Genomic DNA, 44,640 nt, shown 5'->3' with positions numbered 1-44,640 from the left:
GTAGCCGAAGCCCGGCTCCAGCGGCTCGATCACGAACCGGGAGCGGAACTCGTCGACGACCTCTTCGGTCAACGAGGGACGCTGAGCGATCAGCACGGGGTATTGCCTCCAGTGTTTGGCGCCCGCCATGTGACGCCGTAGACACCACGAAGGATACGGGCGGTTCGGCCGCCTACGAGGCCGAACCGCCCGACCCCGCCCGTCTGCCGACCGGTCGGCGGGCTGAGCTCTCGCCGGAGTGGAGGGCGATGATCAGTTCCTCCTACCGCCGGGTGTCGGCCACCAGCGCGGTTCGTGGGTGCATACTGGGTGCGATGACAAAGCCTGCTGCACCGAAGCGTCATTTGCCCACCAGCCCCTTCAAGGCCCCGGTCGCGCCGATTCCCAAGCACTTCGCCGTGGGCGACCAGGTCACGCACGACGTGTACGGCCTCGGCCGGGTGATCGGCATCGAGGACGGAATCGCGGCGCTCGTGGATTTCGGCTCGGCGCAAATGCGGATCTTGAGCCCGTACGCCAAGATGACCAAACTGTAGGACCGCAGTGCCCGGCCACGGGCATCGCCGTCGGCACCGCGCACAGCCACGTCCACGACGTGGTGGAGTTGTCGGCACGCCCCATGCACCGGCACGCCCCATGCACCGGCACGCCCCACGCACCGGCGGTGCCGGCTGCCGGGCGCGCGGTCCTGCGGTAGCCGTCGACCGCGCTCCGCGATCGGCCTTCCCGGCCGTCGCCGGGTACGGCCGACCAGCCGTCCGCACCACCCGGACCGTCACCGTTCGAGGATGCCCGCCCGCAGCAGCAGCGCCTCCACCATGAGGTCGAACACCTCACGTGGACGGGGGGAGGCGGGCTCCGAGATGTACTGGAGGACCGCGCCGTCCACCGCGGCGATGTAGCCGCGCGCCAACACCCGGGGGTCGACCTCGGAGCGCTGGCCCGCTGCGTCCAGCGCCCGGGCGAACACGTCGCCGAGCGTCACCTCGTAGCGCGAGTACATCGACTCGGCGAGCGCCGGGTGCGTTGCGTCTCGTACGGCCCAGGTGACCAGTTCGATCTGGGCTCGCAGGTCGGCCGGAGTGGTCTCGATCAGCGTCCAGAACGCGGCCGAGATCCGGTCCATGACCGCCCGTAGACCGCCCTCCAGCGGAACCTCGTCGGGGACCGGGTCGTGGACGAAGCGTTCGAGCCAGTGATCGGCCGCCGCGCGCATCAGCTCGTCCTTGTCGCGGAAGCAGTAGTGGAGCGTGGCGAGCGGCGCACCCGCCTGTTGCGCGATGGCACGCAGCGTGACCTGGTCGACGCCGTTGCGCCGCATCAGCTCGACGGCCGCCTCGATGAGTTGCAGCCGCCGCTCGGTGGTGGGAACCCGCACGATGCCTCGTTCCTTCTCATGTTCCTCTTGTCCGCCCGCTGCGCGGACCGTATCGGCCCGGGACGGAGATGTCCGTCGCCGCGCCGTCCGTTTCCGGACCGCCCCTGTCGCCCGGTTCTCCCCTGGGGCCGCTTTCGCGCTCCGGCCCTCGGCACCACACCAGTCGGTGGCACCAGTACCAGTTGCTGACACTCCGTGACATGGACGTTTGACTAAGACTATTGACCAAGACAGTTGACCATGTTTGACTCCCGGACACAAGACGCCCCAATCGACGTTCTCCGGACGGCTTCCTTCCCTGGTCAACGGGCCAACACCGCCCGATCGGCCTCCTGTTGGACGTCGGCTCCGACCGTGTCTCGGCTTCCCAGGGCCACCGCCTGAGGCTGTGAGGACGGGCCCCTACGACACGTTGCGCCATCACCTCCCCAACTCCCCAACTCCTTGACACCGCGACTTCGCGACTCCGCGTGCGGCTGCCTATCCACATCACCCCGCCGCGCGCTACCGCGCGTCCATCCCCCGGGCCAAGGCCCGCTGATCCACGAGGTGCACAGCACATGGCAATCAACCCTCCCCGCCGGTACGCGCTGCTGGCCGTCGCCGTGGCCTGCTCACTGGGGCTCGCCGCCTGCTCCCAGGAGGGCTCGGGGGCGGCCGGCAGGGACCAGCCCTCGCCCAAGCCCGCCCCGACCCAGGTGGCCGGCCTGTTCGCCGACCCCGCGAAGAACACCCCGGACACGCTGCGGGCGGCTGTGACCGAGAAGGACTGGGCCGTTCCCGTCCAGGTGATCGACTGTGCGTCGCCCGGCTGCGACGGCCGACGCACGCCGGGCGTCTACACCCCGTTGCCCAAGGAGCAGATCAAGGGCGACTGGACGGTGTGCGCCCTGCTCCCCCACGTCAAGGACCCCTACTGGCTGGGGCAGAACGAGGCCCTGGTCGCCGAGGCCAAGCGCACCGGCGTCCACCTCCAGGTGTATGAGGCGGGCGGCTACACCGAGGTCGGCAAACAGCTCGACCAGCTCTCCAACTGCGTGGCCAAGGGCGCCGACGCGGTGCTGATCGGCGCGGTGAGCAACGAGGCGCTGAACCCGAAGATCGAGGAGATCGCCGACCAGGGCGTCGTCGTGATCGACACGGTCAACGGCGTCACCTCCAAGAAGGTCAAGGGCCGGGCCCTGTTCGACTACTGCACCCTCGGCGGCAGTCTCGCCAAGTACCTCAAGGCGCAGGGCAAACCCGTCAACGGCGTCTGGTTCCCCGGTCCTTCGGGAGTCGGTTCACTGGAGCAGTTGATGTCCTGCTTCAAGGACCAGGCCAAGGGCAGCGACGTCAGGGTGCTCGGCACCAAGTACGGCGACACCGGCAAGGACACCCAGCTCAACCTGGTGGAGAACGCCCTCGGCGCCTACCCCGGGATGGACTACGTCCTCGGCAGCGCCACCACGGCCGACGCGGCCCACGGGGTACTGAAGGAACGGGGTCTGAGCCGCAAGGTCCGCACCGCCTCGTACTACTTCACGCCCGACGTGTACGCGCTGCTGAAGTCCGGGGACGCCACCTGCGCCAGCGCGGGCAACGACCTGATCCTGTCCCGCATCGCGATGGACATGGCGTTGCGGGTGCTGGAGGACAAGCCGTTCGTCGGCGGTCCTTACATCGGTACCAACGCCCAGGTGATCTGCGGCCCGGCTGCCGGGGCGAAGGCCGACAACCTCAGCGAGCTGGTCCAGGAACTGAACCTTCCGTCGGCGGGTTTCCGGCCCGTTTTCAACGTCAACTGACTGAAGGGACGTTCCTCCATGACCACGCAACCACCGTCGGCTGCGGGGGCCGGCCCGGCTCCCGAGCAGCCTCGGCCCACGCTCTCCGTACGGGACCTGACGAAACGTTTCCAGGCCGTCACCGCGCTGCGCGACGTGAGTGTGGACTTCCTGCCGGGACAGGTCCATGTCCTGTTCGGGGAGAACGGCGCCGGGAAATCGACTCTCATCAAGATTCTCGCCGGCGTGCACCGGGCGGACGAGGGCACGGTGCTCGTCGACGGCGTCGCGACCAGCGCGTCGAGCCCCCAGCAGGCACGGGAGCTGGGCATCAGCGCGGTGTTCCAGGACCCGGCTCTGGTACCGCAGTTGACGGTCGCCGAAAACCTGACCCTGGGCCGGGAACCAGGCCGCGCCGGGATGATTTCCCGGCGCGAGCGCCGGCGCGTCGCGGAGCAGGCACTGGGCCGCGTCGGCTCCGCCATCCGGCCCGAGGCGCTCACCGGCGATCTGAGCAGGGCCGAGCAGCAGATCGTGGAGATCGCCCGCGCCCTCCAGGACTCGGCGAAGGTGCTGATCCTCGACGAGCCCACCGCCTCCCTCACCGACGAGGAGACCGACCGGCTGTTCACGCTGGTGCGCGAATTGCGCCGGGCAGGCCTTGCCGTCATCTACATCACCCACCGGATGAAGGAGATCCGCGCCATCGGCGATGTGGTCACCGTCCTGCGCGACGGCGCCCATGTGCGGACCTGTCCGCTCGACGAGATCGACGACGACGGCCTGGTCACCCTGATGACGGGCCGCAGACTGGACGCCCTCTTCCCGGAGATCCCCCACCGGCCGGGCGCCCCCACGCTGGAGTTGCGCGGCGTCAGCGGCGAGGACGTGCGCGGCGTCGACCTGACCGTGCGGGCCGGGGAGATCGTCGGACTCGCCGGCCTGGTCGGATCGGGCAAGGGGACGATCGGACGGCTCTGCTTCGGCCTGGCCCGCCTCGACGCGGGCGAAGTGCTGATCCGGGGCAGATCCCTCGGCCCCCGGGCGACCCCGGCCCGGCATATCGCCGAAGGCGTCATGTACTACCCGGCGGACCGCAAGCGCGACGGTCTGATCGGCGTCCGGCCCGCCGCCGAGAACGCGTCCCTGTCGGCGCTGGACAGTTGGACGAGCCGCGGATTCCTCCAGCGCCGCGCGGAGCGCCGGGACACCACCGCCGTCCTCGACCGTCTCACGCTGCGCCCGATGCGGCCGGAGGCGCTGCCGCTCACCTTCTCCGGCGGCAACCAGCAGAAGATCGTACTGGCCCGCGGCTTCACCCGGCCCTACGGACTGCACGTCTTCGACGAGCCGACCGCCGGGGTGGATGTCGGCGCCCGCGCGGACATCTACGCGGCGATACGCGACCTCGTCGAATCCGGCGCGGGTGTCCTGCTGATCTCCTCCGACCTGCCCGAGGTGCTCAACCTCGCCCACCGCCTCTATGTGATCACCGAGGGCCGGGTCGCCGCGGAACTCTCCGGCGACCAGCTCGCCGAGGAGATCGTGCTGCCCCACTTCTTCCCTCAAGAGACCGGAACGACATCGTGACCGAGACCCAGAGACCGCCCGTCCAGGAGCTGCCGACGGCACCCGTCGTGCCGCCGCCCGCCGGAGCGGGCGCCCTGCTCCGACGCCTCTTCGTCCGCTGGGGCATCCTGCCCGTGCTGCTGCTGGCGCTGATCATCACCTTCGCCGTGATCGAACCCCGGTTCATCGCCTCGGCGAACATCACCAACGTCGCCCGGCAGCTCAGTTTCCTGGGCATCGTCGCCATCGGCCAGATGCTGTACCTGATCACCCGTCACTACGATCTGTCGAACGGCGCCTGCGTCGCGCTGTCCTCCATCGTCAGCGCCACCGTGATGACCTCGGTCGCTCCCGGCGACCCGGGGACGGCGATCCTGCTGGGCTGCCTCGCGGGCATGGCGGTCGGGCTCGTCGTCGGACTCGTCAACGCCCTGCTCATCGCCGTGTTCCGGATATCCGCGTTCATGGTGACCCTGGGCATGGCCTCGGTGGCCTCCGGCGCGGCCCTGATGCTGTCGGGTGGAACGCCCGTGGTGGGCCTGCCCCGCGAGTTCTCGCGGCAGTTCGGAACCTCGATGGTGCTCGGCGTGCCGTTCCCGACGGTTGTCCTGCTGATCGCCCTCGGCGCGGCCTACGTCTTCCTCAACTGGACGCGGATCGGGCGCCAGGCGTACGCGGTCGGCGGCAACGAGAGCGCCGCGTTCCAGTCCGGCGTCAACGTGCGCCGCACCCTCTTCACCGTCATGATCATCGGCAGTCTGCTCGCCGCGCTGGTCGGGCTCATGCTGACCGCCCGGATGTCCACGGGCGAGGCGAACGTCGGTGTGCAGTACCCGTTGATGTCGATCATCGCGGCCGTGCTCGGCGGAGTGACCCTCGACGGCGGCGAGGGCCGGGTGTCCGGCGTGCTCATGGGCGCCCTCTTCCTCGTCCTGCTCAGCAACGGCATGGACCTGATCCGGGTCCAGAGCTACGTCCAGCAGATCCTGCTCGGCGCCCTGCTGGTGACCGCGTTGCTCGTGGACCGGCTCAGAAAACGTATGCGACTCGCCTGACCGCGCGAGTCCACCCGACCGCGCCCCGGAGCGGAACACCCGACCGTACCGCGCCGTCACCGGCGGAACGGGCGCATCACCCGACCGTACCGCCGTCACCGGCGAAACGTTTCGACACCTTATGGAGAATCCCTTGAGCGAGAAGCAGCACCTGCGCAATTTCGTGGGCGGCTCGTACATCGACACCGCCGACGGCGTCACCAGCGATCTGGTCGACCCGACCACCGGCGCCGTCTTCGCCACCGCCCCCGTCTCGGGCCGCGCCGACCTCGACCAGGCGTACGAGGCCGCGTCGGCGGCGTTCACCGACTGGCGCCGCACCACACCCGCCGAGCGGCAGAAGGCGCTGCTCGGGATCGCCGACGCGGTGGAGGCCCGGTCCGCCGACCTGGTCGCCGCCGAGTCCCGCAACACCGGCAAGCCGATCCCGTTGACGGCCGCCGAGGAGATTCCGCCGATGGCCGACCACCTGCGGTTCTTCGCCGGGGCCGCCCGCCAGCTCGAAGGCAAGGCGGCCGGCGAGTACATGGCCGACCACACCTCGTGGATCCGCCGGGAACCGGTCGGCGTCATCGGCCAGGTCGCCCCCTGGAACTACCCGATGATGATGGCCGTCTGGAAGTTCGCGCCCGCGATCGCCGCCGGGAACACGGTCGTCCTCAAGCCCAGCGACACGACTCCTGCCTCCACGCTGCTGCTCGCCGAGATCGCCGCCGAGTTCCTGCCGCCGGGTGTGCTCAACGTGGTGTGCGGTGACCGTGACACGGGCCGCGCGCTGGTGTCCCACCCGCGCCCCGAGATGGTCGCCATCACCGGCTCGGTCGGCGCCGGGCAGCAGGTGGCGGCGGCAGCGGCGGGGGACGTCAAGCGCGTCCACCTCGAACTCGGAGGCAAGGCACCGGTCGTCGTGTTCGACGACGCCGACATCGCGGCAGCGGCCGAGGCCATCGCCATCGCGGCCTTCTTCAACGCCGGTCAGGACTGCACGGCCGCCACCCGGGTCCTGGCCGCACCGTCCGTCCACGCCGACCTCGTGGCCGCCCTGACCGAACAGGCCAGGAACATCGTCACGACGCACGCGGCCGGCGTGCACAGCGAGGACGCCCTGATGCCGGCGCTCAACAGCGCCCGCCACTTCGAGCGGGTCGCCGGCTTCCTCGACCGGCTCCCCGACCACGCCACCCTGCACACCGGCGGCCACCGGCTGGGCGAGGAGGGCTTCCACTACGCTCCGACCGTGGTCTCCGGACTGCGGCAGGACGACGAACTGGTCCAGCACGAAGTGTTCGGACCGGTCATCACCGTGCAGGAGTTCCCCGACGAGGAGTCCGCTCTCACGCTGGCCAACGGCGTGCCGTACGGACTGGCGTCCTCGGTGTGGACCTCGGACCTCGGCCGCGCGCTGCGGTTCAGCCGCGACCTGGACTTCGGCTGCGTCTGGATCAACACCCACATCCCGCTCGTCGCCGAGATGCCGCACGGTGGCTTCAAGCACTCCGGATACGGCAAGGACCTGTCGCAGTACGGGTTCGAGGACTACACCCGCGTCAAGCACGTGATGGCCTCCCTCGCGGGCTGAGCCGACGACGAACCGGCTCACCCGCGCAAGGCACAGGACGAAGGAGGCACACCCGTGACCCAGCAAGACAGCACGCGCCCGGACAGCGGCCCGGGGACCACGCCGCGCGAACCCCGTGCGGCCCGCGAGGACCGGCTGGCCACCGCGACGGAGAACGACGGCATCGCGGTCTGGCGGCCGAGCGAACTGCGTCCCCTCAACGCGTCGACGGGAGGGATGCGCAGCCGCTGGATCATCCCGCCGGTCGACGGCGGCAGCGAGTACTCGGTCTCCGAGTGGAGCCTGACCCGGGCGGGCTGGTCCGACCGCCACCCGCACGACGAGCTCAACTACGTCATCGAAGGCGAGCTGCACATCGAGAGCGGGGGGACGACGGTGGTCCTGCGCCCCGGTGACGCGGCACTGGTCGCCAAGGGCGAGACCGGCCGGTACTGGGCACCGGAGTACGCCCGCATGTTCGCCGTCTACGGTTCCAACCCCGAAGGGGAGGCCTCGGACTACCTCGCCTACTGGGACGTCACGGAGACCGTCGGCAACTGACCGGCCGGCCCGTTGTGTCCGTGACCAGTTCGTACACCGAGGGTCCGGACGGGACACCTGGGCTGCCCGGCACCCGCTGGTGCCGGGCAGCCCGGAGCCGGGTCAGTCCGCGACCAGTACCACGTCCCGCCGGTGTGTGGCGTGGACCTCGGGCAGGGGCAGGCCGCTGTGGGAGCGGAGTTCGACGAGGGCGGCCTCGACGCGGGCCGGGCCGGGGGTGAGCCGGTTCGGCGTCACCGTGCCGGAGTTGTGCCAAGGGTGGTAGGCGCCGTCGCACACGGCACGCGTGCCGCCGATGCCGTAGCGGGTGGCCGACGGGTCCTGGCTGATGGCGGCGCCGACGAAGACCAGGCCGTTCGCGTCGAAGCAGCGGTAGGTGCCGTAGACGGTGACGGTGCCGTCCGCCGACAGGCGGGCGGTCTGGTCGATGGTCAGGTTGGCGTCCGGAGCGGCCGTCGCGGGTGTGCTCAGCGCGAGCACGGCGGCCGCCGCCGCGCCCAGGGCTCCGAATACGGGACGCAGGGGCATGGAAGAACCTCCCGGGTGGCTGGAGAACACGAGCTTCCACTCGTACCCGGCGTCCTCGGCGGTGGCCGCGATCCTCACTCTTCGGCGGCGCGTGCCCGTCGACCACTTGGCCGACACCGCCCGATCAGTCCTCGCCCAGTACCGCGAAGCCGTCGAGTTCCACCAGGGCGCGCTCGTCCCACAGCCTTACGATCCCGACCACCGCCATCGCGGGGTAATCGCGGCCCGCCAACCGACGCCATACGCGGCCGAGTTCGGCGGCGCGAGCTCGGTAGGCGGCGACGTCCGTGGTGTACACCGTGACCCGGGCCAGGTCCGACGCGGTGCCGCCGGCCGCCGCCAGCGCGGTCAGCAGGTTGGTCAGCGCCCGCTCGAACTGCTCGGGCAGGGTCTCTCCGACCACCTTGCCGTCGGCGTCCAGTGACGTCTGGCCCGCCAGGAACACCAGCCGTGAGCCGGTGGCGACCACCGCGTGCGAGAAGCCGGTGGGCGGGGACAGGGCAGGAGGGTTCACACGTTCGGCGGTCACATGGCCTCCAGGGTCGTACGCGGCTCCACGGTCACACGGACTCCCGGGTCGTACATGGCTCGGCGGTCGCCACGTCGGTCACCTGCCCTCCCCAAGCTCACCCACCCCCGCGTACAGCTCCTTCGCGATGATCCCCCGCTGTACCTCGCTCGCCCCCTCGTACACCCGGGGAGCCCGCACCTCCCGGTAGAGGTGTTCCAGCAGGTGGCCGCGGTGCAGGGCGCGGGCGCCGTGAAGCTGGACGGCGGTGTCGACGACGTACTGCGCGGTCTCGGTGGCGAGCAGCTTCGCCATGGCGGCGCGGCCGGGGACGCCGGGGGCGCCCTCGTCGTACGCCGTCGCCGCCGCGTACACCATCAGGCGGGCCGCCTCCGTGCGCAGGGCCATCTCGGCGACCTGGTGGGCGACCGTCTGCAGGTCCCTCAGCTTGCCGCCGAAGGCGTCCCGGCGGGCGGTGTGGGCGAGGGTGGCGTCCAGCGCCGCCTGCGCCATGCCCACGGCGAAGGCGCCGACGCTGGGGCGGAACAGGTTGAGCGTGCCCATGGCCACCCGGAAGCCGCGGTCCCTCTCGCCGATCACGTCCTCGGACGTGACGGGAACGCCGTCGAGGTGGAGCACGCCGATGGGGTGCGGCGAGAGCATCTCCAGCGCGGTGCCGGTGAGGCCGGGGCGGTCGGCGGGCACCAGGAACGCGGTCACGCCGCGGGAGCCCGCGTCCGGTGCCGTACGGGCGAAGACGGTGTAGAAGTCGGCCTCGGGGGCGTTGGAGATCCAGCACTTCTCCCCGGTGAGCCGCCAGCGGGCGGGGCCGTCCGGGCGGGCCGCCAGCGCGAGTGCCGCCGCGTCCGAGCCCGCGCCCGGCTCGCTCAGGGCGAAGGCGGCGACCGCGCTGCCGTCCGTCACCCTCGGCAGCCAGTGGGCGCGCTGGGCGTGGGTGCCGTGGGCGTGGACGGGGTGGGCGCCGAGGCCCTGGAGGGCGAGGGCGGTCTCGGCCTCGGTGCAGGCGTGGGCCAGGGACTCGCGCATCAGGCACAGATCGAGGGCGCCGGAGGTGAACAGGCGCTCCAGCAGGCCGAGTCGGCCCAGTTCGGCGAGGAGCGCGCGGTTGACGTGGCCCGGCTCGCCCTTCTCGGCGAGCGGGCGCAGCCGTTCGGCGGCCAGGGTGCGCAACTCGGCGCACCAGGCGACCTGTTCCGGTTCGAGCGAGAATGCGGGCATTCGCCGTCCTCCCTGCCTCCCGGCCGGCCGGGGCATCCTCCATCGTATCGCGTACCGTTGACTGTCGTCACCAACACGATACGCTCCTTGTGCGTGCCCACCACGACAAGGGGGCGAACCGCCATGGACACCGTGGACTCCGGCAGGGGCGGCACCGCGCGGCCGACGGCCTCCGCGCACGTGGACACCTTCGCGCGCGACCACCTGCCGCCCCCGGACCAGTGGCCCGAACTCCGCTTCGACCTCCCGGAGCTGCGCTACCCGGACCGGCTCAACTGCGCCGCCGAGCTGCTGGACCGCACCGACGCCGGGCGCCCGGTGTTCCGTACCGCCGCCGGGGAGACGTGGACCTACGGCGACCTGCGCGCCCGCGTCGACCGCATCGCGCACGCGCTGACCGGCGACCTCGGAGTGGTCCCCGGCAACCGGGTGCTGCTGCGCGGCCCCACCACCCCCTGGCTGGCGGCCTGCTGGCTGGCCGTGCTCAAGGCGGGCGCGGTCGCCGTCACGGTGCTGGCCCAGCAGCGCCCGCACGAGCTGAGCACGATCTGCGAGATCGCCCGGGTCCGGCACGCGCTGTGCGACATCCGGGCCGTGGACGACCTGGCCAAGGCGGGGATACCGGGGCTCGTCGTCACGACGTACGGCGGCGACGGCCCTGACGACCTGCTGCGCCGTGCGGTGCCCGGCACGCCGTACCCGGCCGTGGACACCGCCGCCGACGACGTCGCGCTCGTCGCGTTCACCTCGGGCACCACCGGGCGGCCCAAGGGCTGCGTGCACTTCCACCGGGACGTGCTGGCCGTCGCGGACACCTTCTCCCGCCATGTGCTCGGACCGCGCGCGGACGACGTGTTCGCGGGCAGTCCCCCGCTCGGTTTCACCTTCGGACTCGGCGGGCTCGTGGTCTTCCCGATGCGGGCCGGCGCCTGTGCGCTCCTGCTCGAACAGGCCCATCCGCGGCAGCTGTTGCCCGCAATCGCCGAGCACCGGGTGTCCGTGCTGTTCACCGCCCCCACCGCCTACCGCGCGATGCTCGACGAACTCGGCTCGTACGACGTCTCCTCGCTGCGGCGCTGTGTGTCCGCCGGGGAGAACCTGCCCGCGGCCACCTGGCACGCCTGGCACGAGCGGACCGGGGTGCGCATCGTCAACGGCATCGGCGCCACCGAGCTGCTGCACATCTTCATCTCTGCGGCGGACGAGGACATCCGGCCCGGCACGACCGGGTTCCCCGTACCGGGGTGGCACGCACGCGTGCAGGACGAGCACGGTGAGCCGGTGCCGGACGGAGTGCCGGGGCTGCTCGCCGTCCAGGGTCCGGTCGGCTGCCGCTACCTCGCCGACCCCCGGCAGCGCGTGTACGTGCGGGACGGCTGGAACGTCACCGGCGACACCTACGTCCGCGAGCCCGACGGCTACTTCCGCTACGTCGCCCGCGCCGACGACATGATCATCTCGGCCGGGTACAACATCGCCGGTCCGGAGGTCGAGGACGCGCTGCTGCGCCACCCGGACGTGGTGGAGACGGCGGTCGTCGGCCGGCCCGACGAGGACCGCGGGCAGGTCGTGGTCGCCTACGCCGTGCTGCGGCAGGGCGCCCGCCGGGACGCGGAGGCGCTGCGCGCGTACCTCAAGTCGGAACTGGCCCCGTACAAGTGCCCGCGCGAGATCGTGTTCCTGGACGCGCTGCCGCGCACGGCCACCGGCAAGCTCCAGCGGTTCCGGCTGCGCGCCGACGGCGGCCGTCGGTGACACCGGCCGGCGGCGACAGCGCGGACGTGACACCGGCCGGCGGCGACAGCCCGCACATGGCGCCGCCCGCCGGTGACGGCCCGCGGCGGCCCGGGTGACCAGCCGTGACGGTGACCAGCAGTGATGCCGAAGACCTAAAATGATCAACGTGTCCGAGCAGCAGGCGCTACACGCCCCGAGGTCCCTCATCGTCACGCTCTACGGCGCCTACGGGCGCTTCGCGCCGGGCCCCGTGCCCGTCGCCGAGCTGATCCGGCTGCTGGCCGCCGTGGGGGTGGACGCGCCGTCCGTGCGCTCCTCGGTGTCGCGGCTCAAGCGGCGCGGGCTGCTGCTGCCCGCCCGTACGGCGCAGGGCGCGGCCGGGTACGAACTGTCGGACGAGGCACGGCAGTTGCTCGACGACGGCGACCGCCGCATCTATGCGACGGCGCACTCCGGGGACGAGGACTGGGTGCTGGCCGTGTTCTCCGTGCCGGAGTCGGAGCGCAACAAGCGGCACGTGCTGCGCTCCCGGCTGGCCGGGCTCGGCTTCGGCACGGCGGCGCCCGGAGTGTGGATCGCGCCGGCCCGTCTGTACGAGGAGACCCGGCACACCCTGCGGCGCCTGGACCTCGACCCGTACGTGGACTTCTTCCGCGGTGAGCACCTGGGGTTCACACCGACCGCTCAGGCGGTCGCACGGTGGTGGGACCTGGCGGCGATCGCCGAGCAGCACGAGGCGTTCCTCGACCGGCACGCGCGCGTGCTGCGTGCCTGGGAGGAGCGTGCGGACACCCCGCCCGAGGAGGCCTACCGCGACTACCTCCTCGCCCTGGACTCCTGGCGCCATCTGCCCTACGCCGACCCTGGCCTGCCCGCGCGGCTGCTGCCCGCCGACTGGCCCGGCGCCCGCTCGGCCGCCGTCTTCCAGGGACTGCACGAGCGGCTGCGGGACACGGGCGCCGAGTTCGCCGGACTCTGACGCAGGTCACCTTCCGAGCGTTGGCCTCCGCACGACCGGTCCGCGCCGCTGCCCCCGCTCAAACCCACTCAACCCCCCAGCCCCAGCCGCGGCTTGGGCGCGTCCGTACGCCCCGTGCGCGGGCGGCGGCTGCCCGCCCGGTAGGGCGCCGGCCAGGGCGCGGCCGGGCCCGTGTAGTCCTGTTCGGCGGCCGCGTGCAGGGTCCAGTGCGGGTCGTACAGATGCGGGCGGGCCAGCGCGCACAGGTCCGCACGGCCCGCCAGGATCAGGGAGTTGACGTCGTCCCAGGAGGAGATCGCGCCGACCGAGATCACCGGGACGCCCGCCTCGTGGCGGATGCGGTCGGCGAACGGCGTCTGGTACGAGCGCCCGAACTCGGGGTGCTCGTCCGAGACCACCTGCCCGGTCGACACGTCGATCGCGTCGGCGCCGTGCGCGGCGAAGGCGCGGGCGATCTCCACGGCCTCGGCGGCGGTCGTACCGCCCTCGGCCCAGTCGGTGGCGGAGATCCGTACGGTCATCGGCCGCTCCTCGGGCCACACTCCGCGTACGGCGTCGAAGACCTCCAGCGGGAAGCGCAGCCGCTTGTCCAGTGAGCCGCCGTAGGCGTCGGTGCGCCGGTTGGTCAGCGGGGAGAGGAAGCCGGACAGCAGATAGCCGTGGGCGCAGTGCAGTTCGAGCAGGTCGAAGCCGGCCCCGGCGGCTCGCCGGGCGGCGGCGGCGAACTGCTCGCGGATGTCGGTGAGCTGGGCCCGGGTGGCCTGGCGCGGGACCTGGCTGTCCGGCCGGTACGGGAGCGGGGAGGCGGCCACCAGCGGCCAGTTGCCCTGCGGCAGCGGCTCGTCCATGCCCGCCCACATGAGCCGGGTCGAGCCCTTGCGTCCGCTGTGGCCGAGCTGCACGCCGATCGCGGTGTCCGGGGCCTGCCGGCGCACGAAGCCGGTGATCCGCCGCCAGGCCTCGGCCTGCCGTCCGGTCCACAGGCCGGCGCAGCCCGGGGTGATCCGGCCCTCGGGGCTGACGCAGACCATCTCGGTCATCACCAGTCCGGCGCCGCCGAGCGCCCGGGCGCCCAGGTGGACGAGGTGGAAGTCGCCGGGGACGCCGTCGGTGGCCGAGTACATGTCCATGGGCGAGACGACGACCCGGTTGCGCAGGGTGAGTCCGCGCAGCCGGAACGGGGTGAACATGGGCGGTGTCCCGGGCGGGCAGCCGAACTCGCGCTCCACGGCGTCGGTGAAGCGGGGGTCGCGCAGGCGGAGGTTGCCGTGGGTGACGCGGCGGCTGCGGGTGAGCAGGTTGAAGGCGAACTGGCGGGGCGGCATGCCGAGGTAGCGGTCCAGGTTCTCGAACCACTCCAAGCTGGCCCGGGCCGCGCGCTGGGTGGAGGCGACGACCGGCCTGCGCTCCTCCTCGTAGGCGGTGAGCGCCTCGGGCAGGGACGGCTGTTCGTCCAGGCAGGCGGCGAGGGCGAGGGCGTCCTCGACGGCGAGTTTGGTGCCGGAGCCGATGGAGAAGTGGGCGGTGTGGGCGGCGTCGCCGAGCAGTACGAGGTTGCCGTGCGACCAGCGTTCGGTGACGACCGTGCGGAAGGTGGTCCACGTGGACTTGTTGGAGCGCAGCGGCCGCCCGCCGAGGGCGTCCGCGAAGATCTTGGCGCAGCGCTCGACGGACTCCTGTTCGTCCATGGTGTCGAAGCCGGCCGCGCGCCACACCTCCTCGCGCATCTCGACGATGACCGTCGAGGCGCCATCGTCCCGCGGCCCGGAGGGCCTCGTTGAGGGGTGGTGGTCGGGCGACGGGCGGGAATACGGGTAGCCGTGCAGTTGTGCCACGCCGTGCTCGGTCTCGGCGGTCTCGAAGCGGAAGGCGTCGAGGGCGAAGTCGGCGGCCAGCCAGATGTAGCGGCAGCGGTGGCCGGTCACCCGGGGCCGGAAGACGTGGGCGTGGGCCTCGCGGGTGGCGCTGTGCACCCCGTCCGCGGCGACGACCAGGTCGTACGTCCGGGTCAGGCGCCCGGGGTCCGGTGCCTCGGTGCGAAAGCGCAGGTCGACGCCGAGCGCGCGGCAGCGTTCGTGCAGGATCCGCAGCAGGCGCCGTCTGCCGAGCGCGGCGAAACCGTGGCCGCCGGAGGTGTGCCGGGTGCCCCGGTGGACGATGTCGATGTCGTCCCAGCGCACGAACTCCCGGCGCAGGGCCTCGTACACCACAGGGTCGGCGTGTTCGATGCCGCCGAGTGTCTCGTCGGAGAGCACGACGCCGAACCCGAAGGTGTCGTCGGGCGCGTTGCGCTCCCAGACGGTGATCTCACGGGCCGGGTCGAGCCGTTTCAGCAGGGCCGCCGCGTACAGGCCGCCGGGTCCGCCGCCGATGACCGCGACCCTCATGGCACCGGTCACCCCCGGTCACCTCCCCCGCCACTTCGGCGGGCGCTTCTCGGTGAAGGCCGCGTGGAACTCGGCGTAGTCCTCGCCGTTCATCAGCAGGGCCTGGGTGGAGGCGTCCAGTTCGACCGCGGCGGACAGGGGCATGTCGAGTTCGGCGGTGAGCAGGGCTTTGGTCTGGGCGTGGGCGAGGGCGGGTCCGTCGGCCAGCCGGCGGGCCAGGGACCGCGCTGCCTCGTCGGCGCTGCCCTCGTCGGTGAGGTGGCTGATCAGGCCGATCCGCTCGGCCTCGGCCGCCCGCACCGGCTCGCCGAGCATCAGCAGCCGGGTGGCGTGGCCGAGCCCGACCACCCGGGGCAGCAGGTAGGCGGCGCCCATGTCGCCGCCGGACAGGCCGACGCGGGTGAAGAGGAAGGCGAACCGTGCGGTGGGGTCCGCGACCCGGAAGTCCGCCGCCAGGGCGAGGACCGCTCCGGCCCCGGCCGCCACCCCGTGCACGGCGGCGATCACCGGGAACGGGCACTCCCGTACGGCGCGCACGACCTGTCCGGTCATCCGGTTGAAGTCGAGCAGCTCGGACGTGTTCATGTTCAGGGTGGCGCCGATGATCTCGTCCACGTCGCCGCCGGAGCAGAAGCCGCGGCCCTCGCCGGCCAGCACCAGGGCGCGCACGGCACGTTCGCGGGACAGTTCGGCGAGCAGGTCGCGCAGGTCGGCGTAGGCGCCGAAGGTGAGCGCGTTGAGCTTGTCGGGGCGGGCGAGGGTGACCGTGGCGACGCCGTCGGCGCGCTCGACGCGCAGATGGCGCCAGTGGGGGGTGCGGTCGGTGGAGCCGGTGAAGGGACTCATGACGTGGGGCCTCCTCGGGGGACTGCCACGGACCTCTGCCGCGCTGTGCCGGGGCCGCGCCGCGCCGAGGAAGCGCCGGGCCTCTGCCGCGCCGGACTCTCCCCACGAAGTTATCACTGATTCATGACTGTCGTCACGAGTCCGCGATAGATGGGGGTGCGGGGCGCCGCCGGCCCCGGAGCCGAGGCCGCCACAAGATCGCCGGGACGGCCCCCGTACCATTCCCCTCGTTGAAAGCGGGACAACCTGGTGGCCGCCGCCGGGACGCCCCCCGCCCCGAACGGACCCACCTTGCCCGAGCACCCTTCAACTCCGCCCCACCCGTCGCCCGACCACCGCCCCTCACGGAGGCACTTCGTGCCGTCCCCTCCGTCCTGGCGCGTCGCGCTGCCGCACTCGGCGGCCGCCGTGCCGGTGGCGCGCGCCCTGGTGCGGACGGCGCTGACGGAGCTGGAGCACACGGCCGACCGCGACACCGCGGAGCTGCTCACCGCGGAGCTGGTCGCGAACGCCGTGGAGCACGCCGTGGGCCGGGGCCCGATAGAGCTGGTGGTGGAGCTGCTGCCGACCGGCTGCCATGTCGAGGTGCACGATCCGGACCCTGACCCGCCCGGCGGCCTGACCCGGCCGGGCCTCGCCGCCCCGGACCCCTGGCAGGAGCACGGGCGCGGCCTGCTGCTGATCCGCGCCCTCAGCTCCGCCTGCGGGCACCGCGTGACCGCCTCGGGCAAGGCGGTGTGGTTCAGGTTGTCCGCGGGTCCGCCCCGGCTGCGTCCGGCGTGACCTCCGCGGCCCCGGCCCGCGCCGCCAGCCGGGAGTGCCGGCGGCCGTAGAGGGCGTACACCAGCAGCCCGGCCACGAGGAAGCCGGCGAACTGGAGCCAGGTGGTCCAGCCGGTCTCGTACATCAGGTACAGGGAGCAGCCGACGCCGAGCACCGGCAGCACGGGGTACAGCGGCACCCGGAAGGTGCGGGCGAGGCCCGGCTCGCGGCGGCGCAGCGTGATCACGGCGATGTTGACGACGCCCATGATGGCGAGGGTGCCGATGGTGCACAGGTTGACCACGACGTCCAGCGAGGCGAACGCCGCGGGGATCGCGAAGACCACACCGACGATCAGGGTGCCGGCGACGGGCACCGAGGTGCGCGGCGAGACCTTCTGCAGGACGGGCGGCACGAGCCCGTCACGCGACATCGACATAAGGATGCGGGACTGGGCGTACGTCACGGTCAGCACCACGGAGGCGATGGCGACGACCGCGCCGAAGGCGATCACGGCGCCGCCGACCGTGGAGCCGGTGACGGTGTTGACGACGTACGACAGTGCCGCGGGCCGGCCGCCGACCTGGTCGCCGCCGATGGCGCCGATCGCGGCGAGCGCGACCGCGCAGTACAGCAGGGTGACCAGGCCGATGCAGACGAGGATGGCGACCGGGATGTCCCGGCGCGGGTTCCTGGCCTCCTCGCCCGCGGTGGTGATCGCGTCGAAGCCGATGTAGGAGAAGAACGCGGCCGTGGTGCCCGCGCCGATGCCGCCGAGGCCGGCCGGCGAGAACGGGGTGAGGTTGCCGTGTTTGAAGGCGGAGAACCCGATGGCGCAGAAGGCGACGAGGATGGCGAGCTTGAGCACGGCCATCGCGGCGGTCGCCCGGGCGCTCTCGCGCACTCCGCGCACCAGCAGCAGGCAGGCCATGGCGATGACGAGGACGGCCGGCAGGTTGACGGCCCCGCCGTCGCCGGGTCCGGCGGACAGGGCGGCCGGGAGCTGCCATCCGGTGAGGCTGTGCAGCAGCTCGTTGACGTACTGGCTCCAGCCGACGGCGACCGCGGAGATGGAGATGCCGTACTCGAGCAGCAGGCACCAGCCGACCAGGAAGGCGGTGGTCTCGCCGAGGCCCGCGTAGGCGAAGGAGTACGAGGATCCGGAGACGGGGATCGCGCCGCCGAGCTCGGCGAAGGAGAAGGCGGTGAACACGCAGGTGATCGCCGCCAGGATGAAGGAGACGACGACGGCGGGACCGGCCTGGGCGACGGAGTCGGACAGGCCGACGAAGATGCCGGTGCCGACGATCGCGCCGATGCCGAAGCAGACGAGCTGGAACAGGCCCATCGTGCGCCTGAGGCCGTGGCCCGCGTTGTCGGCGCCTGACTCGGCGACGAGGAGGGCCGGGGACTTGATGCGGGGAGCGGACATGCGGGGGTGGTGCTCGTTTCTGGTGGTGCGGGGCGGCCTCGGGGTGTCCCCGTTGGTGCGGGGGGAGGTCGCGTGGCGGCGGCGGACGGGGTGGCTCCGGGCCGCGGGTCTGGCGGACGGCCGGTCAGGCCAGGGTGGCGACCATGATCGCCTTGATGGTGTGCAGCCGGTTCTCCGCCTCGTCGAAGACGACCGAGTGGGCCGACTCGAAGACCTCGTCGGTCACCTCCAGCGAGGTGCGGCCGTGCCGCTCGTGGATCTCGCGGCCGACCTCGGTGCCGAGGTCGTGGAAGGCGGGCAGGCAGTGCAGGAACCGCACGTCCGGGTTGCCGGTGGCGCGCAGCACGTCCATCGTCACGGCGTACGGGGCCAGGGCCTCGATCCGCTCGTCCCAGGCCTCCTTGGGCTCGCCCATGGAGACCCAGACGTCGGTGGCGACGAAGTCGGCGCCGCGCACGCCCTCCTCCAGTGACTCGGTGAGGGTGATGCGCGCGCCGCTGGAGGCGGCCAGTTCGCGGGCCCGGTCGACGACCGCCTGGGCGGGCCAGTAGCTCTTGGGGGCGACGAGCCGTACGTCCATGCCGAGCAGGGCGCCGGTGACCAGGTAGGAGTTGCCCATGTTGAAGCGGGCGTCACCGAGGTAGGCGAAGACGGTCTCGCGCGGCGGCTTGGCGCAGTGCTCGGTCATGGTGAGCACGTCGGCGAGCATCTGGGTGGGGTGCCAGTCGTCGGTGAGCCCGTTGTAGACGGGGACGCCGGCGTGTGCGGCGAGTTCCTCGACGGTGTCCTGGCTGTCGCCCCGGTACTCGATCGCGTCGAACATCCGGCCGAGGACACGGGCGGTGTCCCTGACGGACTCCTTGTGCCCCATCTGGGATCCGGACGGGTCGAGGTAGGTCGTCGAGGCGCCCTGGTCGGCGGCGGCGACCTCGAAGGCGCAGCGGGTGCGCGTCGAGGTCTTCTCGAAGATCAGCGCGATGTTCCGGCCCCGCAGGTACGGCGTCTCGGTCCCGGCCCGCTTGGCGGCCTTCAGCTCGGCGGCCAGCCCCACCAGGCCGCGGAACTCCTCCTCGGTGAAGTCCAGCTCCTTGAGGAAGTGGCGGCCGGTGAGACCGGTCGGGACGTGCACCATCGGGGAGTCTCCTGGGGACGGCGGGAGGAGTGCGGACCGTGGAAGTCTATACGATGTTCCACATTTCTATACGGAACGGCCGGGGTCCGGGATGCGAAGCGCCCCGGTCTGTTGAACTCTGGGAGTCATGGATCTCAGGATGTCGGTCGAAGACCGGGAAGAGTTCCTCGCCGGCCGCCACGTGGGAATCCTGGGGGTCGACGATCCTCGTGACGGCGGTGGGCCGCTGCTGGTCCCGCTCTGGTACTCCTACCGTCCCGGCGGTCCGGTGACGATCGCGACCGGGCGGCAGTCGCTGAAGGCCCGCCTCGTCCGCGACGCCGGGAGGTTCAGCCTCTGCGCGCAGGACGAGTCGGCCCCGTATCGGTATGTGAGCGTGGAGGGGCCGGTCGTGGGCGTCGAGGATCCGCTGCCCGCGGCCGAGCAGGAGGCGCTGGCCCACCGGTACCTGGACGCGGAGACCGCGGCGGCCTACCTGGCGGCCAACCAGGAGCAGCTGGTCGACGACATCCTCATCCGCATGCGGCCCGAGAGATGGAGAACGGCCGACTTCTCCGCCTTCGCCGCGGAGTTCGAGTCGTAGCTCTCCGTGCGGCGGGCGGTTCACGTGCAGCACAGACGGGACATCCCGATGGTCACTGACAGCAGGACGCTTCCGGTGGCGCCGGCGTGGAACGCGGGAACGGTGTGGTACGCGCGCGATCGCTGTCTGCATGAGCTGTTCGACGCCCGGGCATCGCTACGCCCACGGGCGACCGCCTCCGTCCAGCACGACCGCAGTATGAGCTACGGCGAGCTGAAGGACCGCTCCGACGCGCTGGCCGCCCGGCTGCTCGGCTCCGGGGTGCGGCGCGGCGACGGGGTCGGCGTGTGCGGGGGCCGGTCCCTGGAGGCGCTGGTCGCCTTTCTGGGCATCCTCAAGGCCGGTGCGGCCTACGTCCCGCTCGACGACGCCTCCCCGCCCGGACGGCTCCAGGCGATGGCGGAGGACGCCGGGGTGCACACCGTGGTCACGCTGCCCGGCAGTGTCTGCCGGATCCGGCGGGTGCGTACCCGCATCGCGCTGAACGGGTCGGCGCCGAGCGCCCCGGTCGCGCTCCCCCGGACCGGGGCACGTTCCGGGGACTGCGCGTATGTGATGTTCACCTCCGGCTCGACCGGCCGTCCCAAACCCGTGGCGGTCCCGCACTGCGGCGTGGTCCGGCTGGCCGCCTCCGACCTGGTGTGGCAGCGGCCGCGGCCCGGTGAGCGGGTGCTGCACGCCTACGGCCTCTCCTCGGACGCCTCCACGATCGAGATCTGGTCCCCGCTGCTCGCCGGGGCCTGCGTGGTGATCGCCGATCAGGAGGAGCTGCTGTCCCCGGCCGCCCTGGAGTCCCGGCTGCTCTCCGAGCGGGTCAGCGTCGCCTACCTGACCACCGGGGTGTTCCACCACATCGGGCGCACCAGGCCGTCGGCGCTGCGGTCGCTGCGGTTCGCCTCGGCCGGCGGCGAGGCGATGGACCCGGAGCTGGCCCGCGCGATCCTGGCGGCCTGCCCGGACACCACCGTGGTCAACTTCTACGGTCCGACCGAGAACAGCGTGGTCTCCACCGCGCACCTGGTGGACGGCCTGCCGCCCGAGGCGACGGCGGTGCCGATCGGGCGGCCGCTGGAGAACTCCACCTGCTACGTGGTGCGGGCGGACGGCACGCTCGCGGACGCCGGTGAGGAGGGCGAACTCCTCGTCGGCGGGGACGGGCTCGCGCTGGGATACCTCGGCGACCCCGAGCTGACCGCCGAGCGCTTCGTCGACAACCGCTTCGAGCCCGGTACGCGGCTCTACCGCACCGGCGACCGGGTGGTGCGGCGCGCGGACGGTGTCCTGGAGTACCGGGCGCGGGTGGACCGGCAGATCAAACTGCGCGGGCACCGCATCGAGCCGGACGAGATAGAGGCGCGGCTGCGCGCGGACGACACGGTGGGCGAGGCCGTCGTGGAGCTGGAGGGCGACAGCCTGATCGGGTACGTGACACCGGCCCGGCCCGGCATGACGCTGCCCCTTGACCGCATCCGCGGCGGCCTCACGGCCTGGCTGCCCGCGGCGGCGGTGCCCGCGCGGCTGGTGCAGGTGGGGCGGTTCCCGGTGACCGCGGGCGGCAAGGTGGACCGGCGCCGGCTGCGCCTGCTGGCGGCCGCGGACCCGGCCCCGAACGCGGCGCCGGGCACGCCCGCCGCCCCGGCGAACGGACAGCGCCCGGGTCCGGGCCCGCAGGAGTCGGCGGCGCGGGTATGGCAGGTGGTGCTGGGCGTGCGCCCGGCGCCCGGGGACGGCTTCTTCGACATCGGCGGCGACTCCCTGCTGGCGGCCGAGGTCGTCACCCGTACCCTGGCCGCCTTCGGCCTCGACGCACGGTACGGCCGCACCCTGGTCCACAGCCTGCTGCGCTCCCCCACCCTGGAGGACTTCACCGCCGCCGTCGCCACCCTCAGCTCAGTCGAGGGCCGGCGGGCCCGGGCGGCCCCCGAGGCCCACGCCGTGGACTTCCGCGCCGAGTCGCGGCTCGGCTTCGCCCTGCCGTCGCCGCGCGGTCCCGAACCGGACTGGCGGCACCCCGGGGAGGTGCTGCTGACCGGGGCCTCCGGTTTCGTCGGCGCCTTCCTGCTTGACCGGCTGCTGCGACGCACCGGCGCCCGGGTGCACTGCCCGGTGCGCGCCCGCGACGCCGCGCACGCCCGGCGGAAGGTGCTGCGGAACCTGGCCCGCTTCGGCCTCGCCGGCGCGGAGGCGGCCGACCGCGTCGTGTGCTTCCCCGCCGACCTCGCCGAGCCCGGCCTCGGTATGGAACCGGGCCGCGCCGAGGAACTGGCCGGCACCCTCGACCTGGTGCTGCACGCCGCCGCACAGGTCAACTTCCTCTACCCGTACGAGGCGTTGCGCCGCGCCAACGTGGAGGGCACCCGGCAGCTCGTACGCCTGGCGGCCCAGCGGGCCGTGCCCGTGCACTTCTTCTCCACCATCGCGGTGCTCGCCGGCTTCGGCACCGCGGGCGTGCGGCACGTGGACGAGGACCTGCCGCTCGACCACGCCGACCGGCTCACCATGGGCTACGCCGAGAGCAAGTGGGTGGCCGAGCAGGTGCTGCGGGACGCCGCCGGCCAGGGCCTGCCGGTGGCGGTCCACCGGCCGTACGAGATCACCGGCGATCGGCGCACCGGCGCGTGCAACACCGACACCGCGATCTGCTCGCTGTTCAAGACGATCACCGAGACCGGGCTCGCCCCCGACATCCCGCTGCCGCTGGACTTCGTCCCGGTGGACTTCCTCACCGAGGCGGTGGTGCGCATCGCCACCGGGCACCGCACCACCCACCGGACCTACCACATGACCAACCCCCGCCCGGCGAGCCTGCGCGACATGCTGGACCGGATGGACGCGGGCGGCCACCGGATCCGGCGGCTCCCCTACGAGGAGTGGGTGGACGACCTCGTCCGCCATGTCGCGCGGCACCCCACGAGTCCCACCGCCCCGTTCGTCTCCCTGTGCGTGGACCGCTGCAAGCAGGCGGACATGTCCGTCAAGGAGATGTACTTCGAGGGCACCTTCCCGTCCGTGGGGCGGGACAACGTCGAACGCGACCTGGCCGGTACGGGCCTGAGCTGCCCGCCCGTCGACGCGGACCTGCTGGACCGCTACCTGGAGTACTTCTACGCCACCGGCTACATCGAGCGCCCGTAGCCGGCGCCGGTGGCCGGACTCCCTCAGCCCACGCCGAAGGAGCCAGCATGACCCCACAGTCACCCGGCGCGCGGGCACCGGGCCCCGAGGCGGACGTCCTGGACTTCCCGCTGCCGCCGCCCGGCACCATGGGGCCGCCCGAGACGTGCGCGCGGCTGCGCGAGAGCCGTCCCGTGACCAGGGTCGGGCTGCTGATGGACGCGACCGCCTGGTACGTCACCCGGTACGAGGACGTCCGGGCGCTGCTCGCCGACCCCCGGCTGATCAGGCCGACCATCAACGACTGGCCGCCGCGTCCCGGACCGGCCGCCGACGACGGGCCGGGCCTGGTCACCATGGCGGAGCTGGACGGCCCCCGGCACCTGGCCCTGCGCAGGTCCGTGGCCCCGGCGTTCAGCGCGGGGGCCGTCCGGGACCGGCTGCCCCGCATCCGCGCGCTCGCCGACCGGCTGCTGGAGGAGCTCGCGGCGGGCGGCCCTCCCGGCGACCTGGTGGCCGCTTTCACCGAGCCGTTCCCGCTGCTCGTGCTGTGCGACCTGGTCGGGATCCCCTGGCAGGACCGGGACTGGTTCCTGCCGGTCCTGGACGCCGCCCTCGGCGGCATGGTGACCGCCGAGGAGGGACGCAGGGTCACCGACCTGCTGCGCGCGTACGTGGCCGAGCTGATCGAGCGGAAGCGGAGCCGGCCCGGCGACGACGTCCTGACCCTGCTGGTCCGCGAGACCGGGGGCGGGACGCTGACCGACGACGAGGTCACGGCGTTCGGGCTGTCCATGCTCACGGTCGGCTTCGGCATCAGCGGCTTCTTCCTGGCCGGCTCGGTGCACACCCTGCTGCACCGGCCGGACCAGTGGGCCCGCCTGCGCGACCACCGCGACCTCATGCCCGGCGCGGTGGAGGAACTCCTGCGGTACATGCCGGTGATGAACGGCACCGTGCTGCTGCTCGCCACCGAGGACGTCGAGGTGGGCGGGCAGACCGTCCGCGAGGGCGACGCCGTCATCCCCGTGCTGGCCTCCGCCAACCGCGACGAGAGCGTGTTCGCCGACGCCGGCCGGCTCGACCTGTGCCGCGCGGACAACCCCCACCTCGCCTTCGGCCGGGGAACCCACAACTGCGTCGGCGCGCATCTGGCGCGCGCCGAACTGACCGTGGGAATCGAGGCGTTGCTCGACCGCTTCCCGGGGCTGCGTCCGGCCCGGGGTCAACAGCCCCTCTGGGACGACCAGTCCGTCACCAAGTCACCGCTGACCCTCCCGGTCGGCTGGTGAGCCCATCCGCAGGCACCAGGGGAGGTCCACCCGTGAACTCCACGCCGGAACCCGCCGCCGACGTGCCCGATGTGTCCGTCGTGCCCGTCGTGCCCGTCATCGAGTTGCCCCTGCCGCCGCCGGGCACCATGGGCCCGCCCGAGGAGTACCGACGGCTGCGCCAGGAGTGCCCGCTGGCCAGGGTCAGGCTGCCGATCGGCGCCACCGCCTGGTACGCCACCCGCTACGACGACGTCAAGGAACTCGTCGCCGACGCCCGGCTGATCAGGCCGAGCATCACCGACTGGCCGCCGCGCCCCGGCCATGTCCCCGGGGACGAGCCGGGCCTGGTCACGATGATGGAACTGGAGGGCCCCCGGCACGCCGCGCTGCGCCGGGCCCTGAGCGAGCCGTTCAGCGTCCGGTCCGTGCGGAGCGGGATGCCGCGCATCCGGCGGTCGGCCGACCGGCTGCTCGACCCGTTCGTCGCCGGAGACCAGCCCGGCGACCTGGTCGTCCGGTTCATCGAGCCCTTCCCCGTCATGGTGATGTGCGATCTCGTCGGCATCCCCTACGAGGACAGCGACTACTTCCTGCCCAGGGCGGACGCCGCGCTCGGTGCCATCCTCACCCTGGAGGAGGGCCGCGAGGCCACCTCGCAACTGCGCGAGTACATCAACTCGTTGCTCGTCCGGAAGCGGCGCGAGCCCGCCGACGACATGCTCACCCGGCTGGTCGGGGAGTGCGATCGCGGTACTCTGGACCACGAGAGCGCGGTGAGCTTCGGACTGTCCATGCTGGTCGCCGGCTACCGCACGAGCACCATGTTCCTGGCCGACGCGGTGCTGACCCTGCTGACCGTGCCCGGCGCGTACGCGCGCCTGCGCGACCACCGCGCCCTGCTGCCGGGCGCGGTGGAGGAACTCCTGCGCTATGTGCCGGTGATGAACGGCGTCGTCGTCCTCCAGGCCGTCGAGGACATCGAGTTGCACGGCCGGACGATCCGCGCGGGTGACGCCGTGCTGCCCGTGCTCGCGGCGGCCAACCGCGACGAGAGCGTGTTCACCGACCCCGACGGGCTCGACCTGTGCCGCGCGGACAACCCCCATCTCACCTTCGGCCGCGGGGCGCACAACTGCATCGGCTCCCATCTGGCCCGGGCGCAGATGACCGTGTGCCTGGAGGCGCTGTTCGACCGGCTCCCGGACCTGCGCCTGGCCGAGGGCCACCGCCCCATCTGGGAGGACGAGTCGCCGAGCAAGTCGCCGCTCACCCTCCCCGTCAACTGGTGAGCGGGCCGCTCACGCGGTGTGGACCGCCTCCCCCGCGACCAGGGTGAGCACGGCCCGGGTGCCGGCCACGTCGGTGTCCGGGGCGAAGAGGTCCCGGTCGAGCACGGCGAGGTCGGCCGCCATGCCCTCGCGCAGCAGGCCGACTTCGTCGTCGTTGCCGTTCACCCAGGCCGAACCGGCCGTGTACGCGCGCAGGATGTCGGCCAGCTCCAGCCGTTCGTGCGGCACGAACGGGCGGTCGGCGCCCGGCCATGCGGTGTGCGCCGAACCGGGCGGTTCGGTGCGGTGCACGGCGACGTGCATGGCCTGCCACGGGTCGGCCGTGGTGACCGGCCAGTCGCTGCCCCCGGCGAGCCGGGCGCCGCTGTCCAGCAGCCGGCGGAAGGGGTACTGCCGGCCGGCCCGCGCCTCGCCCAGCAGCGGGTTGGTCAGCTCGTCGGTCTGCTGGTGGTGGGTCGCCCACAGCGACTGGACGTTGGCCGTCACCCCGAGCGCGGCGAAGCGGGCGATGTCCGCGTCGTCGACCAACTGCACGTGGGCGATGTGGTGGCGCCGCTCGCGGGCCCCGTTGGCAGCGGCCGCGGCCTCGACCGCGTCCAGGCACTCGCGCACCGCCCGGTCGCCGATCGCGTGGAAGTGCACCTGGAACCCGGCGGCGTCCAGGCGGGTCACCGCGTCGGCGAGCAGCGCGGCGGGCACGTTGGAGTGGCCGACGTTGCCGGTGGCGCACCCGCAGGAGTCCAGATACGGCTCCAGCAGGGCGCCGGTGCCGTTCTCCAGCACCCCGTCCTGCATCACCTTCACGGCCCCGGCCCGGAAGCGGCGGCCGGGCTCGCCGCGCCGCGCCACCAGGTCGCCGAGCTGCTCCGGGCCGCGGTCGCGGTCCCACCACAGGGCGCCGGTGACCCGGGCCTTCAGCAGCCCCTCCTCGTCGGCCCGCCGGTAGGCGGCGAGCGTGTCGCCGGCCCCGCCGTAGGCTCCGACGATGGCGTCCTGCCAGCCGGTGATGCCGTACCGGAAGAGATGGGTCTGCGCGTGGCTCAGCGCGGCGAGCTGGTCCTCGACGGTGTCCGGCGGGAGCAGCCGGGCCACCAGGTCCATGGCGCTCTCGTGGAGCACCCCGGTGGGCCGGCCGGCCGCGTCGCGCTCGATCCGCCCGGCCGGCGGGTCCGGGGTGGCCGCGTCGATCCCGGCGCGCTCCAGTGCCGCCGAGTTGACCCACGCGGAGTGGTGGTCGGCATTGGGAAGGAACACCGGCCGGTCCGGTACGACGGCGTCCAGGGGCTCGCGGGCGGGCCAGCCGCCGGGGAAGCAGTCCATGCCCCAACCGCCGCCGAGGATCCACGGCCGGCCGGGGTGGGCGGCCGCGTACTCCCGGACGGCCGTGAGGCAGCCCTCCGCGTCGGTGGCCCGGCTGAGGTCGCAGCGCAGCGCCTCGAGGGCGCCCCAGACCGGGTGGATGTGCGCGTCCTGGAGGCCGGGCACCACGGTCCGGCCGGCCAGGTCGAACGTCTCGGCCGGGCGGCCGGCGGCCCGGCGCACCTCGGCGTCGGTGCCGACGGCCGTGATCCGGCCGCCGGACACGGCGACGGCCGTGGCGCCGGGGCGCCCCGGGTCGCCGGTCCACACCCGGCCGCCGTGCAGGACGAGGGTCATGCGCCGGCCCCGTGGGTGCGCAGCACGTACACCTTGCGCAGGGTCTCGTGGACCTGCCAGGTGCCGCGCCAGCCGGCCGGCATCGCCAGGGTGGCGCCGGGAGACAGCTCGACGTCCTCACCGCCCTCGGTACGGACCGTGGCGGATCCGGTCAGCACCTGGCAGACCTCGTCGTAGCCCTCGCGGGTGGCGGTGAAGTGGCCGGGGTCGCACTCCCAGACGCCGACCTCGGCCAGCCCGTCGGGCGACTGCCACAGGGTGCGGGTGGTCTCCCGCTGGCCTGTGGTGCTGGTGGGCTTGGGCGCCATGGGGGGCAGGTCGGCGCTCGCGGCGTCGGCGAGGAAGGCGAGTGCGGTGGTGTCGGTGTCCATGGGCTTACCGCTCCTTTCAGCGTCCGCTGATGACGTTGGCGACGCGTGCGATGACGGAGGTGCGCTCAAGACCGGAGTTCTCGTGCCGGTCGGCGGCGCGGTAGGCGACGTAGAGGCTGCGCACGCCGAGCCAGCGCAGCGGCTCCGGCTCCCAGCCACGCACCTTGCGGCCCACCCAGGGGAGCCGGGTGAGGTCGGTCTGCCGGTCGAGGATCAGGTCGCGCAGGGTGCGTCCGGCGAGGTTGGTGGTGGTCACGCCGTGCCCGACGTAGCCGCCGGCCCAGCCCAGGCCGGTGTCCCGGTCCAGGTGGACCGTGGCGCACCAGTCGCGCGGCACGCCGAGCACTCCGGACCAGGTGTGGTCGATCGCGACGCCCTCGGTGGCCGGGAAGTGCTGCCGGAGGATGGCCAGGAGCTGCGCCTGGGTGGCGTCCCGGGTCTCGCCGCGCTGGTCGACGTGGGAGCCGAACATGTACGGGATGCCGCGCCCGCCGATGGCGATGCGGCCGTCGGTGGTGCGCTGGATGTAGCAGTACGAGTTGGCCTCGTCCCCGATCAGCTCGGCGCCGCGCCAGCCGATCTCCTCCCACACGGAGGCGGGCAGCGGCTCGGTGACGATCATGCTGCTGTTCATCGGCAGCCAGACGCGGCGGTGGCCGCGCAGCCCTGCGGTGAACCCCTCCAGCGCCCGGATGACGTACGACGCCCGGACGGTGCCGTGGGGGGTGACCGCCTCGCGCGGGCGGATCTCGGTGACCTCGGTGCCCTCGTAGACGGCGACGCCCATCCGCTCGACCACGTCGGCCAGGCCCCGGACCAGCTTGGCGGGCTGGATGCGGGCGCAGTGCGGGCTCCACTGGGCGTAGCGGGCGCCGGCCACGCGGACCCGCAGGGCGAGCTGGTCCGCGTCGAGTTCGACCAGGTCGTCCTCGCCCCAGCCCTCGGCGCGCAGCGTGGGCAGCCCTTCGCGCAGCCGCCGCTCCTGGGCGGCGTTGGTGGCGACGTGCAGCAGGCCGTCCTTCTGGATGTCGGCGTCGATGCCCTCCTCGGCGGCGACCCGGACGACCTCGTCGACGGAGGAGAACATCTCCCGCTGCAGCGCGACGGCCGGTTCGCGGCCGTGGGACTTGGCGTAGCGGCGCATCTGGCCGGGCGGTTCGGCGCTGAGCCAGCCGCCGTTGCGGCCGGAGGCGCCGAAGCCGGCGAACTCCTTCTCCAGGACGGCGATCCTGAGCTCGGGCTGGGCCTTCTTGAGGTAGTAGGCGGTCCACAGGGAGGTGTAGCCGCCGCCGACGAGTGCGACGTCGACGTCCAGGTCGCCGGGCAGCGCGGGGCGGCGGGCGGGGAGGCCGTTCTCCCGGAACCAGAAGGAGACGTCTCCGTTGACGAAGGTGGGGCTGGTGGCGGGAGTGGTGCTCATCGTCCGCTCTCTTCCGCGGCGGCGACCGGGATCCGGTCGCCCGAAGTGGGTGGGTGGGTGGTGCCGGAGGGGTCGTCGAGCAGGACGCCTCGTTCGACGTCCCAGACCACGGTGACCTCGTCGCCGTGGCGGACGCCGGAGAGCCGGTCGGCCTGCTCGCGGGCGAGCAGCACGGTGCCGTCGGGCAGGGCGAGTTCGAGCTTGCGGCCGGAGCCCAGGTATATCTCCTGGGTGACACGGGCGGGCAGCGCGTTGACGCCGGGGGCGACGGGCTCGGCGGCCGGCTGCACCCGCAGGTGCTCGGGCCGGACCACGACGGCGGCCGCGCCGCCGCCGGGCAGCCGTCCGGCGACGCGTACGGTGCGGTCGCCGACCCGCACGCGGGAGTCGTCGCCGTCCGCCTCGACGCGTCCCCGAACGGTGGAGGACTCGCCGAGGAACTCGGCCACGAAGAGGCTGCGGGGCCGTTCGTAGAGTTCGCTCGCGGTGCCGACCTGCTGGATGCCCCCGTCGTCGAAGACGGCGATGCGGTCCGACAGGACGAGTGCCTCCTCCTGGTCGTGGGTGACGAAGACGAAGGTGGAGCCGACCTCCTGGTGCACCCGCTTGATCTCCAGCTGGAGGCTTTCGCGCAGCTTCTTGTCGAGCGCGCCGAGCGGCTCGTCCATCAGCAGCACGCTCGGCTCGTACACCACGGCGCGGGCCAGGGCGACGCGCTGCTGCTGCCCGCCGGACAGTTCGCGCGGCCTGCGGTGGCCGTAGCCGCCGAGCCGTACGGTCTGAAGGGCCGCCTCGACCATCTCGGCGCGGCGGGCCTTCGGCACCTTGCGCTGCTTGAGCGGGAAGGCGACGTTCTCCGCGACGGTCATGTGCGGGAAGAGCGCGTAGTGCTGGAAGACCATGCCGATGTCGCGCCGGTGCGGCGGCAGGTCCTGCATCTGCTTGCCGCCGATGGTCAGCGTGCCGGAGGTGGCGGCGGTGAACCCGGCGATGATGTTGAGGGTGGTGGTCTTGCCGGAGCCGCTGGGGCCCAGCAGGGTCATGAACTCGCCCGGTTCGATCACCAGGGAGACGTCGTCGACGGCGACGGAGTCCGCGTACTCCTTGCGCACCTGCGCCAGTTCGATACGGGCTCCGCGCGCCTTGATGAGGCTGGTCTCAGCGGACACGGTTCCTCCTGGCGGTGGCGAAGGTGGCGGCCAGTACGAGCACCGTGGTGAAGACGATGATCAGGGTGGCGGCCGCGGCGATGGTGGGGTCGGTGTCCCGGGTCACGCTGGCGAACATCTTTACCGGCAGGGTCTGCAGGTAGGGGCTCTGGATGAACAGCGAGACCACGACCTCGTCGAAGCTGGTGACGAAGGCGAACAGGGCACCGGAGACGACGCCCGGGGCGATCAGCGGCAGGGTCACCTGCCGGATGGCGCCCCACCGGGTGGCGCCGCAGATCAGTGCGGCGTCCTCCAGGCGCCGGTCGAAGCCGCGCAGGCTCGCCGTCACCGGGATGATCACGAACGGCAGGGCCAGCACGGTGTGGGCGGTGACGAAGCCGAGCAGGGTGCCCAGCAGGTTGTACTGGAGGAAGAGCGCGTACACACCGATGGCGACGACCACGGTCGGCACGATCATGGGGGCCAGCAGCAGCCCGTACGACGCCTTGACCCAGCGTGAGCCGGACCGGGTGAGCGCGATCGCGGCGGCGGTGCCCAGGGCGGTGGCCACCACCGCGACCAGGGCGCCGACCTGGAGCGAGGAGAACAGCGCCTCGGTCCACCGCGGGTCGGTGAAGAAGTTGGTGTACCAGTGGGTGGACCAGCCGCTCGGCGGGAACACCAGGGACGCCTTGTCGGTGAAGCTCAGCGGGATCACCACGAGCGTCGGCGCGATGAGCCACAGGCCCACCAGCACGCTGAACGCCCACAGCGCGATCCGTGCGGGTGCGGTCCTCATCGGGCACCTCCCCGGCTGCGGGTGAGGCGCAGCACGACGCCGACCAGTCCCAGCAGGACCAGTGTCACCGCCAGCAGCACCACGCCCATCGCTCCGCCGCGGCCCCAGGCGAGCAGGCCGTTGACCTGGGTGAAGATCTGCTGCGAGATCAGCGCCTGGTCGGGCGAGCCGAGGAGCGCCGGGGTGACGTAGAAGCCGAGCGAGGTGATGAACACGGTCAGCGCGCCGGCGCCCACCCCGGGCAGCGACAGCGGCACGAACACCCGCAGGAACGCGATCGCGGGGCGCGCGCCCATGCCCTGCGCGGCGTCCAGGAGCCGGCGGTCGATGCCGCTCATCACGGCGTACAGCGGCAGCACCATGAACGGCATCAGCACCTGCGACATGCCGATCACCACGCCGGTGGGGGTGCGGATCAGCTGGAGCGGGCCAAGACCCACGGTGCCGAGGATCTGGTTGACCACGCCGCTGTCCTGGAGCAGCACCACCCAGGCGAAGGTGCGCACCATCAGGCTGGTCCAGAACGGCAGCAGCACCAGCAGCGTGAGCCAGATCCGCGCGCGTGCGCCGACGACGGTCATCAGGTAGGCGTACGGGTAGGAGAGCACGAGGGTCACCAGGGTGACGACGGCGCCGACGGTCAGGGTGCGGACCAGTGTGGCGAGGGCGACGTCGCTGGTGAAGAACCAGGAGTAGTTGGCCGCGCCGGGCGTCGGTTCGCTGACGCTGCGCCAGGCCATCAGGCCCAGCGGCACCAGGAAGAGCACGGCCAGCAGGACCAGCGCGGGGAGCAGCAGCCATCCCCACCGGCCGCCGGCGCCCTTGCGGGGCCGGCCGCCGGTGGCCGGGGAGGCGATCTCGATCAGGGCTGTCATGGGTTACCGCGCCAGCCAGTCGGACCACTTCTGGATGACCTGCTCCTGGTTCTTCGCCCACCAGTCGTTGTCGACCTGGAGCGCCTGCGCCTGCCGCTCGGGGGTGGTGGTCAGGTACTGCGTGGCGAGCGTGTCGAGCTTGGGCTTGGCGTCGGTGTTGATCGGCGAGTACGAGGTCAGCTCGGTGAGCTTGGTCTGCTGGGCGGCGCCCAGGTAGTAGTTGATCAGCGCCATGGCGGCCTTGGGGTTCCTGGCGCCTACCGGGACGGCGAGGGAGTCGGAGACCGGCAGGAACTGGTTCCACTGCGGCGCGAAGTGGGCGCCGTTCTTGACCGCCGAGTAGGCGCGGCCGGACCACACCATCGCCATGGAGACCTCACCGGACTCCAGCAGTTGCTGGGACCGGGCGCCGGTGTCCCAGAAGACCAGCGAGGAGCGGACGCTCGTCAGCTTCTTCAGGGCCCGGTCGACGTCCAGCGGGTACAGCTTGTCGGGAGCGACCCCGTCGGAGATCAGCGCCGCCTCCAGCGCTCCCGGGGCCGCGTCCGACGCGAAGCCGGGGATCGCGCGCTTGCCGGGGTACTTCTTGGTGTCGAGGAAGTCCGCCCAGTCCTTCGGCGGGTTGTCGCCGAACTTCTTCTTGTCGTACATCAGGACGACGCCGTAACTCATGGCCGGCACGGAGCACTTGTCCTCCGTGCCCTCGGGCAGCTTGGAGGTGTCGACGATGTCCTTGTCCAGCGGCATGAACATCTTGCCGCACTGGCGCTTGGCCCAGAGCGTGTCGGCGTCCACCACGTCCCAGGTGACGTTCTTGGCGTCGACCTGGGCCTTGACCTTGGTGTAGTCGGTGGGCCCGTCGGAGAGCACCTTCGCCCCCGACTCGGCGGCGAACGGCTTGACGGCGGCGGCCTCCTGGCCGTCCTGGTAGATGCCGCCGTAGGAGGTGAAGGTGAGGGTGACGCCGTCGAGCGCGCCCTTCTTGACCTGGCCGGCCACGGCCGGTCCTGGGCCGAGGTCGACGTCGGCGGCGGCCGGGCCGGTGCCGGCGCAGCCGGTGAGGGTCAGCAGCAGGGCGCCGGCGGCAGCGGCACAGCCCATGATTTTGCGTGATATTCCGGGCATGACTGTCTCCAAGGAGGACGGCGAAGACGCAAGGGGACCAAGAGGGCACGGCGCGCGGGCGCACGACGGCGGGGCGCGGCAGGGGACCGCGCGGGAAGGGTGCGACGAGGAGGGGTGTGGCGTAGGGGGCTGGAGAGCCGGGTGCGGGGCGGAGGGGGGAGGAGTCAGTCCGGGGTCGGCGGGCTGATGATCCAGAGGATCTCGGCGGGGCCTTCGTGGTGGTTGACCACGCGGTGCGGCACCGAGGAGCGGTACTCGACGCTGTCACCGGCCTCCAGGTCATGGGCCCGGCCGTCGAGCTCGACCCGTACGCCACCGCTGATCACCAGGAGGATCTCCTGGGAGTCGCCATGGGTGTAGGCGTCGTCACCGGTGGAGGCTCCGGGGTCGAACTCGCCCGCGTAGACCTCCAGATGACTGAGCGGGCGCTGAGAAATGAGTAATTTGCGACTGCCTGGAGCGGTGTGCAGCATCGGCCGGTCGGCCCTGCGCACCACCCTCGGACCGGGCCGGCCGTCCTGGTCGAACAGGTCGGCCACGGTCAGACCGAGCGAGTCGGCGATCCGCCGCAGCATGCCGATGGAGCAGTTCACCTGCCCGCGCTCCAGCTGGCTGAGGAACCCCGGGCTGGCCTGTGCCGCCTCCCCCAGGGCCCGCAGCGACATCCGCCGCATCATCCGGTATTCCCGGATGCGGGCCCCCAGCGCCGCGTCGGCGGCACCGTCGGTGTCACCGTCGGTGTCACCACCGGAGGGGCCCGGCAACGAACGATCAGTCATGAGCGAACACCTGATACGTCTTCAGCGAACACTTTGTTCGCTGGGGTGATACGGACCGTACGCCGAGGTGATCTGCGAGACAAGACCCCCTCCACGCCGTCATCGGAACGTGATCCTCCGCGCATACCCCGCCCTACACGGCGTCCCGGACGACCGGGCAGCTCATGCAGCGCGGGCCGCCCCTGCCCCGGCCCAGTTCGCTGCCGGGGATCTCGATGACCTCGATGCCCTGCTTGCGCAGGTGGGTGTTGGTGGTGGCGTTGCGCTCGTAGGCGACGACGACGCCGGGTTCGACGGCGAGGACGTTGCAGCCGTCGTCCCACTGCTCGCGCTCGGCCGCGTGCACGTCCTGGGTGGCGGTGAGGACCCGGATCTCACTGAGTCCCAGCGCGGCCGCGATCGCCCGGTGCATGTGCTCCGCCGGATGGTCGGTGACCTTCAACTCCTTGTCCTCGGAGCCCGGTTCGATGGTGTACGAGCGGAGCATGCCGAGCCCGGCGTACTGCGTGAAGGTGTCGCCGTCGATCATGGTCATCACGGTGTCGAGGTGCATCACGGCCCGCCGCTTGGGCATGTCGAGCGCGACGATCGTCCGGGCCGAGCCGGCGGCGAACAGCTTGTGCGCGAGCATCTCGACGGCCTGGGGCGTGGTCCGCTCGCTCATGCCGATGAGCACGGCGCCATTGCCGATCACGAGCACGTCGCCGCCCTCGATGGTGGACGGGTAGTCGGCCTGCCCCTCGGACCACAGGTGGAACGACTCGTCCCGGAAGAGGGGGTGGTGGCGGTAGATCGCCTCGAAGTGGACGGTCTCGCGCTGCCGGGCGGGCCAGCGCATGGCGTTGATGGACACGCCGTCGTAGATCCAGGCGGAGGTGTCGCGGGTGAAGAGGTGGTTGGGCAGCGGGCGGAGCAGGAAGTCGTCCAGTTCCATGGCGTGGAAGCGCACGGACGTCGGCTCCTCGTGGGCTGCCAGGAACTCCCGCTTGGTCATGCCGCCGACGAGGGCCTCGACCAGTTCGGCGGCGGACAGGCTCTCGAAGGCGGCCCGCAGGTGATCGGTGGCGAGCGGCCCGTACTCCTTCTCGTCGAAGACACGGTCCAGGACGAGCGAGCGGGCCGACGGGATCTCCATCGCCTCGGTCAGCAGATCGCCGAAGAGGTGCACGGCGACCCCGCGGTCGCGCAGCACGTCGGCGAACCCGTCGTGCTCGGCACGCGCCCGGCGCACCCACAGCACGTCGTCGAAGAGGAGGGCGTCCTTGTTGCTGGGGGTGAGCCTCTTGAGCTCGAGATCGGGCCGGTGCAGGATGACCCGGCGCAGCCGCCCGGCCTCGGAGTCGACATGGAATCCCATGCCTCCATCCTGGCCAACGACGGCCGGTTTCACCCTCCGCGCACCTGTTTCCACGGCCTCCTTTTTTCGTCACACTGACGAGAGTCGCGGGAAGCGGCGGGACCCCCGTCACAGACGGGGGTCCACCGGCTCCGACTCCAGCGCGAGCACACCGAACACCGCCTCGTGCACCCGCCACAGCGGTTCGCCGTCGGCCAGCCGGTCCAGTGCCTCCAGACCGAGGGCGTACTCGCGGACGGCCAGGGAGCGCTTGTGGTGGAGGGAGCGGTGACGCAGCCGGGCGAGGTTGTCCGGGCGGGTGTACTCGGGACCGTAGATGATCCGCAGGTACTCGCGGCCGCGGCACTTGATGCCGGGCTGCACCAGCCGGCCCGTCTCGCCGCGCACCAGCGCGCCCAGCGGCTTGACGACCATGCCCTCGCCGCCGCGTCCGGTCATCTCCAGCCACCAGTCGACGCCCGCCCGCACCGACTCCGGGTCGGCCACGTCGACGTACAGACGGCGGGTCGTCTGCAGCAGACCGGTCGTGTCGTGCTCCACGAGCCGGTCGATCAGCGCCAGTTGCCCGTCGTGCGGCAGTCCGGCCAGGCTGCGGCCCCGCACCGCCAGGATCTGGAACGGCGCCAGGCGGACTCCGTCCAGGCCGTCGGTGGCCCAGCAGTAGCGGCGGTAGGCGGCCGTGAACGCGGCCGCGTCGGCGGCCCGTTCGCGCTGGCGGCCCAGCAGGTCCGTCACGTCGACACCGCGCGCCGCGGCTTCCTCGAGGGCGGCGAGGGCGTCCGGGAACACCGCTCCGGAGGCCGCGCCGACCGCCGCGTACTGCGAGCGCAGCAGCCCGGACGCCTTCAGCGACCACGGCATCAGCTCGGCGTCGAGCAGCAGCCAGTCGGTGTCGAGGTCCGCCCACAGGCCCGCCTCGGTGGCCGCCGCGCGCAGCCGCCCGAGTATCTCCTCGGTGACCGACGGGTCGTCGAAGAAGGGACGTCCGGTGCGGGTGTACAGCGAACCGGTCGGGCCCTTCACTCCGAACCGGCGGCGCGCCGCCTCCGCGTCCCGGCAGACCAGGGCCACCGCCCGCGAGCCCATGTGCTTCTCCTCGCACACGACCCGGGCCACCCCGTCCTCCCGGTACTGGGCGAACGCCTCCTCCGGGTGCTCCAGGTAGCTCTCCACCTTCGACGTCGCCGTCGGCGCCATGGTGGGCGGCAGGTACGGCAGCAGCCGCGGGTCGACCGCGAAGCGGCTCATGACCTCCAGGGCCGCCGCCGCGTTCTCCTCGCGCACCGCCACCCGTCCGGCGTGCCGGGTCTCGACGCCCCGGCGGCCGTGCACGTCGCCGAGGTCCAGTGGACGCCCGTCGTGCCCGCCGGGTGCCTCGGTGCGCAGCGGCCTGGCCGGCTCGTACCAGACCCGCTCGGCCGGTACGTCGACCAGTTCCCGCTCCGGCCAGCGCAGCGCGGTCAGCTTGCCGCCGAACACCGCGCCGGTGTCCAGGCAGATCGTGTTGTTGAGCCAGGTGGCCTCCGGGACCGGGGTGTGGCCGTAGACCACGGCCGCCTGCCCGCGGTAGTCCTCCGCCCACGGGTAGCGCACCGGCAGGCCGAACTCGTCCGTCTCCCCCGTGGTGTCGCCGTAGAGCGCGTGCGAGCGCACCCGGCCCGAGGTGCGGCCGTGGTACTTCTCCGGCAGACCGGCGTGGCTGACCACCAGCCGCCCGCCGTCGAGGACGTAGTGGCTGACGAGACCGTCGATGAACTCCCGTACCCGTGCCTTGAACTCCTCGCTCTCCCCCTCCATCTGCGTGATCGTCTCGGCGAGTCCGTGGGTGTGCTGGACCTTGCGGCCCTTGAGGTGGCGTCCGTACTTGTTCTCGTGGTTGCCCGGCACGCACAGCGCGTCGCCGGACTCGGCCATGGACATCACCCTTCGCAGCACACCCGGGCTGTCCGGGCCGCGGTCGACCAGGTCGCCGACGAACACGGCGGTACGGCCCTCGGGGTGCGTTCCGTCGGCGTAGCCCAACTTGGCCAGCAGTGCCTCCAGTTCGGCGGAGCAGCCGTGGATGTCGCCGATGATGTCGAACGGTCCGGTGAGGTGGGTGAGGTCGTTGAAGCGCTTCTCGGTGACGACCGAGGCGTTCTCGACCTCCTCGGCCCCGCGTAGCACGTGCACCTTGCGGAACCCCTCGCGCCCCAGGTGCCGCAGGGAGCGCCGCAGTTCGCGGGTGTGCCGCCGGATCACCCGGCGCGGCATGTCGGCCCGGTCGGCGCGGGCCGCGTTGCGCTCGGCGCACACCTCCTCCGGCACGTCGAGCACGATGGCGATGGGCAGCACGTCATGGCTCCTCGCGAGGTCGATCAGCTGCCGCCGTGCGTCCTGCTGCACGCTGGTGGCGTCGACGACGGTACGGCGGCCGGCCGCCAGGCGCTTTCCGGCGATGTAGTGCAGCACGTCGAAGGCGTCGCGGGTGGCGCCCTGGTCGTTCTCGTCGTCGGAGACCAGTCCGCGGCAGAAGTCCGAGGAGATGATCTCGGTGGGCTTGAAGTGGCGCCGGGCGAAGGTGGACTTGCCCGAGCCGGAGGCGCCGACGAGGACGACCAGGGAGAGGTCGGTCACGGGCAGGACGCGTCCTCCTCGTGCGGGGGTCCGTGTCTCGGTCATGCCGCCTTCGCCTCCTTCTCGCCGTCTCTGCTGTCGTTGGTGGTGCCGAGGGTGAACACGGCCATCTGGGTGGGCGGGCCGACCTCGGGGTCGTCGGGGCCCACGGGGCGGAACCCGACGTCGTAGCCGTGGCGTTCGGCCACCGCGCGGGCCCACTGGGCGAACTGCTCGCGGGTCCACTCGAAGCGGTGGTCGCCGTGCCGGGCGTGCCCTGCGGGGAGGGTCTCCCAGCGGACGTTGTACTCGACGTTCGGAGTGGTCACGACGACGGTACGGGGGCGGGCGGCGCCGAACACCGCGTACTCGAGGGCGGGCAGCCGGGGCAGGTCGAGGTGCTCGATCACCTCGCTGAGCACGGCGGCGTCGTAGCCCGCCAGCTGCTTGTCGGTGTAGACGAGCGAGCCCTGCCGGAGCGTGACGCGGGCGGCCTGCCGCTCCCCCATCCGGTCCAGCTTGAGCCGCCGGGCGGCGATGGTCAGGGCCCGTACCGACACGTCGACGCCGACGATCTCGGTGAACCGCGCGTCCCGCAGCAGCGCCTGCACCAACTGGCCTTGTCCGCAGCCGAGGTCGAGGACCCGGGCGGCCCCGTGCTCGTGCAGCGCGGCGACGATCGCGTCCCGTCGCCGCACGGCCAACGGCGTCGGCTTCTCCTCGGTCTCGGTCTCCGCCGCCACGGCGTTGTCGAGCTCCTCGACCCCGCTGTCGTCGGTCTCGGCCAGCCGCAGCAGCTCCAGGCGCTCCATCGCCTCCCGGGTCAGCGACCAGCGGCGTGAGAGGTAGCGGCTGGTGATGAGCTTCTGCTCCGGGTGCGCGGGCAGCCAGCCCTCGCCCGCCCGGAGCAGCTTGTCGACCTCGTCGGGGGCGACCCAGTAGTGCTTGGCGTCGTCGAGGACGGGAAGCAGGACGTAGAGGTGGCGCAGCGCCTGGGCGAGGGTGATCGCCTCCGACTCCAGCACGAGCCGCACGTACCGCGAGTCACCCCACTCGGGGAACTCCGCATCCAGCGCGACCGGTTCGGCGGAGACCGTCCAGCCGAGCGGTGCGAACAGGCGGTGCACGAGGGCGGGGCCGCCGCGGGCGGGAAGCGCGGGGACCTCGATGCGCAACGGGCGCGGCCGGTCCGGGAGTTCGGGGCGCGCCCGGCACACCCCGCGCAGGGCGCTGGAGAAGACGGCGCTCAGCGCGACCGCCAGCAGCGAAGAGGCGGCGTAGGGGCGGTCGTTGACGTACTGCGCGAGCGTCGTGTCGGGGGCGCCGCCGCGTCCCTTGGCCTTGCCGCGCCGGACCAGGGCCACCGTGTCGACCTCCAGGAGCAGCGCGGCCGTGCAACGCTGCTCGTCCGCCCCGGGGTAGAGGACGTGCGCGGTGCCGTAGGAGGTGGAGAACGACTGTGCCTTGCCCGGGTGCTTGTGCAGCAGGAAACCGAGGTCGGTCGCCGGGTGTCCGGGCGTGCCGGTGGTGGTGATGGTCAGGAACATGCGGAGGGCCTCTCCGGCTGGATGGACGGCTGCGGTGCCGGGTACGCCGGAGCCCCCGAGGACCGTGATCCCGGGGGCTCGGCAGGACGACGCCCTCACCTTCGCACAGGGGGCCGGACCTGTGCCTTCCAATATTCGCCGCCCACTTCCCCCTGGCCGCGGCGTCGTTGTCAGGGGGCAGGAGAAACAGCCGGTACCGGCGCGGGCCCGGGCCGAGACCGCGGCCGCGGGGGTGCCGGCCGAGAGCGTCCGGGAGGCGATCAGTGGTGGAGTGGATGCCGCGGGAGGAATGGGTGAGGACGCAGCCGCAGGCGCTCCTCGCCGCGTGTGTGGTGGTGCTGGACGGCGACGGCCGCGTCCTGCTCCTGCGCTACGGCTCCGGTCAGCCGGGGGCGGGCAGTTGGTGGCTGCCCGGCGGGATGCTGGACCACGGCGAGGACCCCTGGACCGCGGCCCGGCGGGAGATGCGCGAGGAGACGGGCCTCGAACTCGAACCGGTGCCGCGGCTGATCGGTGTGGACCACCGTGTGGACGTGCTGGGCACAGGCCCGGTCCTGGACTGCTTCTTCTACGGCGGCACGCTGCCCGGCGGCGCGGACACGGCCGTGCGGCTCAGCGCCGAGCACGACCGGCACGGGTGGTTCGCTCCGGCCGATCTGCCCGGCGCACGGCTCGTCGCCGGTGCGCGGACCCTCACCGCGCTGCACGAGGCGGCGCTGAGCGCCTCGGCGGTGTGCCTGCGGGAGGGCAGTCCGTGGGCGTGACCCCACGGCCGCCCTGACCGCGAGGGGCTCTAGGAGAGCTGCGACTGCACCTGGCTGGAGATCAGTTCCAGGTGGTCCAGGTCGGACAGGTCGAGGATCTGGAGGTAGATCCGGCCGGCGCCGATCGCGGCGTAGCGGCCGATCCTGTCGACGACCTCGGCCGGGGAGCCGGCCAGTCCGTTGGCCTTCAGTTCGCCGACCTCACGGCCGATGGCGGCGGCACGGCGGGCGACCTCCTGGTCGTCCCGGCCGACGCAGACGACGAGGGCGTTGGAGTACGTCAGGTCGTCGGCGCCGCGGCCGGCCGCCTCCGCGGCTGCCCGGACCCGGCCGAACTGCCGCTCACTGTCCTCGACGGAGGCGAACGGGACGTTGAACTCGTCGGCGTACTGGGCGGCGAGCCGCGGCGTGCGGGTCGCTCCGAGCCCCCCGACGAGCACCGGGACCTTCGCCTGCGCGGGCTTCGGCAGTGCGGGCGACCCGGTGAGCTCGTAGTACGTCCCGCGGAAGTCGAAGGTCTTGCCGGCCTCCGTCGCCCACATCCCGGTGACGATGGCCAGTTGCTCCTCCAGGCGGCCGAACTTCTCCTTCGGGAAGGGGATGCCGTACGCCTTGTGCTCCTCCTCGAACCAGCCCGCGCCCAGGCCCAGTTCGACCCGGCCGCCGGACATCCGGTCCACCTGGGCGACCTGGACGGCGAGCACGCCGGGCAGCCGGAAGGTGGCGGCCGTCATCAGGGTGCCGAGCCGGATGCGCTTGGTCTCGCGGGCGAGACCGGCGAGGGTGATCCAGGCGTCGGTGGGTCCGGGAAGGCCGTCCACGTCGCCCATGTGGAGGAAGTGGTCGGAGCGGAAGAAGGCGTCGAACCCCAGGTCCTCCGTGGCCTTCGCCACGGTGAGCAAGGTGTCGTAGGTCGCCCCCTGCTGGGGCTCGGTGAAGATGCGGAGATCCATACCCCCATCCTGCACGCCGGCCGGCCGGCGCGGGGGCCTCACCGGGGCCCGCGGCCCTCCCGCCCCCGGTCGGGTGAAATCGCCTCCTTCTCCGGTGGCGCCGCCTCCCGCGCGGCCAGTTTCCGCACCATCTCGCGGACCCGGTCCCGGGACTCGTCCGCCGCGTCGATCGCCTCCATGCACTGCCAGTACATGGCCTCGTCGGCGGCCGAGCTGGCGACGCCGACGAGCGCGATGCCGGCCTCGCCGAGCAGCACGTCCAGGTTCAGCAACACCTGCCGGGCGTCGTCGAGTTCGGTGAGCCGGGCCGCCCGCAGGTCCGCCGGATCGAGGTCCGGCGCGCCGAGTACGCCGCAGCCGCGGCCCGCCAGTTCGGTCAACCCCAGTGCCTCGCCCCGCAGTTCGGGCGGTCCCGAGACGGCGAGGCGGCTGCCGATCGCCTGCGCCAGGGCCTGCGCCTGCCACACCTCGGTCACGATGGCGGGGGTCTCGCCGCTGCCCGCCAGGGCATGCCTGCTCGCCAGGATGAGCCGCACCGCGTCCATGCGCTGCCCCCGTCTGTCCCGACGTGCTGTTCGCACGTCCGCCCGAACACCCTTGTTCACTACCCAGAGTGAAGGCGCTTGGGGTGAAAGGCCAGAGGAAGGCGGAAATCTGCGGACAACAAAACGGTTTCGGCCGGATGAACGAATCCGGAGAGTGACAACGGAGGGTGGGCTTCCTCCTCTCGTCACTCCGCCGAGCCTTCCGATCCCCCAGATCCCCCCGATTCCCCCGATTCCCCCGCCTTGCCCGGCACCGGGAACCGCCGCTCGTTCCGGTCGATCTTCGCCGCCAGTGCCGCCAACGGATCGACCCCGAGCACCTCGCACAGTTGCAGCAGATACGCGAGGACGTCGGCGACCTCGTCGCGCACGCGGTGCGCCGCCTCCGGGTCGGCCATGACACCGGCGGACTCCTCCGGCGTCATCCACTGGAAGATCTCGACCAGTTCGGACGCCTCCACACTGAGGGCGGCGACCAGGTTCTTCGGTGTGTGGTACGGCTGCCAGTCGCGCGCCGCGGCGAACTCCACCAGCCGCCGCTGCAACCCGGGCAGATCCGGACGCTCGGATTCCTCAGTCACGGCACCAGGTGTACCACTGGCGCGGAACCGGGGCTCACCGGCCCGGAACCGCCGCGCCCGGCATGAGTCCGCTCACCTCGGTGCCGGGCGGCGTGAGCAGGAAGACATTGCGGTCGACGCGGTGCATCCCGCTGCTCAGCCCGAAGACGACACCGGTGCTGAAGTCCAGGACCCGCTTGGCGACCTCGCCCTCGGCGCCGGTGAGGTCGAGGAGTACCGGGACGCCCGCCATCAGGGTCTCGGCGACGTCCCGGGCGTCCGCGAACACATTGACCCGCAGGACGACGAAGCGACGGCGCGCCTCCGTCGCCGCCTCCGGAGGCACCCGGTGGTCCACCGCGGACGGCCAGGCGTCGCGTCCGCGCAGCGGGACGACCTGGGCGAGCCCCTCCCACTGCTCATCGGTGACGTCGCGCCTGTTCACCGGCGCCCCCTGCCCTGACTCGCTTGCCTCACCTGCACCACTCAATTCTTACGCCAAGTCACCCTTTCGGCCCAACAGCGACACGGTGCGCGACAAGAGGTCGCGAGAGTGTCCGAAAGAGGCATCTTCGCAACCCATATGGATCGCGAGCGGCACGCAGCTTGACCGTTTCCTGCGGGAAAGAGGCTTCTTACCGCGTTCACACCGGACTCTTCACCCCTCGCCACGCGCCGCTCACCGGATCCGATTACCGTCGCATGTCGTGCACTTGGCAGAACAACAGCTGGTGGCACCCGGTCGGCGGACACTGTCGGCGGTGTCCGCCCCGGAACCGCCGGCTCAGTGGCATCGCGTCCTGACACTGCTGGCCGTCGTCAGTCTCTTCATCGGCACCCGGACGGCGTGGACGCAGGCCGCGTCCCGGCTGCTCCCCGTCGCCGGCGTCATCTCCCTGTGCTACGCCTCGATCCTGGTCTGCGGGGTGCTGGCCCTGGTGGTCCGCCGGACGCGGTCCCTGGCCCGCGTTGACCTGTGCGTGCTGCTGACCGCGGTGACGCTCGTCCTGTGCACCTGGGTCCTGAACCACGCGGGCGGCGACGAAGCCGTCCTCACCTCGCAGGCGGCGAGGGAACTGGTCGCGGGGCACCCGGTGTACGGGCAGCCCTGGCCCTGGCTCTTCCACGGCCGCGTGGCGCTCACCCCCACCGTGTACGGCGGCTACGACTACACCTACGGCTACCCCCCGCTGTCGGTGCTGCTGACCGCGCCCCTGCTGTGGCTCGGGCACGGCGGCGCCCCCGCGACGGCGGTGAGCACGGGCGCACTGATCGTCGGCACGGTCCTCCTGTGGCGGATGCTGCCGCCCCGGTGGCGTCCGGCGGCCACCATGGTGTGCCTGGGCTTCGGCTTCCTGCCGACCTACGGGCGCCTCGGCTATCCGGCGATCCTCGCCCTGGCACTGCTGATCCCGGTGGTGGTGCGCTGGCCCCGGATCGGTGAGGGCGGGCGGCTCGGCGCGGCCGGCCTGGCCCGCGCCGCGTGCCTGGGGGCGGCGTGCGCGGCGCAGCAACTCCCCTGGTTCGTGACCCCGTTCCTGCTGGCCGGGATCTACGCGGTGCGCCGCGGCGAACTCGGCCACCGGCAGGCCCTGTCGGTGCTGCTCCGGGTGCTCGGCACCGCCGTCACCGTATGGCTGCTGGTCGACGCGTACTTCATCGTGCACGAGGCGGGCGACTGGCTGAGCGGCGTCGCGCTGCCGCTGACCCAGGGCGCGGTGCTGCACGGACAGGGCCTGGTGGACGTCTCCCTGTACTTCACCGACGGCAGCGACCGCCTGGACTGGTACTCGCATGCGAGTGTGTTCCTCGCCGCGGGCCTGCTGGCCCTGTTCGTGCTCTTCGTACGGCGGCTCGGCCCGGCGGCGACCGTGCTGCCCTGGTGCGCCTTCTTCCTGGCGACCCGCTCCCAGGACGGCTACTACCTGATGATGACCCCGCTGTGGCTGGCGGCCGTGGTCACGGCGCCGCCCTCGGAGTTCACTCGGGCCTGGCAGCCCCGGCCGCGCCCGCTGTCGGGGCCGCACCGGCGCCCGGCCCGGATCGCGGCGGCCGGGCTCCTCGTCGTTCCCGCGCTGCTCAGTGCCGCCTTGGCGGTGACGGGCAGGCCGCCGCTGGCCATGCGGGTCACGGGGGTGCAGCGGTCCTCGGCCCGGCACGTCTCCCTGCTGAGCCTCCAGGTCACCAACACCGGCGGCGTTCCCCTCACGCCCCACTTCATGCTCACCACGAGCCAGGGCGCGGGCAAGTTCTGGTCCCTGGCGAAGGGTCCGGCCACGATCCCCGGACACTCCACCGCCCGCCTCGAACTGCGGGCGCCCGGCGGCAGGTTCACCGTCCCCCGGCGCGGTGTCCGCATCCGTCTGCGCGCGTACACGGCCACCCCGCAGACGCTGTCGAGCCAGGACATCTCACTGACGGCACCGAAGCCGAAAGCGCCGAAGCC

General features: G+C 72.4%; 38 protein-coding genes (1 of these 38 cut by a window edge). 15 read left to right on the top strand and 23 right to left on the bottom strand.

The window, feature by feature from the left end:
* Nucleotides 1-314 precede the first annotated feature (314 nt).
* The gene (locus tag ACIOWN_RS18525; RefSeq protein ID WP_362355902.1) at nucleotides 315-536 is read left to right on the top strand and encodes a hypothetical protein; all 222 of its coding nucleotides are present in this window, start codon (nucleotides 315-317) and stop codon (nucleotides 534-536) included.
* Nucleotides 537-775: 239 nt separating this feature from the next.
* Here ACIOWN_RS18525 and ACIOWN_RS18520 read toward each other — a convergent pair whose 3' ends face one another.
* Nucleotides 776-1,378, bottom strand: coding sequence for a TetR family transcriptional regulator (locus tag ACIOWN_RS18520; RefSeq protein ID WP_362355904.1), 603 nt, complete (start codon nucleotides 1,376-1,378; stop codon nucleotides 776-778).
* Between the two features lie 560 nt (nucleotides 1,379-1,938).
* Here ACIOWN_RS18520 and torT point away from each other — a divergent pair.
* The 5 genes from torT to ACIOWN_RS18495 all read left to right on the top strand — a co-directional run bounded on the left by torT (nucleotide 1,939) and on the right by ACIOWN_RS18495 (nucleotide 7,887).
* Nucleotides 1,939-3,165, top strand: a complete 1,227-nt coding sequence (torT, locus tag ACIOWN_RS18515; protein ID WP_362355906.1) for a TMAO reductase system periplasmic protein TorT — start codon at nucleotides 1,939-1,941, stop codon at nucleotides 3,163-3,165.
* Between the two features lie 18 nt (nucleotides 3,166-3,183).
* Nucleotides 3,184-4,734, top strand: coding sequence for a sugar ABC transporter ATP-binding protein (locus ACIOWN_RS18510; RefSeq protein WP_401982772.1), 1,551 nt, complete (start codon nucleotides 3,184-3,186; stop codon nucleotides 4,732-4,734).
* Nucleotides 4,731-5,768 carry an ABC transporter permease gene (locus ACIOWN_RS18505; RefSeq protein ID WP_362355910.1) on the top strand — a complete coding sequence of 346 codons (1,038 nt, stop codon included), beginning with the start codon at nucleotides 4,731-4,733 and terminating at the stop codon, nucleotides 5,766-5,768. The genes ACIOWN_RS18510 and ACIOWN_RS18505 overlap by 4 nt, the downstream gene beginning before the upstream one ends.
* Before the next feature lie 133 nt (nucleotides 5,769-5,901).
* Nucleotides 5,902-7,347: an aminobutyraldehyde dehydrogenase gene (locus ACIOWN_RS18500; RefSeq protein WP_401982771.1), complete on the top strand. Its 1,446-nt coding sequence runs from the start codon at nucleotides 5,902-5,904 to the stop codon at nucleotides 7,345-7,347.
* 54 nt (nucleotides 7,348-7,401) lie between these two features.
* On the top strand, nucleotides 7,402-7,887 hold the full coding sequence (locus ACIOWN_RS18495) for a cupin domain-containing protein (RefSeq protein ID WP_362355914.1): 486 nt from the start codon (nucleotides 7,402-7,404) through the stop codon (nucleotides 7,885-7,887).
* Between the two features lie 102 nt (nucleotides 7,888-7,989).
* On the opposite strand, the gene ACIOWN_RS18490 is transcribed toward ACIOWN_RS18495, so the two are convergent.
* The 3 genes from ACIOWN_RS18490 to ACIOWN_RS18480 form a co-directional block, all read right to left on the bottom strand.
* A complete protein-coding gene (locus ACIOWN_RS18490) occupies nucleotides 7,990-8,532 on the bottom strand; it encodes a DUF6299 family protein (protein ID WP_362355916.1) in 543 nt (180 codons plus the stop codon).
* A gap of 7 nt (nucleotides 8,533-8,539) precedes the next feature.
* Nucleotides 8,540-8,944 carry a Rid family hydrolase gene (locus ACIOWN_RS18485; protein ID WP_362355918.1) on the bottom strand — a complete coding sequence of 135 codons (405 nt, stop codon included), beginning with the start codon at nucleotides 8,942-8,944 and terminating at the stop codon, nucleotides 8,540-8,542.
* Nucleotides 8,945-9,022: 78 nt separating this feature from the next.
* On the bottom strand, nucleotides 9,023-10,162 hold the full coding sequence (locus tag ACIOWN_RS18480; RefSeq protein WP_401982770.1) for an acyl-CoA dehydrogenase family protein: 1,140 nt from the start codon (nucleotides 10,160-10,162) through the stop codon (nucleotides 9,023-9,025).
* A gap of 123 nt (nucleotides 10,163-10,285) precedes the next feature.
* Here ACIOWN_RS18480 and ACIOWN_RS18475 point away from each other — a divergent pair, with 123 nt between their 5' ends.
* Together ACIOWN_RS18475 and ACIOWN_RS18470 are read left to right on the top strand one after the other, a co-directional pair.
* A complete protein-coding gene (locus ACIOWN_RS18475) occupies nucleotides 10,286-11,917 on the top strand; it encodes an AMP-binding protein (protein ID WP_362355922.1) in 1,632 nt (543 codons plus the stop codon).
* Between the two features lie 139 nt (nucleotides 11,918-12,056).
* A complete protein-coding gene (locus tag ACIOWN_RS18470) occupies nucleotides 12,057-12,878 on the top strand; it encodes a PaaX family transcriptional regulator C-terminal domain-containing protein (protein WP_362355924.1) in 822 nt (273 codons plus the stop codon).
* A 68-nt stretch (nucleotides 12,879-12,946) separates the two neighbouring features.
* On the opposite strand, the gene ACIOWN_RS18465 is transcribed toward ACIOWN_RS18470, so the two are convergent.
* Nucleotides 12,947-15,265 carry a bifunctional salicylyl-CoA 5-hydroxylase/oxidoreductase gene (locus tag ACIOWN_RS18465; RefSeq protein ID WP_362356044.1) on the bottom strand — a complete coding sequence of 773 codons (2,319 nt, stop codon included), beginning with the start codon at nucleotides 15,263-15,265 and terminating at the stop codon, nucleotides 12,947-12,949.
* 18 nt (nucleotides 15,266-15,283) lie between these two features.
* Nucleotides 15,284-16,111 (bottom strand): enoyl-CoA hydratase family protein, encoded by an 828-nt coding sequence (locus ACIOWN_RS18460; protein ID WP_362355926.1) that lies wholly within the window; start codon nucleotides 16,109-16,111, stop codon nucleotides 15,284-15,286.
* Nucleotides 16,112-16,468: 357 nt separating this feature from the next.
* Here ACIOWN_RS18460 and ACIOWN_RS18455 point away from each other — a divergent pair, with 357 nt between their 5' ends.
* Nucleotides 16,469-16,894 (top strand): ATP-binding protein, encoded by a 426-nt coding sequence (locus tag ACIOWN_RS18455; protein ID WP_362355928.1) that lies wholly within the window; start codon nucleotides 16,469-16,471, stop codon nucleotides 16,892-16,894.
* Here the strand turns inward: ACIOWN_RS18455 and ACIOWN_RS18450 are convergent.
* Both ACIOWN_RS18450 and argF read right to left on the bottom strand, forming a co-directional pair.
* Complete coding sequence (locus tag ACIOWN_RS18450) at nucleotides 16,854-18,305, bottom strand: amino acid permease (protein ID WP_362355930.1); 1,452 nt, start codon at nucleotides 18,303-18,305, stop codon at nucleotides 16,854-16,856. The two genes, ACIOWN_RS18455 and ACIOWN_RS18450, sit on opposite strands and share 41 nt — an antisense overlap.
* A gap of 124 nt (nucleotides 18,306-18,429) precedes the next feature.
* On the bottom strand, nucleotides 18,430-19,437 hold the full coding sequence (argF, locus tag ACIOWN_RS18445; protein ID WP_362355932.1) for an ornithine carbamoyltransferase: 1,008 nt from the start codon (nucleotides 19,435-19,437) through the stop codon (nucleotides 18,430-18,432).
* Nucleotides 19,438-19,564: 127 nt separating this feature from the next.
* On the opposite strand from argF, the gene ACIOWN_RS18440 reads away from it, so the two are divergent.
* The 4 genes from ACIOWN_RS18440 to ACIOWN_RS18425 are packed head-to-tail and all read left to right on the top strand — an operon-like array spanning nucleotide 19,565 to nucleotide 25,697.
* Nucleotides 19,565-20,020 carry a pyridoxamine 5'-phosphate oxidase gene (locus ACIOWN_RS18440; protein ID WP_362355934.1) on the top strand — a complete coding sequence of 152 codons (456 nt, stop codon included), beginning with the start codon at nucleotides 19,565-19,567 and terminating at the stop codon, nucleotides 20,018-20,020.
* 48 nt (nucleotides 20,021-20,068) lie between these two features.
* Nucleotides 20,069-23,155: an amino acid adenylation domain-containing protein gene (locus ACIOWN_RS18435; RefSeq protein WP_401982767.1), complete on the top strand. Its 3,087-nt coding sequence runs from the start codon at nucleotides 20,069-20,071 to the stop codon at nucleotides 23,153-23,155.
* Nucleotides 23,156-23,202: 47 nt separating this feature from the next.
* Nucleotides 23,203-24,426, top strand: coding sequence for a cytochrome P450 (locus ACIOWN_RS18430; protein ID WP_401982765.1), 1,224 nt, complete (start codon nucleotides 23,203-23,205; stop codon nucleotides 24,424-24,426).
* Nucleotides 24,427-24,458: 32 nt separating this feature from the next.
* Nucleotides 24,459-25,697, top strand: coding sequence for a cytochrome P450 (locus tag ACIOWN_RS18425; protein WP_362355940.1), 1,239 nt, complete (start codon nucleotides 24,459-24,461; stop codon nucleotides 25,695-25,697).
* A gap of 9 nt (nucleotides 25,698-25,706) precedes the next feature.
* On the opposite strand, the gene ACIOWN_RS18420 is transcribed toward ACIOWN_RS18425, so the two are convergent.
* The 11 genes from ACIOWN_RS18420 to ACIOWN_RS18370 all read right to left on the bottom strand — a co-directional run bounded on the left by ACIOWN_RS18420 (nucleotide 25,707) and on the right by ACIOWN_RS18370 (nucleotide 39,372).
* Complete coding sequence (locus ACIOWN_RS18420; protein WP_362355942.1) at nucleotides 25,707-27,353, bottom strand: amidohydrolase; 1,647 nt, start codon at nucleotides 27,351-27,353, stop codon at nucleotides 25,707-25,709.
* Nucleotides 27,350-27,724, bottom strand: a complete 375-nt coding sequence (locus tag ACIOWN_RS18415) for a cupin domain-containing protein (RefSeq protein WP_362355944.1) — start codon at nucleotides 27,722-27,724, stop codon at nucleotides 27,350-27,352. The genes ACIOWN_RS18420 and ACIOWN_RS18415 overlap by 4 nt, the downstream gene beginning before the upstream one ends.
* 16 nt (nucleotides 27,725-27,740) lie before the next feature.
* Complete coding sequence (locus tag ACIOWN_RS18410; protein WP_362355946.1) at nucleotides 27,741-29,144, bottom strand: FAD-binding oxidoreductase; 1,404 nt, start codon at nucleotides 29,142-29,144, stop codon at nucleotides 27,741-27,743.
* Nucleotides 29,141-30,313 carry an ABC transporter ATP-binding protein gene (locus tag ACIOWN_RS18405; protein WP_362355948.1) on the bottom strand — a complete coding sequence of 391 codons (1,173 nt, stop codon included), beginning with the start codon at nucleotides 30,311-30,313 and terminating at the stop codon, nucleotides 29,141-29,143. The genes ACIOWN_RS18410 and ACIOWN_RS18405 overlap by 4 nt, the downstream gene beginning before the upstream one ends.
* A complete protein-coding gene (locus ACIOWN_RS18400) occupies nucleotides 30,303-31,094 on the bottom strand; it encodes an ABC transporter permease (protein WP_362355950.1) in 792 nt (263 codons plus the stop codon). The genes ACIOWN_RS18405 and ACIOWN_RS18400 overlap by 11 nt, the downstream gene beginning before the upstream one ends.
* Nucleotides 31,091-31,969: an ABC transporter permease gene (locus ACIOWN_RS18395; RefSeq protein WP_398147150.1), complete on the bottom strand. Its 879-nt coding sequence runs from the start codon at nucleotides 31,967-31,969 to the stop codon at nucleotides 31,091-31,093. Before ACIOWN_RS18395 ends, ACIOWN_RS18400 begins: the two co-directional genes overlap by 4 nt.
* 3 nt (nucleotides 31,970-31,972) lie before the next feature.
* A complete protein-coding gene (locus tag ACIOWN_RS18390; protein ID WP_362355954.1) occupies nucleotides 31,973-33,094 on the bottom strand; it encodes an ABC transporter substrate-binding protein in 1,122 nt (373 codons plus the stop codon).
* Between the two features lie 164 nt (nucleotides 33,095-33,258).
* On the bottom strand, nucleotides 33,259-33,873 hold the full coding sequence (locus ACIOWN_RS18385; RefSeq protein ID WP_401982761.1) for a helix-turn-helix domain-containing protein: 615 nt from the start codon (nucleotides 33,871-33,873) through the stop codon (nucleotides 33,259-33,261).
* Between the two features lie 133 nt (nucleotides 33,874-34,006).
* A complete protein-coding gene (locus ACIOWN_RS18380; protein ID WP_401982760.1) occupies nucleotides 34,007-35,230 on the bottom strand; it encodes an arginine deiminase in 1,224 nt (407 codons plus the stop codon).
* A gap of 108 nt (nucleotides 35,231-35,338) precedes the next feature.
* Nucleotides 35,339-37,891, bottom strand: a complete 2,553-nt coding sequence (locus tag ACIOWN_RS18375) for a polynucleotide kinase-phosphatase (protein ID WP_401982759.1) — start codon at nucleotides 37,889-37,891, stop codon at nucleotides 35,339-35,341.
* Complete coding sequence (locus tag ACIOWN_RS18370; protein ID WP_401982757.1) at nucleotides 37,888-39,372, bottom strand: 3' terminal RNA ribose 2'-O-methyltransferase Hen1; 1,485 nt, start codon at nucleotides 39,370-39,372, stop codon at nucleotides 37,888-37,890. Before ACIOWN_RS18370 ends, ACIOWN_RS18375 begins: the two co-directional genes overlap by 4 nt.
* Before the next feature lie 293 nt (nucleotides 39,373-39,665).
* Here ACIOWN_RS18370 and ACIOWN_RS18365 point away from each other — a divergent pair, with 293 nt between their 5' ends.
* Nucleotides 39,666-40,136 (top strand): NUDIX hydrolase, encoded by a 471-nt coding sequence (locus tag ACIOWN_RS18365; RefSeq protein WP_362355964.1) that lies wholly within the window; start codon nucleotides 39,666-39,668, stop codon nucleotides 40,134-40,136.
* Nucleotides 40,137-40,165: 29 nt separating this feature from the next.
* On the opposite strand, the gene ACIOWN_RS18360 is transcribed toward ACIOWN_RS18365, so the two are convergent.
* From ACIOWN_RS18360 to ACIOWN_RS18345, 4 genes are all read right to left on the bottom strand, one after another.
* Nucleotides 40,166-41,089 carry an LLM class F420-dependent oxidoreductase gene (locus ACIOWN_RS18360; RefSeq protein ID WP_362355966.1) on the bottom strand — a complete coding sequence of 308 codons (924 nt, stop codon included), beginning with the start codon at nucleotides 41,087-41,089 and terminating at the stop codon, nucleotides 40,166-40,168.
* Nucleotides 41,090-41,127: 38 nt separating this feature from the next.
* Entirely contained in the window at nucleotides 41,128-41,634 is a 507-nt protein-coding gene (locus tag ACIOWN_RS18355; protein WP_401982777.1) for a DUF6099 family protein, read from the bottom strand.
* Between the two features lie 185 nt (nucleotides 41,635-41,819).
* The gene (locus tag ACIOWN_RS18350; RefSeq protein ID WP_401982755.1) at nucleotides 41,820-42,215 is read right to left on the bottom strand and encodes a nucleotide pyrophosphohydrolase; all 396 of its coding nucleotides are present in this window, start codon (nucleotides 42,213-42,215) and stop codon (nucleotides 41,820-41,822) included.
* A 34-nt stretch (nucleotides 42,216-42,249) separates the two neighbouring features.
* Nucleotides 42,250-42,639 (bottom strand): cell division protein SepF, encoded by a 390-nt coding sequence (locus ACIOWN_RS18345; protein ID WP_362355970.1) that lies wholly within the window; start codon nucleotides 42,637-42,639, stop codon nucleotides 42,250-42,252.
* Between the two features lie 316 nt (nucleotides 42,640-42,955).
* Between ACIOWN_RS18345 and ACIOWN_RS18340 the strand changes: the two genes are divergently transcribed.
* Nucleotides 42,956-44,640, top strand: the 5' portion of a protein-coding gene (locus tag ACIOWN_RS18340) for a hypothetical protein (protein WP_401982753.1). The gene runs 22 nt beyond the window's last position; 1,685 of the gene's 1,707 nt are visible here — the first part of the coding sequence; its start codon is at nucleotides 42,956-42,958; the stop codon falls past the right edge of the window.

Origin of the sequence: Streptomyces sp. NPDC087787 (assembly GCF_044743035.1) — a bacterium.
Lineage (GTDB): Bacteria > Actinomycetota > Actinomycetes > Streptomycetales > Streptomycetaceae > Streptomyces.
Note: the sequence above shows the minus strand (reverse complement) of the source record. Positions and strands in the feature narration are given on the sequence as shown.

Coding starts and splice junctions, on each gene's coding strand:
- ACIOWN_RS18440 (WP_362355934.1), top strand. CDS start 19,565: ATGGATCTCAGGATGTCGGTCGAAGACCGGGAAGAGTTCCTCGCCGGC.
- ACIOWN_RS18380 (WP_401982760.1), bottom strand. CDS start 35,230: ATGGGATTCCATGTCGACTCCGAGGCCGGGCGGCTGCGCCGGGTCATC.
- ACIOWN_RS18470 (WP_362355924.1), top strand. CDS start 12,057: ATGATCAACGTGTCCGAGCAGCAGGCGCTACACGCCCCGAGGTCCCTC.
- torT (WP_362355906.1), top strand. CDS start 1,939: ATGGCAATCAACCCTCCCCGCCGGTACGCGCTGCTGGCCGTCGCCGTG.
- ACIOWN_RS18510 (WP_401982772.1), top strand. CDS start 3,184: ATGACCACGCAACCACCGTCGGCTGCGGGGGCCGGCCCGGCTCCCGAG.
- ACIOWN_RS18460 (WP_362355926.1), bottom strand. CDS start 16,111: ATGAGTCCCTTCACCGGCTCCACCGACCGCACCCCCCACTGGCGCCAT.
- ACIOWN_RS18385 (WP_401982761.1), bottom strand. CDS start 33,873: ATGACTGATCGTTCGTTGCCGGGCCCCTCCGGTGGTGACACCGACGGT.
- ACIOWN_RS18370 (WP_401982757.1), bottom strand. CDS start 39,372: ATGTTCCTGACCATCACCACCACCGGCACGCCCGGACACCCGGCGACC.
- ACIOWN_RS18475 (WP_362355922.1), top strand. CDS start 10,286: ATGGACACCGTGGACTCCGGCAGGGGCGGCACCGCGCGGCCGACGGCC.
- ACIOWN_RS18395 (WP_398147150.1), bottom strand. CDS start 31,969: ATGACAGCCCTGATCGAGATCGCCTCCCCGGCCACCGGCGGCCGGCCC.
- ACIOWN_RS18415 (WP_362355944.1), bottom strand. CDS start 27,724: ATGGACACCGACACCACCGCACTCGCCTTCCTCGCCGACGCCGCGAGC.
- ACIOWN_RS18420 (WP_362355942.1), bottom strand. CDS start 27,353: ATGACCCTCGTCCTGCACGGCGGCCGGGTGTGGACCGGCGACCCGGGG.
- ACIOWN_RS18465 (WP_362356044.1), bottom strand. CDS start 15,265: ATGAGGGTCGCGGTCATCGGCGGCGGACCCGGCGGCCTGTACGCGGCG.
- ACIOWN_RS18450 (WP_362355930.1), bottom strand. CDS start 18,305: ATGTCCGCTCCCCGCATCAAGTCCCCGGCCCTCCTCGTCGCCGAGTCA.
- ACIOWN_RS18480 (WP_401982770.1), bottom strand. CDS start 10,162: ATGCCCGCATTCTCGCTCGAACCGGAACAGGTCGCCTGGTGCGCCGAG.
- ACIOWN_RS18355 (WP_401982777.1), bottom strand. CDS start 41,634: ATGGACGCGGTGCGGCTCATCCTGGCGAGCAGGCATGCCCTGGCGGGC.
- ACIOWN_RS18375 (WP_401982759.1), bottom strand. CDS start 37,891: ATGACCGAGACACGGACCCCCGCACGAGGAGGACGCGTCCTGCCCGTG.
- ACIOWN_RS18390 (WP_362355954.1), bottom strand. CDS start 33,094: ATGCCCGGAATATCACGCAAAATCATGGGCTGTGCCGCTGCCGCCGGC.
- ACIOWN_RS18360 (WP_362355966.1), bottom strand. CDS start 41,089: ATGGATCTCCGCATCTTCACCGAGCCCCAGCAGGGGGCGACCTACGAC.
- ACIOWN_RS18525 (WP_362355902.1), top strand. CDS start 315: ATGACAAAGCCTGCTGCACCGAAGCGTCATTTGCCCACCAGCCCCTTC.
- ACIOWN_RS18430 (WP_401982765.1), top strand. CDS start 23,203: ATGACCCCACAGTCACCCGGCGCGCGGGCACCGGGCCCCGAGGCGGAC.
- ACIOWN_RS18410 (WP_362355946.1), bottom strand. CDS start 29,144: ATGAGCACCACTCCCGCCACCAGCCCCACCTTCGTCAACGGAGACGTC.
- ACIOWN_RS18400 (WP_362355950.1), bottom strand. CDS start 31,094: ATGAGGACCGCACCCGCACGGATCGCGCTGTGGGCGTTCAGCGTGCTG.
- argF (WP_362355932.1), bottom strand. CDS start 19,437: ATGGTGCACGTCCCGACCGGTCTCACCGGCCGCCACTTCCTCAAGGAG.
- ACIOWN_RS18435 (WP_401982767.1), top strand. CDS start 20,069: ATGGTCACTGACAGCAGGACGCTTCCGGTGGCGCCGGCGTGGAACGCG.